The following is a 57,050-nucleotide window of genomic DNA, read 5'->3' on the forward strand; positions in this document are numbered from 1 at the left end:
ACCACGCCGCGGCGCGCGCGTCCGCCGCGCCCGGCTCGAAGGGCTGGCCCGGTACCGGCAGGGCGATCGCCGCCCCGGCCCGCGCCGCCGCGGCCACCGTGCCCTCGCCCGGCTCGTCCCACGGGTGCGGGGCCAGGTTGAAGGTGCCCCAGTGGATCGGCAGCATCGTGCCGTGCGGCAGCCCGCCCTGGAGGTCGAGGTGGGCGAGCATGCCCTCCTCGGGAGTCATGTGGATGTCCGGCCAGTACTCCGAGTAGGCCCCGATCTGGATCATCGTGGCGTCGAACGGCCCGTGCTCGGCCCCGATCTCCCCGAACCCCGGGAAGTAGCCCGTGTCACCGCTGTGGAAGACCCGGTGCTCGTCGCCCGCGACGACCCAGGACGCCCACAGGGTGAACTGCTGGTTGCGCAGGCCGCGCCCGCAGAAGTGGCGGGCCGGGGTGGCCGTGAGGGAGAGCCCGGCGACCTTGGTGGTCTCGTTCCAGTCGAGTTCGCGCAGGCGGTCCGCCGGGACGCCCCACCGCTCCAGGTGCGCGCCGACGCCGAGCGGGACGGCGAAGACCGTGTCCGTACCGGCCAGGGCCTTGATGGTCGGCAGGTCGAGGTGGTCGTAGTGGTCGTGCGAGATCACCACGACGTCCACCTCGCCCAGCGAGGCCAGGGGTACCGGCACGGGGTGCAGCCGCTTGGGCCCGGCGAAGGGGAAGGGGGAGCACCGCTCGCCCCAGACCGGGTCGAACAGCACCCGGCGCCCGTCGATCTCGGCGAGCACGGTGGAGTGCCCCATCCAGGTCAGCCGCAGGCCGTCGGCCGGCGGCTTCGCCAGCTCGGCGAGCGTCGTCGGGTACACCGGGACGGGGGCGCCGGGGTTGCGCCGGAGCCGCTGCTCCTTGTGGAAGTAGATCTTGGCGAACTCGGCCATCGAACCGGAGGGCCTGGTGCGGGCCCCGACCGGGTTCTGGAACACGCCGTCGGCGAAGTTCGGCGAGCGCCGGATCCGCTCCAGCCGGGCACCGGACGGGTCCGCGCCGAAGGCTTCGGGCCGCAGGGCGCGCAGCCGTGGACGCAGGGGACGGGAGCCGGTCAAAGCGCCTCCTGGGAGGGTTTCGGGCAGGACGTTCTCATGGTGTACACCTTGCGAACGCGTGGCACCCCCAAAGGATTCCATTCCGTGCTCCGGAACGCGCCCCGCCCCGCCCCTGGCCTGGCCCGCAACCCGCCGGCCCCCTGCCCGCCGCCTCTTGCCCCTGCCCCTACAGCGGCAGCAGGTCCGGCCGCTTCGCCTCGACGTGGTCCCCGGAGGACTCCCCGCGCAGCCGCCGTCCGATCCACGGCACCAGGTGGTCGCGGGCCCACTGGATGTTGTCCCGGGTCGTGTCCACCGAGCCGCGCGGGCGCATCGGCGGCCACGGCTGCTCGGGGTCGGCCGGCGTGTCCATGCCGAGCACCTGGGCGGCGCGCAGGGCGACCCGCGTGTGTCCTTCGGGCGACAGGTGCAGCCGGTCGTCGTCCCAGGCCCGCCGGTCCTGTACGGACTTGAGCGACCAGAGGTCGAGCACGGGGCAGTCGTAGCGGTCGGCGATGGAGTGGACGTGCGCGCTGAACGTGGCGATCTTGCCCCGGATGTGCTTGAGGACCGGTACGTCCCGCGTGTCGAAGCCGGTGGTGATCACGACGCGGCCGACCGATCCGGCGAGGTCGCGCACGGCCGCCTCGTACCGTGCGGCCACGTCGTCCGGGTCGCTGCCGGGCCGGATGATGTCGTTGCCGCCCGCGCAGAAGGTCACCAGGTCGGGCGCGAGCTCCTTGGCCCGGGGCACCTGCTCGGCCACGATCTGGTCCAGGAGGCGGCCGCGCACGGCCAGGTTCGCGTACCGGAAGTCGTGCTCGTCGCGCTGGTCGGCCAGGAGTACGGCCAGCCGGTCCGCCCAGCCGAGAAACGTTTCCCCGGGTCCCGGGTCCCCCACGCCTTCGGTGAAGCTGTCCCCGATCGCCGCGTACGAGCCGATGGTCTTGAGTGTCGTAGTCGTCGCTGCCACGGGAGCACATCCTTCACCCCGGGGTGCCACCTACGCGACCGTAGCCACCGGTTGACACACCGTGATCTTCACCACCGTGGCCCGGGGAATAGGAGCACGTGGGGCCGGGACCCCGCTCGGGCCCCGGCCTCACGCACGTACGCGGTCCCGCGGCGGCCGCACCGCCGCGGGACCCCGGCTCACCGGATTCAGATGCTGACGCCCTTCGAGCGAAGGTAGGCCAGCGGGTCGATGTCCGAGCCGTACGAGGGCCCCGTGCGGATCTCGAAGTGGAGGTGCGGGCCGGTCACGTTGCCGGTGGCGCCGGAGAGGCCGATGGTCTGCCCGCCGCTGACGCTCTGGCCGGTCGAGACCGACAGCTGGGAGAGGTGGCCGTACTGGCTGTACTTGCCGTCGGCGTGCCGGATGACCACCTCGTTGCCGTACGCGCCGCCCCATCCGGCCGAGACGACGGTGCCCGCGCCGACGGCCCTGACCGTGGTGCCGGTGCTCGCGATGAAGTCGACTCCCGTGTGGTAACCGCTGGACCACATGGCGCCGGAGGCCCGGTAGGCGGTGGACACGCCGCCGCCGACGGGGGCGACGAAGCCGCCGGAGGCGGGGGCTGCCTGCTGCTGGGCGGGGGCCTCGGGCGCGGGCGCGACCGGAGCCTCGGCTCCGCCCTCGGACGGGGAACCGCCGGACGCGCCGTCGTCGGAGAAGGACTCCTCGTCGGAAGCGCCGTCGGAGGAAGCGTCACGGACCGAGGCCTGAGAAGCGCCGGAGCCGGAGGAAGCGGACTCATCGGCCGGCTCCGGCGTCTCGGCCGACGCGGCCGGGGCGGCGCCCTTCGCGCCGAGCGTCAGCTTGAGGCCCGGGTGGATCAGCGACGGATTGGAGCCCACGGCCTCGCGGTTGTCCTCGTAGAGCCGCTCCCAGCCACCGCTGAGGTGCTGCCGCTGCGCGATCTTGGACAGGTAGTCCCCCGGCACGACCGTGTAGACCGTCGGTGCGGCCTGCACGGCCGACCGCGCGGCGGCGGGGGCGGCTTGGAGGGCGGCGGGCACCTGCGGGGCCTGCGGCGTACGGACCTGCGCGGTGACGGGAGCGGCGCTCGGCGCACCGGCCGCCTGGGCGCCGGTGGCCCCGAGCAGCGGGAGCGCGAGGGCCGCGCCACCGGTGCCGGCGACGGCGAAGCCGCGGGATATGGAGCGGGACTTGGGACGGCGGTGCTTACCCGTTGCAGGCATGGCGAATTTCCTCTCCGGCGCCGGCGAGGTGAGCTGTCGGGTTCGGACTGGAGATGTCCGGCCATGGCCGGTGCCGGTCAACGGCACCTGTACGGCTTCACCCCGAGCTGTCCCGTTTCGAAGATCCCGAAAGGGATCCGGAACAGCGGCTTACCTGGTTCCCCCGCTCCTGCCGCGCGTGATTAGTCGGGTGCGGTTTCCGGTCGGCGGCAGGATTAGGCGGTCCGTCCGGATCGATCGCGAACGTAATGGAGTCCGGCCGGACAGAACAAGTCATGAATTCCCCAATAAAATCTTGGGGATGACGGGCCGCCGGAATTCCGGTCACCCTCCGTCCATTCCCCACCTTCAACAACCGCTCCGGCAAGGCAATTCGGTATTCGTGATCAGGCACTCAGGGTCACCGTATGATCTGGCTCACGGGGAGGTGTCCGATCTCGCCTCTCGCTAGGGCAAGTTGTTCCAATCACCGTAATTCGGACACCCTCGACGACGACACGGAGGAGCCCCTGTGACCCAGCAGATACCCAAGCGCCCGAGAACGGAGCCGGCACTGTCCGGCGTGCGCAACTTCCGCGACGTGGGCGGGCTGCCGACCGCGGACGGCCGAAGGGTCAAGTCGGGACTACTGTTCCGAAGCGGACATCTCGCACATGCCACCGAAAGCGACGCGGAGTTCCTCGGCTCGCTCGGACTGCACACCGTGTTCGACTTCCGCAACGGCGCCGACCACGCGCTCGAGGGCCCCGACGTGGATCTTCCCGGCGTGCTGAACGTCAACATCCCGCTGTCGGACCCGGCCGACGGCCGGGAGTTCTGGAGGTTGGTCCGCGAGGGGGAACTCGCCCAGCTCCACGAGCTCCTGGGCGACGGCAAGGCCGCCGCGCGCATGTCCCATTCGTACCGCGGGATCATCAGGACCCGCACCGCCGAGCACAGCCGCGTCGTGCACGCCCTCGCCGAGGAGAGTGTCCCGGCCCTCATGCACTGCGCCGCCGGCAAGGACCGGGCCGGCCTGTCGATCGCCGTCACCCTGCTCGCGCTGGGCGTGGAACGCGACGCGATCGTCACCGACTACCTGGAGTCGAACGCCGCGCACAACCGCTACCGGGTCCGCCGCAGCAGCGACGCGGCCGAGGCCCGCACCCCCGAGGTGATGGCGCTGCTCGCCCCGCTCTTCGACGCCCGCGCCGAGTACCTGACCGCGGCCTTCGAGACGATCGACGAGGAGTGGGGCGGGGTGGAGCGCTACCTCGGCGAGGGTCTCGGGCTCGCGCCCGAGACCCTCGACCGGCTGCGCGACCGGCTGCTGGACTGATGCCCGCCGGTGCGGCGGGCCGTCGCACCGAACCGCCTCAGCGGTTCGCGACGGCCTGCCGCACCAGCGTCCTGCCGAAGTCCCACATCAGCGCGCCCCCGCCGTGCGCCTCGTCCATGACCTCGCGGAAGGCTCCGACGAAGCGGTCCACGTCCGCCTCGTCGACGATCAGCGGCGGGATCAGCTTGATCACTTCCAGGTGGTCCCCGGAGACCTGTGTGAGGATCCGGTGCTTCTGCAGCAGCGGCACCACGACCATCTGCGCGAACAGGCCCTTGCGGGCCGCCTGCAGCATGGTCCACCGGCTCCGCAGCCCCAGCGAGGACGGCCGGCCGAACTCGATGCCGATCATCAGCCCGCGCCCGCGTACCTCGTGGAGCAGTTCGTACGTGTCCACGAGCGCGGCGAGCCGGGCGCGCAGCAGATCGCCCATGGCGCGGGCGCGGGCCACCAGCTGCTCGTCCTCCATGACGGAGAGGACCGCGAGCCCGGCCGCCATCGCCTGCGCGTTGGAGCCGAAGCTGGCGGAGTGCACGAGCACCCGGTCCATGGACGAGTAGACCTTCTTGAAGATCCAGTCCTTGCCCAGGGTCGCGCCGACCGGCACGTAGCCGCCGCTGAGAGCCTTGGCCACGCACACCAGGTCCGGCTCCACGCCGGCCTCGTGCTGGTAGGCGTAGAAGTCCCCGGTGCGGCCGAGGCCGGTCTGTACCTCGTCGGCGATCAGCAGCGCCTTGTGGCGGTGCAGGAGCTCCTGGGCGGCGAGCAGGAAGCCGGGAGGCGGGGCGAGCACCCCCTTGCCCTGGATCGGTTCGACGACGAAGGCCGCCACGTCCCCCTTCCTCAGTTCCCGCTCCAGGGCGGCCAGATCGCCGAGCGCGATCTTGGTGTCGGGCAGCAGCGGCGCGAAGCCGTCCCGGAAGCCTTGCTCCCCGTTCACCGAGAGCGAGCCGGTGGTCAGCCCGTGGAAGGCGTGGTCGCAGTAGAGGACCCTGGGCCGCCCGGTGGCGTACCGGGCGAACTTCAGGGCGGTCTCCACCGCCTCGGTTCCGCTGTTGCCGAAGAAGACCCGCTCCAGGTGCGGGCTGTAGGAGAGCAGCTTCTCCGCGAGCAGTCCGGGCAGCGGCTGGCAGTCGAAGCGGGTGAGGTCGGCGAGCTGCGCGTCCAGGACGTCGTGCAGGGCCCGCTTGACCACCGGGTGGTGCCGGCCGAGCCCCATCACCCCGAACCCGGCCAGCATGTCGAGGTAGTCGTTGCCCTCGGCGTCCCAGAAGTGGGCGCCCTCGGCCCGCTCGTAGACCTTGTCGAAGCCGATGGTGTGCAGCATCCGGGGCAGCTGGTGGTTGAGGTGACGGGCGTGCAGCTCGTACCGTTCCGCTCCGCGCTCGGCCAGCAGGGCACCGAGATCGAAGCCCTTCACCGGTCGTCCCCGCCCGTCCTGCCCCGCCCGGCCCCCGCTCATGCCGACTTGTCCCGGTTCCCGCCCACGGTCTCGCGGGCCGCCCTCAGGGTCTCCTTGAGCGATCCCATGGTGGCGAGGACGGCGGTGGGCTCGTACCCGCAGTGCGCCATGCAGTTCTCACAGCGCGGGTCCTTCCCGCGGCCGTACTTGCTCCAGTCGGTGTCCTCGACCAGTTCCCGGTACGAAGGCACGTAGCCGTCGCTCATCAGATAGCAGGGGCGCTGCCAGCCGAAGAGGGAGTAATTCGGAATGGCCCATGCGGTGCAGGGGAAATCGACTTTGCCTTCGAGGAAGTCCAGGAAGAGCGGGGAGTGGTTGAGCCGCCAGCGGCGCCGGTTGCCGCCCGCGAAGGCCTTCTTGAAGAGTTCTCGCGTCTGTTCGACGCCGAGGAAGTGCTCCTGGTCGGGGGCCTTCTCATAGGCGTAGGCGGGCGAGATCATCATTTCGTCGACCTGAAGGTCGTCGTTGAGGTAGTTGAGGACCTCGATGACGTTCTGCGGGGTGTCGGTGTTGAAAAACGTGGAGTTGGTGGTGACGCGGAACCCGCGCTTCTTCGCCTCCTTGATGGCCTCGACCGCCTCGTCGAAGACGCCTTCCTTCGCCACCGACTCGTCGTGGCGCTCGCGCAGTCCGTCGATGTGGACGGCGAAGGCGAAGTAGGGGGAAGGGGTGAACTTCTCGATCTTCTTGCGCAGCAGCATCGCGTTGGTGCAGAGGAAGACGTATTTCCGCTTCGCCACCAGCTGGCGCACGATCTCGTCGATCTGCGGGTGCATCAGGGGTTCGCCGCCGGCGATGGACACCATCGGCGCACCGGATTCCAGCACGGCCCCGACGGCCTGGGCCACGGGCATGCGCTGCTTCAGCACCCCGGCCGGGTGCTGGATCTTCCCGCAGCCCTCACATGCGAGGTTGCAGGCGTAGAGCGGTTCCAGCTCGACGATCAGCGGGAACTTCTCACGCTTGCGGAGCTTCTGTTCGAGCAGATAAGTCCCGACCCTGATGGTCTGTCGCAGTGGCATTGCCATCTGGCTCACCTCCTGGGGAGCAGCAAAGAACGGTGCCAGTCATAAAACGCGGGCAGTACGGCACGCAGGACGCGAAAGGCCGATATTCCCCCCCGAACAGTGCCGATACGGACGAGCTCATGCTCCGGAGCGTCCACGATCACCCGGACGGCCGCAACCGGACGCTCCGTGCCGTCCGCCACGCTCCCCTCCCGGCTCGCCGTCCACAAGGTGGCCGCTGATTCCATGTCGACCCCGATGGCCCCGGTGGCGCGCAGCCGCGCGCGCTCCTGGCCCCGGACGACGTGGTCGGATCCGGTCAGCGCACCGAGGTGGACGGTCCGGCCGGGTACGGCCCGGGCCAGCGCCTCGGCGAGCAGGGCGGTACCTGCGCAGGCGACCGTGCCGCGCGGGTCCCGGGTCTCGTCGGCGACGATCAGGTCGCCGGGGTTCATGCCGGGCAGCAGCCCGGCGCAGAATCCGGTGGCGAGCACCGCCGCCCCGCGCATTCCGGGCCCGGCCAGGGCCCTGGCGACGGCGCGTTCGGCCGCGCGGGGGCCCATACCGGTGCGCAGGACCTCGTACCGCTCGGGCGCGCCCGAGCCGTGGCCGCCGCGCAGGGCCGCCCGCTCGATGCGCAGCGCGCAGGCGATCAGCAGCGGCACGTGGGGGCCGGCCGCCGCTGCGGCTGTGTGGCCCGCTCCGGGGCCGGGCCCGGGGTCCGGGCACATCAGGCGTCCCCGGCAACCGGGAACAGGCCGGGAGCCGCGTACCGGCCGTCGGGGCCGAACGGTTCTCCGTGCAGGTAGCGGCCGAGCGCGGTGAGCGGGAACACCTGCCGGTACAGGTGGTAGTTGATGGAGAAGTCCCAGGGGAAGCCGGTCCCCGTGAAGTACGGCTCGTCCCAGGTGCCGTCCTCGCGCTGGGTCCCGACGAGGTACCCGATCCCCCGCCGGACCGCGCCGCCCTCGCGCTCCCCCGCCGACAGCAGGGCCATCAGCGCCCACGCCGTCTGCGAGGCGGTGGAGGCGCCCTTCCCGGCCCAGGACGGGTCCTTGTAGGAGCGCTGGTCCTCGCCCCATCCGCCGTCCTCGTTCTGTACGGATTCCAGCCAGGCCACGGCCCGCCGGATCGCGGGGTGCGAGGGCGAGAAGCCGGCGGCGGTCAGGGCCGGGACCACCGAGCCGGTCCCGTAGACGTAGTTGGTGCCCCAGCGGCCGAACCAGCCGCCGTTCGGCTCCTGTTCGGCGAGCAGCCAGGCGATCGCGCGCCGGGTGCGCGCGTCGCCCGCCTTGCCCTCGACGGCGAGCATCTCGACGACGTGGGCGGTGACGTCAGCCGAGGGCGGGTCGATGACCTCGCCGAAGTCGCAGAAGGGCAGCCGGTTGGGGAGGGGGCTGGTGTTGTCGGCGTCGAAGGCGCCCCAGGCGCCGTTCTTCGACTGCATGCCGAGGTTCCAGGACACGCCGCGGGCGATGGCCCCCTCGACGCGCGCCGGGTCGGGGTGTTTGACGCGGCGCAGCGCGAGGACGACTTCGGCGGTGTCGTCGATGTCGGGGTAGTTGTCGTTGTGGAACTCGAACGCCCAGCCGCCCGGGGCCAGTCCGGGTCGGCGCACGGCCCAGTCGCCGGTGCGGACGATCTCCTCGCCGAGCATCCAGTCGGCGGCCTTGACCAGGGCCGGGTGGTCGGGACGCAGCCCCGCGTCGGCCAGTGCGATGGCGGCCAGGCAGGTGTCCCACACCGGGGACTGGCAGGCCTCGATCATGCGGGAGCCGTCCGCGCGCCAGACGGCGAAGCGGTCCAGGGATTCCAGTCCGGCGCGCATCACCGGGTGCTGGAGGTCGTAGCCGAGCAGGTGCAGGGCGATGATGGAGTACACGGCGGGCGGCTGGATCCCGCCCCAGCAGCCGTCGTTCTCCTGGCGTTCCACGATCCAGCGGCCGGCGCTCGTCATGGCCGCCTTGCGCAGCGCGCGCGGGGCGAACCGGCGGTAGACGTGCAGGGCCTTGTCCATCCGCTGGAAGGCGCCGCCCCAACTGGTCACGGGGGCCAGCCGCTTGGCCGGGTACGGGTTCCGCGCGTCGGCGTGCAGTTCGTCCAGCGCGAAGGGGGCCGGGCGGACCGGGCGCAGTGCGGAGACCACGGTGAGCGGGACGATGGTCTGACGGGCCCAGCAGCCGAAGTCGTAGATGTTCAGAGGCACCCAGGGCGGCAGGAAGACCAGCTCGGGCGGGAGTTCGGGCAGGTGGTCCCAGCTCCACCAGCCGAACAGGGCCAGCCAGATGCGGGTGAAGACGCGGGCGGCGGCGATCCCGCCGTGGGCCCGGATCCACGCGGAGGCGCGGGTCATGTGCGGGGCGTCGGGCGCGTCCCCGGCCAGGCGCAGGGCCAGGTAGGCCTCGATGGTGGCGGACAGGTCGCTGGGGCCGCCGTGGAAGGTGGCCCAGGTGCCGTCGCTCCGCTGCTCGCCGCGGATGAACAGGCCGGCGGCCCGGGTGGTGGCCTCGTCGCGGATCCCGAGGAACTGCCTCAGCAGCAGGTCCTCGGCGTCCATGGTGACGTTGGTCTCCAGGTCGCCCTTCCACCAGCCGGCCTCGTCCTGCCGGTCGAGCAGGTTGCGCACGGCGCGTGCGGTGGCATCGTGGACGCCGGGCGGCCCTTCGGCCGCACTGTCGTCCGGGTGGTCGGCGCCGCGTGCATCGGCTCCGCCGTCGGTCGTCGCTGTCATGGCTTCCCCTTTGCGTGCAGTGTCCTCTGCTGTCCTGGGGTGTGCCGTCGGCCGGTACTACTGGCAGGCAGTACCGGCCGGCGACTCGCGATTCATATCTGTGAGCGGGTGGCGGTCACCTCTTGCGCACGACGACGAAGTCGGCGAGGGCCACCAGCTGGTCACGCACCCGCTGGCCCATGTCCACGTCGTCGAGGGCCTTGATCGCCACGGCGTGCTGGCGGCGCGCCTCGTCGGCGGTCCACTGGCGGCCGCCGGCGGCCTCGATGAGCGCGGCGCGGGCCGCGAACTCCTCCTCGGAGAAGTTCTCGAAGTCGTTGCTCTTGGCGTCGGCCGCGAGCAGTTCGGCCAGTTCCTCGCAGGCAGGTCCGCCGGCCGCGAGGGCGGCGACGACGGGCAGCGACTTCTTGCGCTGGCGCAGGTCGCTCCAGGTCTGCTTGCCGGTGGACTCCGGGTCGCCCCAGATGCCGAGGAGGTCGTCGACGGCCTGGAAGGCGAGGCCGAGGTGGTAGCCGTACTCCTCCAGCTTGTCGGCCGTGCGGTCGTCCGCGCCGCCGAGCACGGCGCCGATGGAGACCGCGCAGGCGAGCAGGGCGCCGGTCTTGTTGCCCTCCATCTCCAGGCACTCCTCGACGCTGACGCGCTCGCGGTGCTCGTAGGAGATGTCCTGCGCCTGGCCGTCGATGAGCTTGCGCGAGGCGGTGGTCAGGCGCATCGCCGCACGGCCGGCCTCGACCGTGCCGAGCTCCAGGAGCACCTCGTTGGCGAGGGCGAACAGGGCGTCGCCGACGAGGATCGCGAGGGCCGGTCCGTGGACCTTCCACACCGTGTCGCGGTGGCGGCGCTGTTCGTCGCCGTCCATGAGGTCGTCGTGGAGCAGCGAGAAGTTGTGCACGAGCTCGACCGCCACGGCTCCCGGGATGCCCACTTCGGCCGCGGCGCCCGCGGCTTCGGCGGAGAGCAGCGCGAGGGCGGGGCGGACGGCCTTGCCGCCGTCGCCGTCCGCCGGGTTGCCCAGCGCGTCGATCCAGCCGAAGTGGTAGGCGGCGACGGTGTCCATGGGTGCGGCGAGCCGGTCCACGGCAGCGCGGAGCACGGGCGTCGAGAGCGTGCGGCCGCGCTCGAGGAGGGCGAGCGTGTCCGCCTTCTCCCCGCCGGCCGGGCCCGTACTGGCGTCCGTGTTCTCGACGGCCGGATTCCCCGGGTTCACTGGCTCTCCTCTGGTTCCTGTACGTACTGCGGTGCGTGCTGCGGTGCTGCGTGCTGTGGTGCTGCGTGCTGCCGTGTGGCCGGTGCTGTCGGCCGCGGTGGTGCCGGTGGTGCCGGTGGTGCCGGTCGTGGTCATGCCGCCTCCTGCAAGGGGTGTTCGCGGTGGCGGCCCAGCATCGCGAGTGCGGCATGAGCCGCGCTCAGTCCGCTGCGGACGGCGCTCTCCATGGTCGCGGGCCAACCGGTCGCGGTCCACGCACCGGCGAGGTAGAGCCCCGGCGTGTCGGTCCGCGCGCCGGGCCGCAGGCGTCCGACGCCGGGGGTGGGGGCGAAGGTCGCGGTGCGCTCGCGGGTGACGAAGAAGTCCCGTACCTTGGCGCCGCGCGCGGCGGGCAGCAGCCGTTCCAGTTCGGGCAGGTACTTCGAGCGCAGCACGGAGACGGGTTCGTCGATGTCCTCGTGGGCGACGGACTGGGACAGGGCCAAGTACTGGCCGCCGTCGGGGAGTCCGGAGGAGTCGGTGCGGTCGAAGACCCACTGGACCGGGGAGCCGAGGGCCGCGAAGAACGGCTGCTTGAGCACCTTGCGGTCGTAGACGACGTGCACGTTGAGGATGGGCGCGGTGCCGATGTCCAGGAGCTTGTCCGGGTCGGCGAGGGCGCCGGGGGGCAGCAGCCCGTGCGCCTCGCGCTGCGGGACGGCGAGGACCACGACGGCGGCGTCCAGGGACTCGCCTTCCGTGGTAACCCGCCAGCCGCCTTCCGCGGTGCGGGAGATGTCCGTGACCCGGGTGCGCAGTTCGGTCCGTACGCCGGCCGCGTCGAGGGCCTTGCGGGCGAGCGTGTCGTGCAGGTCGCCGAGGGGTACGCGGGCCCAGCCGATGTCGGCCGCGCCGTTCTCGGAGAGCAGGCCGGTCTTGAAGACCATGGCGGCCAGGCCGAGCGAGGACTGTTCGGCCGTCGCGTTGAGGGTGGCGATGCCGACGAGGTCCCACAGCGCTTCGATGGTGCGCGGGGACTGTCCGTAGCGGCCGAGCCAGGTGGCGAAGTCCAGCCCGTCGAGCGCCGGGTCGGCGGGGTCGAGGCGGCGCAGCGCGAGGGCGGCGCGTCCGACGCTCGCCCGCTCGGCGAGCGAGAGGTGCGGGTAGCGGGCAAGGGACCAGGCCAGGTGCAGGGGGACGGGCAGGGCGCTGCGGCGCAGCCGGCCCAGGCGCGGTCCGCCGGGGTGGGCCACGTCGAGCACGGGTACGTCGAGGCGGTCCTGGAGGGGCGCCAGGTCGGTGCCGTCGATCCGGTCGAGGAACCACCGGTAGGCGGTGCAGCAGCGCAGGTACACGTGCTGACCGTTGTCCACGGTGAGGTCGCCGCGCTTGAAGGAGAAGGCGAGGCCGCCGAGCCGGGGCCGGCCTTCCAGCAGGGTCACCCGCAGTCCCGCGTCGGCGAGTTCCAGCGCGGTGGTGACGCCTGCGAGTCCGCCGCCGACTACCACGGCGTGGTGGGCGGTCATCCGTCCTCCTCCTCGGTCACCGCGAGGACAGGTGTCACCGCGACGGACGCGGCCACCGTGCGCGGGGTTGCTCCGCTCCGCCGCGCGGACGTGCCCGGCCCGGCCGGCCGTCCGCCCGCCGCCATCAGAGCCGCCGCCTGGTGCTCTGGCGCGTGATGGTCCGCGCGTCGAGTCCGGACAGCCCGCGGACGGCCACGTACGCCTTCTCGTGCGGCGGCAGCGAGACGCGGCCGCGGAGCACGGCCTCGGGCTCGCGCTCGATGCGGTCCAGGAGGCGGCGGTAGATGCCGGCCATGGCCGCGACGCAGGCGCCGCTGCGCCGGTCGAGCAGGGGCAGCAGCCGGTAGCCGTCGACGAACAGGGCGCGGGCGCGCCGGACTTCGTGGTGGACCAGCCCGGCGAAGTCGGAGCCGGCGGGCATCCGCTCGCTGTGGAACCCCTCGGAGCAGCCGAACTTGGCGAGATCCTCGGTGGGCAGGTAGGTGCGCCCGTTGGCCGCGTCCTCGCGGACGTCCCGGAGGATGTTGGTGAGTTGCAGCGCGAGGCCGAGGGTGTCGGCGTACTCCCCGGCCCGGGCCGCGTCGTGCGCGCCCGGGGCGGTGCCGAACACGCCGAGCGAGAGCCGGCCGATGGCTCCGGCCACGCAGCGGCAGTAGACCTTCAGTTCGTCCCAGGTCTCGTACTCCTGGCCGCGCACGTCCATCAGGACGCCGTCGATGAGCTCGTCGAGCCCTTCGAGCGGGATCGGGAAGCGGCGGGCGGCGTGGGCGAGGGCGACGGCGACCGGGTCGGTGTCGTCCTCGTCGACCTTCTCGGCGCGGATCCGGCCGAGCAGGGCGCGGGTCTCCTCCAGCCGGGCCAGCTTGACCCCGGGGGGCAGCGTGCCGTCGCCGATGTCGTCGACCCGCCGGGAGAAGGCGTAGAGCGCGGACATCGCCTGCCGCTTGTCGACGGGCAGCAGCCGGATGCCGTAGGCGAAGTTGCGCGCCTGCGCGCCGGTGACGGCCTCGCAGTAGCTGTAGGCCGCCGAAATCGGCGCGGACATTGCGGACGGAGCGCCGGGTGCGGACGCGTGTGTGGGGCCCTCCACGGTCGGGCTCACCCCTTTCTCGGCGCTGTGCGCAGGACGGCGGCCACCTCGCGGAGCAGGCCGCTCTTGGTGGGCTTGGGGGGGCCGGGGAGTACGTCGAAGCCGGCGGCGGTGACGGCGCGCAGGGCGGCGCGCCCGCCTCCGACGAAGCCGGCGAGCAGCAGCCTGAGCCTTCCGTGGACACTGCCCACGAGCGGCGTGCCCTCGTCCAGGAGGTCCCGGGCGCGCTCGGTCTCGAAGGCGATGAGGGAGCGTACGGACGCTCCGGCGGACGGAGCCGCGAGGTCGGCCTCGCTCACGTGGAACCGGCGCATGTCCTGGGCCGGGAGGTAGATCCGGTCCCGGCCGAGGTCCTCCGCGACGTCCTGGAGGTGTTCGGCGATCTGCAGGGCGGTGCAGACGGCGTCGGAGCGGCGGATCCGCTCGGGGGTGCTGGTGCCGGTGAGCTGGAGGACGAGGCGCCCGACCGGGTTCGCGGAGAGCTCGCAGTAGCCGAGGAGGTCCCCGTACGTCTCGTAGCGCGCGGTCCGCTGGTCCTGGCGGTTGGCCTCGATGAGCCCGAGGAAGGGCTCGGGAGTGAGCGCGTGGGTGCGTACGACGGGCCGCAGGGCCAGCATCAGGGGGTGGCGCGGGGGGCCGTCGGTGCCGCCGAAGACGCGTCGCAGGTCGGCCTCGAAGGCGTCGAGCACGGCGAGCCGGTCGTCCGCGGCGGCCGGGTCGACGCCGAGGAGGGCGGCGTCGCGGCCGCCGGGGGCGAGGTCTCCGTCGCCGATGTCGTCGACCAGGCGGGCGTAGCCGTAGACCGCCATCAGGCCCTCGCGCCAGGCGCGGGGCAGGAAGGCGGGGGCGACGGGGAAGTTTTCGTGGCGGGCCTTGGCGAGGGTGGCATCCGCTTCGGCTCCGCGGGTGCCCGGCGGGAGGGGGGCTTCGCGGATCTCGTGCGGCCGGGGACTGGTGCCGTGCGCCCCGGTCACCGCCCGCCGCCCGTGGCGGGAACGGCCGTCGTGCCTGGGGGCCGGAGAATTCCCGTAGCCATTGCCGTCACATCTCCCGTTCTACACTGCCGACCCAATACATCCGATTTCGGACACGCCCCGGATTTCCCCCGTGTCGGCCCAGGCCATTCACCTGTGGGGAATCGTCCCCTCTTGCCCGCGATTGAGGACTGGCCCAGCTTACGCTGTACAACGCCGGGACGGCTCTAGGGGTATTCGATTCCCCGCTGATGTCGCCCCCGCGGTGATCGTGCGTGCCGGGGCATGCGGCGGCCCCCGCCGCTCTGCGCTGCGGGGGCCTTCGGTGAGGGTCGGTCAGCTGGTCGCCTTCTCGTACGCCCGGACGACTTCCTCGGTGGGGCCGTCCATCAGGAGTTCGCCGCGCTCCAGCCACAGCACCCGGTCGCAGGTGTCACGGATGGACTTGTTGTTGTGGCTCACCAGGAAAACGGTTCCGGCGCTCTTGCGCAGTTCCCGGATGCGCGCCTCGGAACGCACCTGGAACTTCCGGTCTCCGGTGGCGAGCGCCTCGTCGATCATCAGGACGTCGTGGTCCTTCGCCGCCGCGATGGAGAAGCGCAGGCGCGCGGCCATGCCGGAGGAGTAGGTGCGCATCGGCAGCGAGATGAAGTCGCCCTTCTCGTTGATGCCCGAGAAGTCGACGATGCTCTCGTAGCGCTCCTTGATCTGCTCGCGGGTCATGCCCATCGCGAGACCGCCGAGGACCACGTTGCGCTCGCCGGTGAGGTCGTTCATCAGCGCCGCGTTCACGCCCAGCAGCGAGGGCTGGCCGTCGGTGTAGACCTTGCCCGACTCGCAGGGCAGCAGCCCGGCGATGGCGCGCAGCAGGGTCGACTTGCCCGAGCCGTTGGAGCCGATGACGCCGATGGCCTCGCCGCGGTACGCGGTGAAGGAGACCCCGCGCACGGCGTGGACGCGGCGGACACCCGGCGCGTCCCCCTTGCCCCGGCGGACTATCTTGTTCAGCGCCGCCGTGGCGCTGCCCTTGCCGGAGCTGCCGGTGTTGACCCGGTAGACGATGTGCACGTCGTCGGCGATGACGGTGGGGACGTGCCCCCGGTTGGTCTCAGCCACGGCCGTAACGCTCCTCAGCCTTCCAGAAGTACACGAAACCGCCGAGGCCGATCAGGACCGCCCAGCCGACGGCGAAGGCCCAGACGTGCGGCGGGAGGTTCTCCCGGCCGTACGAGTCGATGAGCGCGTAGCGGACCAGGTCCATGTAGATGGCGGCCGGGTTCCACTGGAGCACGTCCGCGATCCACGCGGGCTTGCCCTTGAGCATCTCGCCGATCGAGAACATGACGCCGGAGGCGTACATCCACGTACGCGTCACGAACGGCATGAGCTGCGCGAGGTCGGGCGTCTTGGACCCCATCCGGCCGAAGACCAGGGCGAGGCCGGTGTTGAAGGCGAACTGGAGGACCAGCGCCGGGAGCACCAGCAGCCAGGAGAGCCTGGGGTGGTTCCCGAAGGCGATCGTGACCACGAACACGACGATCATCGAGAACATCAGCTGCTGGAGCTGCTGGAGCGAGAAGGAGATCGGCAGGGAGGCGCGCGGGAAGTGCAGCGCGCGGACCAGGCCGATGTTCCCCGGGATGGCCCGGACACCCGCCATGAGCGAGCTCTGGGTGAAGGTGAAGACGAAGATGCCGATCACCAGGAAGGGGATGTAGTCGTCCTTGGCGATGCCCTTGCTGGCGCCCAGGATCAGGCCGAAGATCAGGTAGTAGACCAGCGCGTTGAGCAGGGGGGTCGCCACCTGCCAGATCTGGCCGAGCTTCGCCTGGCTGTACTGCGCCACCAGCTTGGCCCGGGAGAACGCGATGATGAAGTGGCGTCGGTCCCACAGCTGGCGCACGTATTCGGCCAGACCCGGCCGGGCGCCGCTGACGGACAGGCCGTACTTCCTGGCGAGCTCCGCGGGGCTCAGCCCGGCGTCGTCGGACGGCGGCTTGCTCGTGGCGAGGGCGCCGTCCTGGGTTGTGTCACTCACAAGATGAAACTTTCCGTCTTCATGATGCGGCAGAAGGTGGCATCGGGCCTGAGGCATTCGGATCGTGATCGCGCCATGTTCTCAGACGCGAGCGGGTCAGATGACAGGCGGTCGGCCCAGCCGGGTCAGTCGCCAGACCGTACGCCACTTCATGGGGCGCCGGGGACCGCAGGAGGTGGTCCACCCCTCCTTGAACCCGCCGAACCAGGCCTTGAGGGCCGGCGCGGACGGCCTGCGCAGGAGCGTCAGCAGGAGCCAGACGCCCACGTAGACCGGGACCAGCGGGGCCGGGAGGTTGCGGCGGGCCAGCCACACCCGGTTGCGGGCCACCATACGGTGGTAGACCGCGTGCCGGGACGGGGCCGTGGTGGGGTGCAGCAGCACCATGTCCGCCCGGTAGTCGATCTGCCAGCCGGCGTCGAGCGCCCGCCAGGCCAGATCGGTTTCCTCGTGGGCGTAGAAGAACTCCCCCGGCAGGTCTCCGACCTGCTCGAACACCTTCGTGCGGACGGCGTTGGCGCCGCCCAGGAAGGTGGTCACGCGCGAGGAGCGCATGGGGTCGGAGGCACGCAGCCGCGGGACGTGCCGGCGCTGGGTCTCGCCGGTCTGCGGATCGGCGATCCGGAAACTGACGATCCCGAGCTCCGGGTCCTCGGCGAAGGCCTGCCGGCACAGTTCGGCGGTGTCGGTGCGCTCGAGGAGCCCGTCGTCGTCGAGGAAGAGCAGGGCGTCCACCTCGCGGCCGCCGGGCCCGAAGGCCTCGATGCCGACGTTGCGCCCGCCCGGGATGCCCACGTTCTCGGGCAGCTCGACGGTGCGCACGCCCTCGGGCAGCCCGGTGAGCCGCACTCCCTGGCCCACGACGGCCACCTCGACCGGGTCGCCGTCCTGCCGGGCGACCGAGTCGAGGAGGGCCTTGAGCTCGTCGGGCCGGTTGCCCATGGTGATGATGACGGCGCCCAGCCGCATCGGCGTCGTCACTTGAGCCTGCTGGAGGCCAGGATCGACACCAGGTGCAGCACGCTCTGGAGCAGCGCGATGCCGGCCAGCACGGCGACGCCGAGCCGGGAGAAGAACAGGTCGCCCCGGGCGGAGTCGAGGACGGCCAGCAGCACGATGAGCATCGAAGCCTCGATGCCGAGCACCAGCCGGTGGAACTTCAGCGCGGCGGCCGCCTTGCGGGCGAGCGCCATGCCGGAGGAGCGCGGCTCGGCCGCGGCTTCCTTGACGGGCGGCAGCCCCCCCTGGTGCCGGGCCACGCCGACCAGGTCGGTCTCGGCCTTGATCAGGATCGCGCCGAGCGCCGCGAGGGTGCCCAGGAACGCCCACAGCCAGTCGATCCGCCCGGTGCCCCACAGGTCCGAGGCGCGCAGGCCGAAGCCGACGAGGACCGCCGCGTCGCACAGGTAGGCGCCGACCCGGTCCAGGTAGACCCCGGAGAGCGAGAACTGCTTCTTCCAGCGGGCCACCTCCCCGTCGACGCAGTCGAGCAGCAGGTAGAGCTGCACCATCACGAAGCCGAGGACGGCCCCCCAGATGCCGGGCACCAGCAGGGCCGGGGCCGCGAGGACACCGGCGAGGGTCATCACGTAGGTCAGCTGGTTGGGCGTGACCTTGGTGTTGACCAGGACGCGGGTGATGCGCAGGGAGATCTCGCGCATGTAGAGGCGCCCGCCCCAGTGCTCGCCGCTGCGCCTGTCCTTGACGCCCGGGGGGTGAACCACGGGCCGGAGTTCAGCTACGGATGGTCTTGGCATAGTCGGCGTAAGCGTCCCTGATCTCGGCTGCGGACAAGTTGAGGTGCTCCAGGATCGTGAAACGTCCCGGACGGGTTTGGGGGGCGTAATCGACGGCCGCGACGAACTCGTCCACGCTGAACCCGATCTCCTCGGGCAGCACGGGCAGTCCGTGGCCGCGCAGCACCTGGACGAAGAGCCCGGAGTGCTCGGCGGCGCCGCGCAGGTGCATCGCGAAGGCGGCGCCGATGCCGACCTGCTCGCCGTGGAGCGCGGAGCGCCCGGGGTAGAGGAGGTCGAAGGCGTGGCTGATCTCGTGGCAGGCGCCGGACGACGGGCGGGTGTCCCCGCTGATCGACATGGCGATGCCGGAGAGGACGAGCGCTTCGGACAGCACGGTGAGGAACTCGTCGTCGCCGACGCGGCCGGGGTGGCGCAGTACGGACTCGCCGGCGGTACGGGCCATGGCGGCGGCCAGGCCGTCGACGGGCTCGTCGTTGAGGCGGTGCGAGAGCTCCCAGTCGGCGACGGCCGAGATGTTGGAGATCGCGTCGCCGATGCCGGCGCGGACGAACCGTGCCGGGGCCTCCTTGATGACGTCGAGGTCGATGACCATCGCGATCGGCATGGGGACCCCGTAGGACCCCCGGCCGTTGTCGTTGTCCAGGATCGACACCGGCGAGCAGATGCCGTCGTGGGAGAGGTTGGTGGCGACGGCCACCATGGGCAGCCCGACCCGCGCCGCGGCGTACTTCGCCACGTCGATGATCTTTCCGCCGCCGAGGCCGACGACGGCGTCGTAGCGACGGCCCTTTATGTCGTCGGCCAGTTTGACCGCTGAATCGATGGTGCCGTCCACGACCGGGTACCAGTCCGCGTGCGGCAGGACGGGTTCCAGCTTGGTGCGCAGCACCTGGCCGGAGCCCCCGCTGATCGCGATGGCGAGCTTTCCGGACGCGGAGATGCGCTGGTCGGCCAGGAGGCCGGCCAGGTCGTCCATCGCCCCTCGGCTGATGTCGACGACAACGGGCGAGGGGATCAGCCGCGTCAGTACAGGCATGCGATCGTCCGGCCCTTGGCGAGGTCGTCGTGGTTGTCGATCTCGACCCACTTGACGTCGCCGATGGGAGCCACGTCGATGGTGAAGCCGTCGTTGACGAGCTGCTGGTAGCCGTCCTCGTAGTAGAGGTCGGGGTCGCGCTCGAAGGTGGTCTTCAGGGCCTCGGCCAGCGCTTCGGCGGCCTCCGGCTCGATGAGGGTGACGCCGATGTACTCGCCGGTCGCGGTGGCCGGCTCCATCAGCTTGGTGATGCGCCGGACACCCTTGTCGCCGTCGGTGATGACCTTCATCTCCTCGTCGGCCAGCTGCTTGACTGTGTCGAGGGCGAGGATGATCTTCCGGCCGTCGCCGCGGGCGGCGAGCAGGGTCTTCTCGACGGAGACCGGGTGGACGGTGTCGCCGTTGGCGAGGATCACGCCCTGCCGCAGGACGTCACGGGCGCACCACAGGGAGTAGGCGTTGTTCCACTCCTCGGCCTTGTCGTTGTCGATCAGCGTGATCTTGACGCCGTACTTGGCCTCGAGGGCCTCCCGGCGCTCGTACACGGCTTCCTTGCGGTAGCCGACGACGATGGCGACCTCGGTGAGGCCGACCTCGGCGAAGTTGCCGAGCGTCAGGTCGAGGACCGTGATGCTCTCCTCGTCGCCTTCGGGGCCGACGGGCACGAGGGCCTTGGGCAGGGTGTCGGTGTAGGGACGCAGGCGGCGTCCGGCACCGGCAGCGAGGACGAGGCCGATCATGCTGGTTCTCCTTCGTCATGTACGGCGGGTGCCCCGGAGGAGACCCAGAAGCGGATGCTCTCCGCGAGCACCACGAGTGCCACGAACACGGCCATGGCCGTGAGCGCGACGGGGAAGCCGGTGGCGTGCGAGGCCAGGACGGAGGCCAGGACCGCGGTCAGCAGCACCCGGCCCTCGTGCCCGCCGGTCGTCCGCACCAGCCAGTGCGGGGGCGCGCCGGTGCCACCGCGGATGCGGTACACCGTGTCGTAGTGATGGTAGGCGACCGCCGCGACCAGTCCGAATGCCGCCGGAAGGGCTCCGGGCACGTCCGCCTTGGCGGCGAGCACCAGTACGGTGACGTACTCGGCCGCCCGGAACAGCGGCGGGATCAGCCAGTCCAGGGCGCCCTTGAGGGGTGCGGCGACGGCCAGGCCGGCCGCGACGGCGTAGATCACCGCGACGGCGATCAGCCGGGGGTCGCCGAACGGCAGGTACAGGGCCGCGCCGATCAGCAGCAGCGCGCCCAGGGCCGCGACGTACACGGATCCGAAGGACCCGGCGCGGCCGCGCAGCAGCCGGGCCTGGAGCTCGGCGAGCGGACCGGAGTCCGCGAGGTCCGCGAGCGCCCCGGCCGCGCGGTCGGTGCGCGTGGCCCTGCGGGTCAGCGAGCGCAGGACCCGGCCGGCCGTGGTGTAGAGGGCGCCGAAGGCGCAGCCGACGAGCAGGGCGTAGAAGACGATCCGGGGGGTGGTCGCGGCGGTCAGCACCGCGATCATGGCCCAGCGCTCGCCGATCGGCAGGATGATCATCCGCCGGACCCAGACCGTCCAGCCGACGCTGTCGAGCCGGCCGGAGAGGGCCGCGGTCGGGCTCGTGTTGGCGGTGGCGTCGTGGTTGGCCTCGTTGAAGGCGAAGTCCACGACGTGCCGGCAGGTCATGAGGATCATGGACCCGAGGGCCAGGGCCCAGACGTCGTCGCCGTTCCTCGCCGCGCCGAGCGCGAGGCCCGCGTAGAAGGAGTACTCCTTCGCGCGATCGAAGGTCGCGTCGAGCCAGGCGCCCATCGTCGAGTACTGGAGCGAGTAGCGGGCGACCTGCCCGTCCACGCAGTCGAGTACGAAGGAGACGAGGAGCAGCACACCGGCCGCGACGTAGCCGCCGCGCTCGCCGGTGGCGGCGCAGCCGGCCGCTGTCAGCGCGGTGATCAGGGAGGCGGTCGTGATCTGGTTCGGGGTCAGGCCGCGGCGCGCGCACCAGCGGGCGATGTAGCGCGAGTACGGGCTGATGAAGAAGGTGGTGAAGAACCCGTCGCGGGATTTCACGGCGGTGCGCAGCCGGACGGCCTCGCCGTCCACGGCGGCCACGGCGGCGGTCGCGGCCGCGCGCTCGGCGGCGGTCCGGGGGACGGCGGCCACGAGGGTGCCGAGCTCCGGGCGCTGGACGGCCGTGCCGGCGGCCTCGACGTCGGCGGCGAGCCGGTCGGCGTACGGGCCGGCGGGCTCACGGGGCTCGGCGGGGAGTTCGAGGGCCCGCTCCGCCGCCCGGTCGAGGGCCGCGCGGGCGCCAGGCTGGACCGCGAAGGCGCCGGTGACGGCGCAGGCCTCGAACCGCGGGTCGGTCAGCGCGAGCCGCAGTGCGTGCGCGTGCCCCACGAAGGCGCCGTCCACGACGGCCACCCGCTGGTCGGCGGGTACGAGGGCCAGCGCGGCGGCGGTCTCCCGCGGGGTGGCGGCGGGGCGGACGTCGAAGCCGAGGGAGCTCAGCTCGTCGGCGAGCGCTGATCCGGGCACCGGCGGGCCGGTAAGGATGACGGTCGGCAGACGAACTCACTCCTTGCGCTAACACGGAATGCGCGCCAAAGGGTGGCGGCACGTCGGCAGAGGCTATCGGATGAACGGAAGCCGGGATTCACCACCCGTTTACGCCCCGATGAGCCGAAGAACGCAGGCCCGTGGGTCCTGTCGCGATCATCATTGACGAGAACTCCGGGGGACTCAAACCGCCTCGGCGCCAAGATGTTCGCAGACGCGTACGAGTATGGTTCATGCGTCTGATATCGCTTCACATCGGGATAAATGAGGACGAGGTGGGCTCACGGCCGTCGCGCAAATCGCGGCCATGGGTGGCGACGAACCGAGGCCCGAGCCCGGTGGCTCGACGGCCGCGTACGCCCGGTCCCCGTCAAGGCGGACAGGGGCGACCTCGCCCGTCCGGATGGTTCCCGTGACGCCCGGGCGCACGCGTCGGCTTCCCGGCCGGTCCGCCCCCCTCCGTCGCTTATCACGCGACGGGGGGCAGACATGCGCGGATCGCCGAAGTGGGGACAAACCTCTTCTGTACGGCAGACTGAAGGCCGAAGTCCGAAGCGAAGGATGGGTATGCCGACCACACCAGCCACCGCCGCGAACGGCGCGACCACCGGTACCGGCACTCAAGAACCGATCATGCTCGAACTGGTCGACGAGTCCGGCAACACCATCGGCACGGCGGAGAAGCTCTCCGCCCACCAGGCGCCCGGTCAGCTGCACCGGGCGTTCTCCGTGTTCCTCTTCGACGAGAAGGGCCGGCTGCTGCTCCAGCAGCGCGCCCTCGGGAAGTACCACTCGCCCGGAGTCTGGTCGAACACGTGTTGCGGTCACCCCTACCCCGGAGAGTCGCCGTTCGCGGCCGCCGCCCGGCGGACCCACGAGGAGCTGGGGCTGTCGCCCTCGCTGCTCGCCGAGGCGGGGACGGTGCGCTACAACCATCCGGACCCGGCGTCGGGGCTGGTCGAGCAGGAGTACAACCACCTGTTCGTGGGACTCGCGCAGTCGACGCTGCGGCCGGATCCGGAGGAGATCGCGGACACCGGCTTCGTGACCGCCGAGGAGCTGGCGAAGCGGCACGCCGAGGAGCCGTTCTCGGCGTGGTTCATGACGGTGCTGGACGCGGCCCGGCCCGCGATCCGCGAGCTGACGGGCGACGCGGCGGGCTGGTAGCCCCCGTACTCCGATACCCCCTACCCCCGCCACCACCCCGGACCCCGTGCGTGCGGCAGTGGGCGCGGCTGTGCGTGCGGCAGTGGGCGCGGCCGTACGGGGTTCAGCCCGCCGGGACCGGCGGGGCGGGCGGTGGGGCGAGCGGCAGGGCCGCCCAGATCACCTTGCCGCCCGTCGAGGTGTGCTCGACGTCGCAGACCCCGCCGGCCTCCAGCGTGATCTCCCGGACGAGGAGCAGCCCCCGGCCGCCGGTCTGGCCGAAATCGGCCTCCAGCGCCTTGGGCCGGTACGGGTGGTTGTCCTCGACCGCCACCCGCACCCACTCCCGGCCGATGGCGACTTCGACCGCGACCTCGGGCGAGAGCAGGGCCGCGTGCCGGACCGAGTTCGTCACCAGTTCGGAGACGATCAGCAGCAGGGAGTAGACGAGGTCCTGGTCGGCCGGCACTCCCTGGCGGCCGAGCAGTTCACGTACCGCGCGGCGGGCCTGCGGAACGGATTCTTCTATTGCGGGAGCGGTGAACCGCCACACTCCCTCGTAGGCGAGGGGAGCAGCCGCGACCTCCGGCTCTCCCCCCATGACTGGCGGGACGCTCCCGCTGACATCCATCTTCCGGCCCCCGTCTTCGCGCTCGATCGTCTCCACACGTCAAGAGTGGGGAGCGGATCGGTCGGGACCGGACCGGTGACCAGAAGTCAGCGGGAATCGGACACTTTTTGACCGTTGGCGTATGACAGGGTCAGTTGTTGGACCGTTCTTGATCTTCCGGCAGGTGCTTCTCGGCCGTCCCGCGCGCCTTGTCCGGTTCACCCGTCGCGGCGTCCGCCGCCACCGGCTCCTCGTCGTCCCTGACCAGACCGAGGATGCGGCGCGCTCCCATGCCCAGCGCGATCAGGCTCAGACCGTCGAACAGCAGCGCGAGCGAGAAGAAGGTTCCGATCACGTACAGACTGTTACCGGGCCAGTTGGAGAGGATCAGCAGGCCCAGCAGGATGCCGAAGGCACCCTGGACCAGGGTCAGCCCGAAATGCGCTCCGCGCACCACGAGCCCGCCGGCCAGCCGGAACACCCCGCCGGTGAGGAAGAGCAGCGCGGCGAACATGGTCAGCGCTTCCGCGCTCGCCTCCGGGCGGCGCAGGATCACGAAGCCGGCCGCCATGTTGATCGCGGCGACGATGACGGCGAGCCAGAAGTAACTGCTCTTGCGGGACTGGAAAGCCTGCAGCAGGCCCACCGCACCGCCGGCCAGCAGCAGCCAGCCGAAGAGGAACATCGTGGTCAGGGTGGCGAAGCCGGTGTAGACGAGGCCCACCAGTCCGGCCAGCACCAGCAGCACCCCGAGCAGGGCCATCACCCCGAAACTGCGGCTGACCTTCTTCTTGTCGCCCTTGCCCTGGGGACCGGTACGGTCCACCCGCTCGGTACGGTCTGCGCCCATGAACGCGCCACCTTTCAGCCCCCGACGGACTCCCCTGCCACTGCGGACCTCTTGATCATAGGTTTGCCGCTCCGAGATAGCATCCGGCGCATGGACCCAGTCCCGGACGCAGCCCTGCTCTCCTCGGTCGCCGACGGCGTCGCCACCGTCGTGATCTCCCATCCCGCGAAGCGCAACGCCATGACGGCGGCGATGTGGCGGGGGCTGCCGGAGCTGCTGGCCGGACTCGCGGCCGACCCCGCCGTACGGGTGCTCGTACTGACCGGGGCCGGCGAGACCTTCTGTGCGGGGGCGGACATCTCCTCCCTGGCCGGGGACGACGATCCGCAGGCTCTGGCCGTCGCGGCGGAGGAGGCCCTGGCCGCCTTCCCCAAGCCCACGCTGGCCGCGGTCCGCGGCTTCTGCGTGGGCGGCGGCAGCCAGCTGGCGGCCGCCTGCGACCTGCGCTTCGCGGAGGAGGGCGCCTCCTTCGGCGTGACGCCGGCGAAACTGGGCATCGTGTACGCGGCCTCCTCCACCCGGCGGCTCGCCGTGCTGGTGGGCCCGTCGGCCGCCAAGTACCTCCTCTTCTCGGCCGAGTTGATCGACGCCGACCGGGCGCTGCGCACGGGCTTCCTGGACGAGCTACTACCGGCCGGCGAACTGGCCAAGCGGGTCGCTGAGTTCACCCGGATCCTGGCCACCCGCTCGCAGCTCACCCAGGCCTCGGCGAAGGAGTTCGCGGACGGCCGCACGGACCGGGACGCGTACTGGGCGGCCCAGGCCGCCGGGAGCGGCGACATCGCGGAGGGTGTCGCCGCCTTCCTGGAGCGGCGCCCGCCCTCTTTCACCTGGACTCCGCCCGAGGCGTGAACTCGCGCAGCCTCGCGACGATTTCGGCCGGTGCCTTCTCCGGAGAGCCCGCGTCGTAGGGCGGCTGCGGGTCGTACTCCGTCATCAGCTGCACGGTCTGCGCGTACTCGTCCCCGGCGATGCGGCCGAGCAGCGCGAGCCCCATGTCGATCCCCGAGGACACCCCCGCGGCGGTCACGTACTTCCCGTCGAAGACCACCCGCTCCCCGGTGGGCTCCGCCCCGAACAGGGGCAGCCGGTCGAGGTAGAGCCAGTGGCTGGTGGCCCGGCGGCCGTCGAGCAGGCCGGCGGCGGCGAGCAGCGTGGAGCCGGTGCAGACGGAGGTGGTCCACGTGGTGGTGGCGTCGACAAACCGAAGCCAGTCGAGGACGACGGGATTCTTCATCTGCGCGTCGGAGGCCGGCCCTCCGGGCACGATGACGATGTCCGGCCGCGTCACCTCGTCGAGGCTCTTGTCGGCGACGAGTGCGAGCGCCCCGTTGCCGGTCCGTACGGGCCCCGGCCGCTCGGAGACGAAGACGGTCTCGGCGCCCCGGAGCCGTCCGAGGGTGTCGAAGGGCCCGATGGCGTCGAGAGCGGTGAATCCGTCGTAGAGCAGTACGGCGATCTGCATGGCTCCTCCGGAGGGGTTGTCGGGACGGACGTGATCCGCCCCGATGCGATCATGTCGGGGTCCCGGATCCCGGGATCCCGCCGCTCGCGTTTCCCGCTCCGGAGCTCGCCCTGAACGCCCTCGCCGCCACGTGCCTGACCGCCGCCCCGCTGCTCGGGGTGCTGGCCTTCGCCGTCGTACGCCCGCGCGGCCTGCCGGAGGCGACCGCCGCCGTGCCCGCAGCGGGGCTGCTCGTCGCACTCGGCGTGGTACCGCCCGCCGACGCCTGGGCGCAGCTGCGCGAGCTGCTGCCGGTGGTCGGTTTCCTCGCGGTGATCCTGGCGCTGGCCCAGCTCTGCGCGGACGAAGGACTGTTCCGGGCCGCCGGGACCATGGTGGCCCGGCGCGCGGCGGGACGCGGGCCGGTGACCCTGCTCGGCGGGGTGTTCTGCGTGGCCTCGGTCGTCACCGCCGCGCTGAGCCTCGACGCGACGGTGGTGCTGCTGACCCCGGTGGTGCTGGCGACGGCCGCCCGGCTGGGAGCCCGGCCGCGGCCCCACGTCTACGCCACCGCGCACCTCGCGAACGCGGCCTCGCTCCTCCTGCCCGTCTCCAACCTCACCAATCTGCTGGCCTTCGCCGCGAGCGGGCTGTCCTTCACCCGGTTCGCGGCGCTGATGGCCCTGCCGTGGGCGGCGGCCATCGCGGTGGAGTACGCGGTGTTCCGCCGCTTCTTCCGGGCGGACCTGGCCGCCCCACCCGAGCACGTGCCGGAGGCCGCAGAGGCGGCGGCGCTGCCCCGGTTCGCCGCGGGCGTGCTCGCGCTGACCCTGGCCGGCTTCGCGCTCGCCTCCTTCGCCGGAGCGAGCCCCGCCTGGGCGGCCCTCGCGGGCACGCTCGCCTTGGCCGTACGCGCGCTGCGGCGCCGGGAAACCACGCCGGTCCGGATCCTGGCTTCGACGGCGCCGGCCTTCTGCCTGTTCGTGCTGGCGCTGGGCGTGGTGGTCCGGGCCGTGGTGGACCACGGTTTCGGGGCCGGGCTGGAGTGGGTGATGCCGGCCGGGGACTCGCTGCCGGCGCTGCTCGCGGTGGCCGCGGTGGCCGCCGTACTGGCCAACCTGATCAACAATCTGCCGGCGGTGCTCGCGCTGCTCCCGGCGGCGGCATCGGGCGGGGCGGGGCCCGTGCTGGCCGTACTGATCGGGGTGAACATCGGGCCGAACCTGACCTACGCGGGCTCCCTCGCGACGCTGCTGTGGCGGCGGATCCTGCACGCGGACGGCTACGACGGGGTCACGCTCGGAGACTTCACCCGGCTCGGCCTGCTGACCACCGTCCCCGCCCTCGGCGCCGCGGTGACGGCCCTGTGGGCGGCCCTGCGCCTCGTCGGCGCGTGACCCCTCGGCCGGCCGCCGCTCGGCTCCGGCCCCGGGATCCGCGGGGGCGGGCCGCGGATAGGATCGGGGCATCATGACTGCAACCCTCGTCGCCAAGAAGCTCACCGCCGCGCACGGTGAGCGCACGCTCTTCGCCGATCTCGACCTCGTCGTCGCACCCGGCGACGTCATCGGACTCGTCGGCGTCAACGGCGCCGGGAAGTCGACCCTGCTGCGGATGCTCGCCGGGCTGGACGCCCCCGAGACCGGTGAGGTGCGCCTCTCCCCGCCCACCGCCGCCGTCGGTCACCTCCCGCAGGAGCCCGACCGCCGTCCCGGCGAGTCGATCCGCGAGTTCCTGGCCCGGCGTACCGGCGTGGCCGCGGCGCAGGCCGAGCTGGACTCGGCGACGCAGGGCCTCGTGGACGGCACCCCCGGCGCGGACGACGCGTACGCGGACGCCCTCGACCGGTGGCTGAACCTCGGCGGCGCCGACCTCGACGAGCGGGCCCAGGAGGTCGCCGACGACCTCGGGCTGTCCGTCGGCCTCGACCTGCCGATGACCGCGCTGTCCGGCGGCCAGGCCGCCCGCGCGGGACTCGCCTCGCTGCTGCTGTCCCGCTACGACGTCTTCCTGCTCGACGAGCCGACCAACGACCTCGACCTCGACGGTCTGGAGCGCCTCGAGCAGTTCGTGAAGGGGCTGCGCGCCGGCACGGTCGTCATCAGCCACGACCGCGAGTTCCTCACGCGCACCGTCACCAAGGTCCTCGAGCTCGACCTGGCCCAGCAGCAGATCAACCTCTACGGCGGCGGCTACGACGCCTACCTGGAGGAGCGCGAGCGGGCCCGCGACCACGCCCGCGAGGAGTTCGACGAGTACGCCGACAAGCGGTCCGCACTGGAGGGCCGGGCCCAGATGCAGCGCGGCTGGATGGACAAGGGCGTCAAGAACGCCCGCCGCAAGGCCACGGACAACGACAAGATCGGCAAGAAGTTCCGCAGCGAGGCGAGCGAGAAGCAGGCCTCCAAGGCCCGCCAGACGCAGCGCGCGATCGAGCGCCTCGAGGTGGTCGACGAGCCGCGCAAGGAGTGGGAGCTGCGCATGGAGATCGCGGCGGCGCCGCGCTCCGGCTCGGTGGTCGCCACCCTGCGCGAGGCTGCCGTCCAGCGCGGCGACTTCGCCTTCGGACCGGCCAGCCTGCAGATCGACTGGGCGGACCGGGTCGCGATCACGGGCGCCAACGGGGCTGGCAAGTCGACCCTGTTGGCCGTGCTCCTCGGCCGCCTCGCCCCCGATTCCGGTGCCGCCACCCTCGGCTCGGGCGTCCTGGTCGGCGAAGTCGACCAGGTCCGAGGCCTGTTCCTCGGTGACGAGCCGCTGCTGGAGGCCTTCTGCGCGGCGGTTCCCGACACGGAACCGGCCGAAGTCCGCACCCTGCTCGCGAAGTTCGGCCTGAAGGCGGCGCACGTGACCCGCCCGGCGGCCACCCTCTCCCCGGGCGAGCGCACCCGCGCGGCGCTGGCGCTGCTGCAGGGCCGCGGGGTGAACCTGCTGGTGCTGGACGAGCCGACGAACCACCTGGACCTTCCGGCGATCGAGCAGCTGGAGTCCGCGCTGGAGGCCTACGAGGGCACCCTGCTGCTGGTCACCCACGACCGCCGGATGCTCGAAGCGGTCCAGGTGACCCGCCGTCTCGAAGTCGCGGACGGCAAGGTCACCGAGCTCTGAGGCCCCGCGGACGGGCGGCCCGGGCGGGGCTCGTCCGCCGCCCGGCACGCGCCCGGTGCCTCCCGAGGCGATACGTCTAGGTCACCGCACTAGCCGACGTCCGCCGGGGGGCGGCGCTTGCGGGCCATCTTGCGGGCGACGAAGGTGCGCGGGAGGTGGCGGGCGGCCAGCGCGTACGCCTGGTAGCGCCGGCCGGTGATGCTCACCGGGCGGCGCCGGGCCAGGTCCTTCAGGGCCCGGGCCACCACGTCGCCCGGCTCCAGCCACACCGCGTCGCGCAGCGCGCTGACGTCCATCCCGGCGCGCTCCTGGAACTCGGTGCGGGTGAAACCGGGTACCACCGCCAGCACGCGCACCCCGTAGGGCTCCATGTCCACGCGCAGTGACTCGCTGAAGGCCGTGATCCAGGCCTTCGCCGCTCCGTACGTCCCGGTCGGGAGGAGTCCGGCGACCGAGGAGACGTTGAGCACGGCGCCCCGCCTGCGTTCGCGCAGGCCCGGGAGCACGGCGTGGGTGAGCCGGAGCGGGACCTTGACCAGCAGGTCGAGCATCCGTTCCTCGTCCTCGACCGGGCTGTACGGGAACGGCGCGGGGAGGCCGAAGCCGGCGTTGTTGACCAGGATGTCCACGGGCCTGGCCCGGTCGGCGAGCCGCTCGGCGACGATCCCGAGGCTGTCGGGGTCCAGCAGGTCGGCGGGCAACACCTCGCAGACGGCGCCGAATTCCCGGCCGAGCTCTCCGGCGACGGCTTCCAGGCGGGCCTTGTCGCGGGCGACGAGGACGAGGTCGCAGCCCTTGGCGGCGAAGCCGCGGGCGAAGGCGGCGCCGAGTCCGGCGCTGGCCCCTGTGATCAGTACGGTGGTCAAGAGACGTTCACTTCCTGGCGGTTGAGCATGCGGTGCGGTGGTGGATCCCTCTTACGGGGCGAAGGAGCTGACGGCCGGCGACGCGTAGGCCTCGGCGACGTCCACGAGGAAGCGGGCCTCGCTCTCCAGGCGGTCGTCCTCGCCCGAGGGAGCGATGGCGTCGGGCAGTTCCAACGCGTCGGCCTCGCCGCGCTGTTGCGCAACGCCGGCCAGCTTCGCCGCTCGTGCTTCCTTCAGTACGCAGGCCAGCGCGGCCGCGGAGCGCCGCGGTTCGGGAATCCCGCTGCCGGCGACGTGGCTGCGCGCGAGCTCCGGCACGCCCGGAGCCACGTACTCCCCGAGGATCAAGATGGCGTCCCGGGTCTCGATGACCTTGCGGTAGACGAGCAGGTTGCGCGGGACCGGCGGCCACAGAAGCTCCAGCATCCGGCCCGCGCGCGGCTTGTTGAGCGCCACGTGCGGGACGGCGTGGACCAGGTCGCGCCAGAGCGGCCAGAGCCGCCAGGCGGTGGCGATGTCGGCGGCCGTGCCGCGGAAGGTGAAGAGGGTCGGGACCAGGATCGCGGCGGCGCGCAGGAACCCGTGGGCGTTCATGAGCAGCGGGTTGGCGGGCATCGCCCAGGTGGCGCCGAACAGCGCCTTGAGCAGGTACACGAACCAGAACACCCCGGCGAGCCCGGTGCCGAGGCCGAACAGCCGCAGTCCGGCGGCCAGGCCCCGGCTCTCGGAGCGGCGGCCGTAGCGCCAGCAGACGGACACGCAGATGGTGTTGGCGAGGAGGTGCGCGGAGATCAGCACCAGCCAGTACGCGAGGGAGGGCACCGGGTCACCCACCGGCGGGATGGTGTGCGTGCCGTGCTCCGGCGCGGCCGCGTCGAGCAGCACGAGGACGGTCAGCCAGAGCGCCGTGCCGATGCCGGAGGCCATCTGGAGGCGGCGGCCTCGGGTGGCGGCGGCCACGAAGTAGAGCACGGCGCCCGCGGAAAGGACGCCGATGAGGTTGCGGACCAGCCCGATGGTGTGCGCGTAGCCGGGGTCGCGGCCCATGGCGTAGGCGACGACGTCGGGCAGGTTCAGGGTCATCGCGGCGGCGGCCGTCGCGACGGCCAGCCACAGGCCGCGCTGGTGCGGGGAGCGCAGGGCTCCGGGCGCGCGCAGCAGGACGGCGATCCACAGGCAGACGACGCTGGGGACGGCGAGCGCGTCGCCGAAGGCGGTGAGGTCAGATGCCATGGCGGCCGTGCCCCCGTCCCCGCCACTCGTAGCCCATCGCGGATTCCAGCCGGGCGAGGGTGTCCGGAGCTTCGGCGCCGTGGGCGGGGCGCGGGCCGGTGGTCGCCGTGCTGATGCGGATCATGCTGGCGAGCATCTCCGCCTCCTGCTCCTGGCGGGTGGTGTAGTTGGTGCGCCCGAGCACCGTGGGGACCTGTCCGTCGCTCCCGGACTCCTCCGCCTCCAGCGAGTGGTGTCCGAAGAGGATGTGGCCGATCTCGTGGAGCACGATGTGCTCCTGGTGCAGCGGGGTGGTCTGCGCCTCGTAGAAGACGTAGTCGATGCTGGCGGTGCCGACCCACAGTCCGCACACGCCGGACTCGGCGGCCTCCTTGGGCAGGGGGTGGAGCCGGATGGGGCGGCCGCGCTGCTCGGCTATCCGGTCGCACAGTCCGTCAAGAGAGAACGGGTGCGCCAGCTCAAGACGGCCGAGAATCGCCTCGCACCGTTTACGCAGACTGGGTTGCGGGTGGCGCATGTGTTCCCTCTTCGGACCCTTTCTCGGGCAGCGTCGGTAGGTGTGCGTGGGCAGGGGCATGACGTCCTTTGCCTTCAAAGCGACCTCGGGAGTGCGGTCCTGAGGGGAAACACGGACGCCCGCTCGCCGAAGGACGAACGGGCGTTCCACCATGCCTACAGATCTTGCGAGGAAGTTGGCAAGGCATGTCCCCAGGTGAGGTGCCTATTCGGCCAACCCTGCACACGCGGCCACGCGGTCGGACTTCTAGCGCTTGCGGCCGCCCTGGCCGTCGGGACCGCTGAGACCGGCGCGGCGCAGGGCGTCGGCCATCGCGCTGTTGGCGGGGGCCGGCGCGCCTCCGCGCTGGCCCCCCTGGCGCTGGCCTGCCTGGCCCCCCTGACCGCCTTGGGCTCCCTGCCGCTGGCCCTTGCCGCCGTCGCGGGAGCCCTCGCGCGAACCGTCACGGGAGCCACCCTGGCCTCCCTGACCGCTCTGACCGCCCTTGCCGCCCTGACCGCCCGCCGCGCCGCGCTGCTGCGGCGGCCGGCCGCCGCCGCGCCGCTCACCGCGGTCGCCGCCCGCCTCGCGCTGCCTGGGCGCCCCGGCGCCCCCGCGCTCCGCCTCGTCCTCCAGCCGCAGCGTCAACGAGATCCGCTTGCGCGGGATGTCCACGTCCATGACCTTCACGCGGACGATGTCGCCCGGCTTGACCACGTCCCGCGGGTCCTTGACGAAGTTCTTCGACAGCGCCGAGACGTGCGCCAGCCCGTCCTGGTGGACGCCGATGTCGATGAAGGCGCCGAAGGCGGCCACGTTGGTGACCACGCCCTCCAGGATCATCCCGGGGGTCAGGTCGCCGATCTTCTCGACGCCCTCCTTGAAGGTGGCCGTCTTGAACGCGGGACGCGGATCGCGGCCCGGCTTCTCCAGTTCGCGCAGGATGTCGCCGACCGTCGGCAGGCCGAAGGCCTCGGTGACGAACTGCTCCGGCCGCAGCGAGCGCAGCACACCGGTGTTGCCGATCAGGGCCGCCACCTCGCTGCCGGCCGTCTTGCCCATGGCGCGGACCACCGGGTACGCCTCGGGGTGCACGCTGGAGGAATCCAGCGGGTCGTCCCCGCCGCGGATGCGCAGGAAGCCCGCGCACTGCTCGTACGCCTTCGGACCGAGGCGGGCCACGTCCTTGAGGCCCTTGCGGTTGCGGAAGGGGCCGTTGGCGTCGCGGTGCGCGACGATGTTCTCGGCGAGGCCGCCGCTGATGCCCGACACCCGCGAGAGTAGCCGCGCGGAGGCGGTGTTGACGTCCACTCCGACGCCGTTCACACAGTCCTCCACGACCGCGTCGAGCGAACGCGAGAGCTTCATCTCGGACAGGTCGTGCTGGTACTGACCGACGCCGATGGACTTCGGGTCGATCTTGACCAGCTCGGCGAGCGGGTCCTGCAGGCGCCGGGCGATGGACACCGCGCCGCGCAACGACACGTCCATGTCCGGGAGTTCCTGCGAGGCGAAGGCGGACGCCGAGTACACGGAGGCCCCGGCCTCCGAGACCATCACCTTGGTCAGCTTCAGTTCGGGGTGGCGGGTGATGAGGTCCCCGGCGAGCTTGTCGGTCTCGCGGGAGGCGGTGCCGTTGCCGATGGCGACGAGGTCGACCGCGTGCTCCTCGGCCAGGCGGGCCAGCTTGGCGAGCGCGTCGTCCCACTTGTTGGCCGGTACGTGGGGGTAGATCACGTCGGTGGCGACGACCTTGCCGGTGGCGTCCACGACGGCGACCTTCACACCGGTACGGAAGCCCGGGTCCAGGCCGAGCGTCGCGCGGGTCCCGGCGGGGGCGGCGAGCAGCAGGTCGCGCAGGTTGGACGCGAAGACCCGTACGGCCTCGTCCTCGGCAGCGGCGCGCAGCCGCATCCGCAGGTCGATGCCGAGGTGCACCTGGATCTTCGTGCGCCAGGCCCAGCGGACGGTGTCGGCGAGCCACTGGTCACCGGGGCGGCCACGCCCGTTGATGCCGAAGCGGCGCGCCACCATGCCCTCGTACGTGGAGGGCCCGGGCGTGTCGCTCGGCTCCTCCGGCTCCAGGGTCAGGTCGAGGACGTCCTCCTTCTCGCCGCGGAGCATGGCGAGGACGCGGTGCGAGGGCAGCGCGGTGAAGGGCTCGGTGAAGTCGAAGTAGTCGGCGAACTTGGCGCCCTCCTCCTCCTTGCCGTCGCGGACCTTCGCGGCGAGCCGGCCACGGCTCCACATGCGCTCGCGCAGTTCGCCGATGAGGTCGGCGTCCTCGCCGAACTTCTCGGTGAGGATGGCGCGGGCGCCCTCCAGGGCGGCGGCCGGGTCGGCCACGCCCTTGTCGGCGTCCACGAACCCGGCCGCGCGGGACGCCGGTTCCACCGACGGGTCGGCGAGCAGGGCGTCGGCGAGCGGCTCCAGGCCCGCCTCGCGGGCGATCTGCGCCTTGGTGCGGCGCTTGGGCTTGAACGGGAGGTAGATGTCCTCCAGTCGGGCCTTGGTGTCGGCCGCGTTGATCCGGGCCTCCAGCTCGGCGTCGAGCTTTCCCTGCTCCCGGACGGAGTCGAGGATCGCCGAGCGCCGGTCCTCCAGCTCGCGCAGATAGCGCAGCCGCTCCTCCAGGGTGCGCAGCTGGGCGTCGTCGAGCATCTCGGTCGCTTCCTTGCGGTAGCGCGCGATGAACGGCACGGTGGAGCCGCCGTCGAGCAGCTCGACGGCGGACTTGACCTGCCGCTCCCGTACGCCGAGCTCCTCGGCGATCCTGCCTTCGATGGACATCGTCACTGCGGTCCCGCCTGCCTTCGTACGTATACGTGACGCCGCGTGGTGCGTACCGCGTGCTGCGTCGGAAGGCTGCCAATTGTGGCAGGTGGCGGCCGCGGGCGTCGGGAGCCTTGTCCGTCCCGGGTCTCAGGCCTTGCCCAGGAGGTCCCGGGGGAAGGCTCCGGCCTTGAACGCCTTCATGGTGAGGCCGCCGCCGATCTCGGCGAGCCGGGCGAGTCCGGCCTCGCCGAGGTGCTCGTACGGGGCCGCGTCCAGGCGGTCGGTCTCCTCCTCCAGCGCCTCGCGCTGCGCCGTGCCCTCGGCGGTGAGCCGGCCCCCGGCGTCCAGGACTCGGCGCTCGCGCAGCCGCTCGGTGGCGGCGTCGAGGTCGGACTGGTCCCAGCCGCGGATGGCCTTGAGGTACTTCGGGGTCATGCCCTGGCCGGTGGCCGTGTGACTGATCAGGGCCTCGACCGGGTCCAGGCCCATAACGAGCAGGGCGACGAGGTGGCCGTCGCCGCGGTGCTCGCGCAGCAGGGTGGTGGCGTGCCACAGCTTGAGGTGCGGCTCTTCGGGTACGGGGAGGTCCGCGTGGGCGGAGTAGAGGGTGCGGGCGTGCCGGGTGCAGGCCTCGGACGCGCGCATCGCCAGCTCGGCGGCCTCGGCGACCTCGGGGGACCCTATGGTCTCGGCGCCGAGGAGCCTGCGCAGGGTGGCGTCGGCGGCCCGCAGCCGGGCGTCGAGGACCTGCTGGGGGCCGGCGGTGTCCCAGACGGCGGGCAGGTGCCTGGCGACCAGGTCGTGGCGGTAGTTGTAGAAGGTGGAGGTGACCGCGCCGGCTCCGACGGCGCCCATGGCGGCGGACCGGGAGGCGAGGTTGACGGCGTGGGGGTCGGTGATCCCCAGGGCGGCGAACTCCTTGCCGAGGTCGGGCGAGAAGTAGACGGTGGCGTGCAGCGGGTTGATCGCTCCGTGCCAGCAGTGGCGGGCGGCGTGCGCCGGAAGAGTCATGCACGGCAGGCTACCGACTGCTTGGTATGTCGTGAAGGGCGGGTCCGGTGGTGAGGAGTCGCCTCCGGCCGCGCGGCCGGAAGTGGGGAGTCGCCTTCTGGCCGCGCGCGCGTCCCGGCACGGGCGTTTTTCAGACGCATGGCGATCATGTGACAACAGGGCCATGGACATGACGTGGGGTCCCAGGCGTGAATACGGTCGAACCGAAGCCACTCCCCTACCACTTGGAGTCCAAGGTGCACCGCAAAGTCATCGCCCCGAGCGTGCTCGCCGCTTCCCTCCTGCTGGTGATCCCGGCGTCTGCGGCGAGTTCCGTTCCCGGCGCCCCGGGTATCGGCGACCCCTACTACCCGGCCAGCGGCAACGGGGGCTACGACGTCTCCCACTACGACCTGCGCCTGCGGTATCAGCCGAACACCGACCTCCTGGAGGGCACCGCCACCCTCCTCACCACCGCGAAGCAGGACCTGTCCCGCTTCAACCTCGACTTCGGCCTGACCGTCAGCGAGATCCGGGTCAACGGCGTCAAGGCGAAGTTCGCCAGGTCCGGCGCCCAGGAGCTGGAGGTCACCCCGGCCACCCCGCTCCAGCGCGGGCGCGAGTCGAGCGTGGTCGTCAAGTACGCGGGCAAGCCCTCGGAATTCAAGGTCGACGGCTGGTCGGCCTGGCAGCGCACCCCGGACGGCGGCATCGCCGCGCAGGAGCCCGACTCGGCGGCCTGGTGGTTCCCGAGCAACGACCACCCGCTCGACAAGGCCACCTTCGACGTCTCGGTCAACGTGCCCGACGGGACACAGGCCATCAGCAACGGCGTGCTCCAGTCGCAGAGTTCCCGGCTCGGCTGGACCCGGTACAACTGGCGCTCGAACAAGCCGCAGGCCACGTACCTGGCCACCCTCGCGGTCGGCAAGTTCGACATCACCACCGACAAGACGGCGAGCGGCCTGCCGATCCTCAACGCGTACAGCAAGGACCTCGGCGACAACGCGGGAGCGGCGCGCGCGAGCGTGGAGCGGACCGGGGAGGTCGCGGAGTGGCTGGAGGGGGTCTTCGGCCCGTACCCCTTCAACGCGCTGGGCGGCTACGTCCCGAACGTGCCCAGCGGATTCGCGCTGGAGACCCAGACCCGGCCGTTCTACAGCCCGCGGCAGTTCGCGAACGGCGCGAACGTCTCGGTGGTCGTGCACGAGCTGGCCCACCAGTGGTACGGCGACAGCGTGTCCGTCGACGGCTGGAAGGACATCTGGATCAACGAGGGCTTCGCCCGGTACAGCCAGTGGCTGTGGTCGGAGAAGGAGGGCGAGGGCACGGCCCAGGAGCTCGCGGACTGGACGTACCTCTCGCGTCCGGCGGAGGACCCGTTCTGGCAGGTCAAGCCGGGTGACCCGGGCGCGGAGAACCAGTTCCACGGTGCGGTCTACGACCGCGGGGCGATCGCGCTCCAGGCGCTGCGCAACGAGATCGGCGACGAGAAGTTCTTCCGGATCCTCAAGGGCTGGCCGACCGAGCGCGCCTACGGGAACGCCAAGGTCGGGGACTTCGTCCGCTACGCCGAGAAGATCTCGGGCGAGCCCCTCGCGCAGCTCTTCGAGACCTGGCTCTACACCCCGGGCAAGCCGGCCTTCGCCCCGCCGGCGGCCGCCGAGGCGCCGGGCGCCCGCTCCCTCCAGGCCCCCGCCAAGCCGGCCGCCGAACCGAAGTCCTGGAAGAAGATCGCGGCGACGAACTCCGTCCACGACGACCACTGACCGTCCGCAGGGGCCGTCCGGACGGCCGTACGAACGGCCCCTCCGGACGGCCCCTGCGGGGCTCCGCGCGCCGACGTCCCCTCAGCGGGCGCCGGCGCGTCGGCGCGCCCGTGCCGCGCGGGCGATCGGCAGGTAGCGCAGCCGCTCCGGCAGGAGCGGTACGAGGACGCGTACGGCCGCGCTCAGCAGGCGCAGCCGGCGCTCCTGGGCCGGGGTCCAGTTCAGGCCGATGGCGGCGCGGGCCTCGGGCGGCATGTAGCCGACGGTGACGAAGGCCCGGAAGTGCAGGAACGCCGGCCGGAGCACCGGCCAGGCGGCGCGCAGCAGGAGCCGCACCGGCAGCGTGCCGCCCTCGGGCCGGGGCAGCGGGGTGTCCGTGGCGACGAGTTCGCGGGCGACCTTGGTGGGTTCGATCTCCTCGGCCAGCATCCGGCGGTAGTAGGGCCAGTACTCCTCGATGGTCTGCGGCATGTCCCGGTCCTGGAGGCCGAGGATGCGGCCGACCTGGAGCCACTCGCGGTACAGCTGGCGCTCCTGGGCGGGCGTGAAGCGGCGCAGCAGGTAGCGCCCGGCGTAGAGGTAGACGGGGAAGCCGGTCGCGTGCACCCAGGCGTAGCAGGCCGGGTCGAGGGAGTGGTATCGCCGTCCCCTGGTGTCGGTGCCCTGGATGTCCTTGTGCAGCCGGCGCACCCGGCGCCCCTCGGCGACGGCGTCCGCTCCGCCGTACACCCACAGCTGGACGGAGCGCAGGGAGCGTTCGCCGCGGCCCCAGGGGTCGGTGCGGAAGACCGAGTACTGGTCGACCCCGGCCCCGATCGCGGGGTGCGCGACCTGCAGGGTGAAGGCCGCCGGCAGCATGAGCAGGCCCCGGACGTCCCCGGCGATGGTCCAGAGCACTCCGCCCGCAGGCGGGGGCTCGGGATCGCTCCGGCCTTCGGCCGTCGCCCGCGCGGTCGTGGTCATGCGTACGCCCCCAGGTGTCGGTCTCCGTTCATCCAGTATGCGCGGGAACCGGCCACTCTTCGCGGTCCGGCGGATCGGTGACCAGCGCCTCTTCGGCGGCGTCCGGACCGCCGGAGACTGATCGCCTCACCCCGGACAGAAAGTCGTGTCATGGGTGTTACCCCGAAGTAACCCCGGCTGCTTGGATGGCGGAGCCGATCTTCCCCCACGGAACGAGGGAACCCCCATGCCGTACAGCCAGCCCCGCGCGGCCCGCTCCGCCGCCGCCGTCGTCGCCGCGATCGCCGTCGCGGCGCTCGCCGCCACCACGACCCCGGCCGCGAGCGCCGCCGAGGGCGCCGCCGCGCCGCGGCTCCGTGTTCTGACGTACAACACGTTCCTGATGAGCAAGAACCTGTACCCGAACTGGGGCCAGGACCACCGGGCGACGGAGATCCCCAAGGCCTCCTTCTTCCAGGGCCACGACGTGGTCGTGCTCCAGGAGGCCTTCGACAACGGCGCCTCGGACGCCCTGAAGTCCAACGCGGCCGCGCAGTACCCGTACCAGACCCCGGTCGTGGGACGCGGCAAGAGCGGCTGGGACGCGACGGGCGGCGCGTACTCCTCCACCACCCCGGAGGACGGCGGCGTCGCGATCCTCAGCAAGTGGCCGGTCCTGCGCAAGGAGCAGGTCGTCTACAAGGACGCCTGCGGCGCCGACTGGTGGTCCAACAAGGGCTTCGCGTACGTCGTGCTGAACGTCAACGGCACCAAGGTGCACGTGGTGGGCACCCATGCCCAGTCCACCGACCCGGGCTGCGACGCGGGCGAGGCGGCGGACATGCGCGCCCGCCAGTTCCGGAACATCGACGCGTTCCTGGACGGCAAGAACATCCCGGCGGGCGAGCAGGTCATCGTGGCGGGCGACATGAACGTCGACTCCCGCAGCGCGGAGTACGCCTCCATGCTGGCCAACGCCGACCTGGCGGACTCCGACACCCGCACGGGACACCCGTACTCCTTCGACACCGCGCTGAACTCGATAGCGAACTACCGCTATCCGACGGACCCGCGCGAGGACCTCGACTACGTCCTCTACCGCAAGGGCAACGCCCGCCCGGCGAACTGGGAGAACAACGTGGTCAAGGAGCAGTCGGCCCCCTGGACCGTCTCCAGCTGGGGCACCTCCTACACCTACACGAACCTCTCGGACCACTATCCGTTGATCGGGCGCTGATCCACCTGCCGGGGCCCGTAGTCGAACGCAACCTTCTGCCCCACACGGGGCGGTCCGGCCAGTGGTACGGCGTCTCCTGACCGCACAGCACAACGCCCCCTCCCGCCTGCGGGCGGGAGGGGGCGATTTTGTCGTGTACCGGTACCGTTCAGGTGTCGAGTCTGAACGGGAGCCAGTATGCACTCTCTACCGCACGACCACACCGGCGCGCGCATCCGACGCTTGCGCCTGGAACGCCACCTCACCCAGGCGGCACTCGCGGAACTGTCCCAAGTCCCCTACGGCACCCTGACCAAGGTCGAGCAGGGCGTCACCCCGGCCAGCCCGTACGTCATCGCCGCCGTGGCCCGGGCACTCCGCGTCCAGGTCGAGACCGTCACCGGCCAGCCCTACACCACCGAGCTCCGCGCCGACGAGCTGGACGTCCTGATCAGGCCCATCCGTGAGGCCCTGGACGTCTACGACCTCGGAGCCGACCCCGACATCGCCCCGCGTGCGCACGAGCTCCTCGCCGCGGACGCCGAGGGTCTCCTCGTCGCCGTCCGCGCGGGGGAGATCAAGCGCGTCGCCGGGGAGGTCGCCGGGCTGATCCTGGAGGCCACCACGGCCGCCCACGCGGCCCCCGGACGGGAGGCGTGGCTCCTCCTCGCCTCCACCTACCGCACGGCCTACGACGTGGCGTCGAAGCTCGGCTACTACGACCTCGCCGCGATCGCCCTGGCCCGCATGGACTGGGCGGCACAGCGTGGCTCCGACGCGGTCATCGGCGGCATGTACCGCTACATGCGGGCCCTCACCTACCTGCGTGATGGGCAGTACAAGACGGGACAGCGGCTCATCGACCTCGGCCTGCGCACACTCGAGCAGGCCGACGCCGGCCGGGAGCGGGCGGTCGTCACCGGGCAACTGCATCTGGGCGCCGCGGTGATGGCCGGCAGATCGAAGGACCAGAGCCGGGCTGACGGACACCTCGACGAGGCGGGCCGGATCGCTGCGGGCACGGGCGAGGCGGTCGAGACGCACTGGCTGGCGTTCGGCCCGACGAACGTGGCCGTGCACCGGGTGTCGGTACTGGCGGAGCTGGACGAGTACGGGCAGGCCGCGCAGATGGGCCGCGGGGTGACCATCCCGTCGGAGTGGCCGAAGTCGCGGAAGAGCCACCACTACGCCGAGCTGGCGCGGGCTCAGATGTGGACGGGAGACCTCGATGCCAGTTTCCAGAACCTGCTGAAGGCCCGGAAGTCCGCGCCGCAGCAGGCCCGGTACCACCAGACGGTCCGAGAGACGTACACCGGGCTGGAGGCGGCCCGCCGTCAGCTCCCGGAAAACTTCCTGTCGTACGGCAACTGGCTGGGCGTATAACGCACCGTCAATCCTCGGGCCCCAACTATCCGGAACTCCGGATAGTTGGGGCCTTGTTGTGCCCCCACCCTGGTCTCACCACCCGCTGACGACGGTAGGAGCACCGGCATGAACCCCGGCGAGACACAGATGGCCGAGGAGCTCGCGGCGCGGGCCCTGGGGTCCTACGACCAGCGGCCCGACGCCGAGGGCGTGGCGCACCTGATCGACGACCTGATCACCGTCGGGCAGGACCTCCACGCCGCGGTGTCGCGGATCCCGGGGGCCCAGCGCACCGAGCGCGCGGGCGCCGCGCTGATCGAGTGGTCGTACTTCGTCGACGCGGGCCCCCTGGGCCACGGCGACCACGCGAACTGGAACCACGCCCGCGGCCTCGCCCGCATCATCCGGATCATGGTGTCGACGGTCGTCGAGCACCGCCCGGCCGGCGCCCGGTGAACGAGCCCGTCCGGCAGCTGCTCTACGTGGCGAGCGTGCTCGGCCTCCTCGCGGCCATCGTCATCGGCACAGCCCGCTGAACCGCACCTTCCCGGAGCCGGCCGGTCGCTACCGGATCCGCTCGGCCGGCCGCCTTCGAGCGCTCCCGCTCGTTCGCGCAGTCGGGAAGATGCTCGAAGGTGGCCGGCTCGGCGGGGTACACCGCTCCTACGAAGCCTCGTACGGCTCCTCGTACAGGCCCTCGATCAGGGCCCCGTACTTCTCCCGGATCACCCGGCGGCGGAGCTTCAGCGAGGGGGTCAGCTCCCCCGACTCCGGGCTCCACTCCTCGGCCAGGAGGCGGTGGCGCTTGATCTGCTCGGTCCGGTTGAGCCGCGTGTTGGCCGCTTCCACGGCGCGGGCGACCTCCTCCCGCACGGCCGGGTGCGCGGCGAGCTCGGCGGGCGTGGCGGTCTCGATCCCGTGGGCCGCGGCCCAGGCCGGGGCCAGTTCCGGGTCCAGGACGAGGAGGGCGACGAGGTAGGACCGGCCGTCGCCGTGCACCAGCGCCTGCCCGATCAGCGGGTGTTCCTTGACCGTGTTCTCCACCAGGGCCGGCGAGACGTTCTTGCCGTTCGAGGTGATGATGAGTTCCTTCTTGCGGTCGGTCAGCCAGAGGAACCCGTCCTCGTCGAACCGGCCGATGTCCCCCGTCGCGAACCAGCCCTCGCCGTCGCAGGCGCTCTCCACCGACCCGTCCGGAAGCAGGTAGCCGCCGAAGACCGTCTCCCCGCGCATGAAGATCTCCCCGTCGGCGCCGAGCCTCAGCTCCAGCCCCTCGATCGGGCGGCCCACCGAGCCCAGCCGGAAACCGTCCGGGCTGTTGACCGTGCACACGCCCGAGGTCTCGGTGAGCCCCCAGGCGTCCATGATGGTGACCCCCCAGCCCGCCCAGAAGCGGACCACGTCGATCGGCATCGGCGCGGTGGCGCTCGCCGTCCAGACCAGCCGGTCCAGCCCGGCCAGCGAGAGCAGCGGGTCCAGCACCCGGTCCTTCGCGACGGCGTACGAGGCCTCGAGCGCGGCCGGCACCTCCTCCCCGCGCTCCCGGTGGGCCGCGCGGGACCGCGCCAGGTCGTTGGCCGCCTCGATGGCGCGCCGCTGCTCCTCGGGGAGCCGCCCGAGCACCGCCCGTACGGAGGCGGCCAGCTTCTCCCACACCCGGGGGACGCCGAAGAACTGCACCGGGTGCAGTTCGCGCACGGCTGCCGCCACGGCGGCCGGATCGGCACACAGCCGGACGTGGGCGGCCCGCAGCAGCGGCAGGTAGATCCCGAGGACCCGCTCGGCGATGTGTGCGAAGGGCAGGTAGCAGACGTGCTCGGCGTGCTCGGGAAGGTCCACGCGCCGGTCGAGCCGGACCGCCTGGAGCATGATGTTGCGGTGCGTGAGGCGGACGCCCTTGGGGTCGCCGGTGGTGCCCGAGGTGTAGACGACGGTCAGCGGGTCCTCGGGGCGGATCTCCCGCGAGGCCTTCTCGAAGGCCTCGGAGCGGTGCGGACGGGCTCCGCTCGCGTGCAGGGAGCCGTAGGTGCGGTGCGACCCCGCTTCCGCGGCCTCGGCCACGACGAGCCGCTCCAGCGGGACCTCCGGGTCGTCGAGCAGCGGCTCCCACCGGGCCAGCTCGCGGGCCCCCTCGATCACGGCGAACCTGGCCCGGCTGTGGCGGGCGATGTGGGCTATCTGCTCGGGCGCGGAGGTCCCGTACACGGTGACGGGTACGGCGCCGAGGTGGACGAGCGCCAGATCCGTGAGCCAGTGCTCGGGGCGGTTGCCCATCATCAGCAGGACGTGCTCGCCGCGCTCCACGCCCAGGGCCGCGTAGCCGGAGGCCAGGACGGCCACCTCGCGGCGGACGTCGGACCAGCTGAGGGTGGACCATCCCGCGCCCTCGCGCCACGAGAGGGCGGGAAGGTCTGCGTGCTCGGCGGCGTTGCGCGCCAGCAGGGCGGGGAGGGTGAGCTCGTCGAGGGGCGCGGGCAGACGCAGTTTCGTGGTCATGGGCAGCTCCTGGGCGTTTCACATCGTTGGTGCGACAGCAATACTGTTGAACCGCGGTACACGAACTGTGCCGAGCGAAACCGTGCCGATTAAACACGTGCCGATCAGAGAGCGAGGCGGAGCGCACATGGCCACCCAGGCGCCCGAGCCGGCGCTCACCGTCGACGAACTGGCGGCCAGGGCGGGCGTGACCGTCCGCACCGTACGGTTCTACAGCACCCGCGGGCTTTTGCCCCCTCCCGTGATCGGACCCCGTCGGGTGGGCCACTACGGGCCCGAACACCTCTCCCGGCTGGCGCTCATCGAAGAGTTGCAGCACCAGGGCATGACCCTGTCGGCCATCGAACGCTACCTCGACGCGCTGCCCGACGACCTGAGCGCGCACGATCTGGCGATCCACCGGGCGCTGGTGGCCACTTGGGCCCCGGACGCGGCGCTGGAATCCTCGCTCGCGGAGCTGAAGAAACGGGCCGGCCGGACGCTGACGGAGAGCGACCTGCGGCGGCTGACGGCGATGAACGTGCTGACGCCCACCGCGGAGGGCTTCCGCGTGGACGTGGGGCTGCTGCGGCTCGGCGTCGCGCTGCTCGACGTACCGATCGCCCACGAGACGATCCTGGCCGCGCGCAAGGTGCTGCTGGAGCACGCGCGGACGACCGCGCACCAGTTGACGGCGCTCTTCCGCGACGAGGTGTGGGGGCCGTTCACGCAGGGCGAGAGCGATCCGGAGCGGGTGGAGGCGATGAAGGCGCTGTCCGCGCACATGCAGCCGATGGTGGTGCAGGCGCTGGTGACGGCCTTCCAGCGCTCGTTGAAAGACGAACTGCGCGCCGCCTTCGTGCCGCAGGAGTAGTACTTTCGCCCCATGGCGATGATCTACAAGACGACGATGACCCCCGGCAAGCTGGAACTGGTCACTGCCTGGCTGCCGACCCGCCCGTGGTACGTGGCCACGGGGCACGCGCCCGACCTGGCCCGGTCTGGCGGGTTCCGGCTCGACGATCCTGAGGGCGAGGTGGGCATCGAGTTCATGGTGCTCACGGACACCTCGGGCGGGCGGGAGACCTCCTACCACGTGCCCCTCACCTACCGCGGCGCCCCGCTCGACGGTGCCGGGGATGCCGCGGGTGCCGGAGGCGCCGGCAGCGCCGGGGCGGGCCTGGTGGGCACCTCCGAGCACGGTGTGCTCGGCACCCGGTGGATCTACGACGGCGCCCACGACCCGGTTCTCGTAAGCCAGTTGCTCGAGCTGCTGCGGGGCCGCGCCACCGCGCAGCACCAGACGGAGAGCGATACCCCCGACCCGGGCGTCACCGCGTGGTTCGGCGGCGCCGAGCTTCTGGAGGCGCTCTCGCCGGAGCCGCTGGAGGTCTCCCACACGGCGCGGGGCACCGATGTCCTCGTAGCGGGCTCTCGCGCGGTACTCACCGTGACGCGCGTGCTGCGGGCCCGGGACGAGGTCACGGACGCGGATGCGGATGTGGATGCGGACGCGCAGGACGGCCCGTCCGATCCCCCCGCCTCCAGGGCCCTCGGCCGGGTCACCGCCGCCTGGACCACGCCGGAAGGCGCCGCGCACCGGGGCACGTTCGCGACGCTGCACGCCGCCGCCGGGCGACCCGCGTCGCCGCGGACCACCGCCTGAGCCATCCCGCGCGCGGTCCCGGGACCCGCTGGTCCCGGGACCCGCTGGTCCCGGGACCGCGCGGCGGCCGGTCAGTCGGCGTACGTCTCGCCGCGCTCGGCCTTCTCCACCAGCGAGGCCGGCGGGGTGAACCGCTCGCCGTACTGGGCGGCCAGCTCGCGGGCACGGGCCACGAAGCCGGGCAGGCCGCCCTCGTAGCCGTTGATGTACTGGATCACGCCGCCGGTCCAGGCCGGGAAGCCGATGCCCATGATCGAACCGATGTTGGCGTCGGCGTACGAGGTCAGGACGCCCTCGTCGAAGCAGCGGACGGTGTCCAGTGCCTCGGAGAAGAGCATCCGCTCCTTCATGTCCTCGAACGGGATCTCGTACCCCGCCTTGGTGAAGTGCTCGCGCAGCCCCGGCCAGATGCCCGCGCGCTTGCCGCTCTCGTCGTACGCGTAGAAACCGCCGCCGCCGCTTCGCCCGGGGCGCCCGAACTCGTCGACCATGCGGTCGATGACGGTGTCGGCCGGGTGCTCCGGCCAGGGCCGGCCCTCGGCCTCGAAGGCCTTGCGGGTCTCGTTGCGGATCTTGCGGGGCAGGGTGAGCGTCAGCTCGTCCATGAGGGAGAGCACCTTGGCCGGGTACCCGGCCTGCGCGGCGGCCTGCTCGACGGAGGCGGGCTCGATGCCCTCGCCGACCATCGCGACGCCCTCGTTGATGAACTGGCCGATGACGCGCGAGGTGAAGAAGCCGCGCGAGTCGTTGACCACGATCGGCGTCTTGTTGATCTGCCGTACGAGGTCGAAGGCGCGGGCGACGGCCTCGTCGCCGGTCCGCTCGCCCTTGATGATCTCCACCAGCGGCATCTTGTCGACGGGCGAGAAGAAGTGCAGTCCGATGAAGTCGGCGGGACGCGAAACCCCTTCCGCCAGGCCCGTGATGGGCAGCGTGGAGGTGTTCGAGCAGAGCAGCGCGTCGGGGGTGAGGAACTCCTGGATCTCCTGGAACACCTTGTGCTTGAGGGCGGTGTCCTCGAAGACGGCCTCGATGACGGCGTCACAGCCCGCGAGGTCGGCCGCCTCGGCGGTGGGGGTGATGCGGGCCAGCAGTTCGGTGCGCTTGGCCTCGGTCGTGCGGCCGCGGGCCAGGGCCTTGTCGAGCAGCTTCTCGGAGTAGGCCTTGCCCTTCGCGGCGGCTTCGGGGGTGACGTCCTTCAGGACGACCTCGATGCCCGCGCGGGCACAGGAGTAGGCGATGCCGGCGCCCATCATGCCGGCGCCGAGGACCGCGACCTTGGTGACCTTGCGGGGCGCCACGCCCTGCGGGCGGCTGCGGCCGGCGTTGACGGCCTGGAGGTCGAAGAAGAACGCCTGGATCATGTTCTTGGCGGTCTGCCCGGTGACCAGCTCGGTGAAGTAGCGGGCCTCGATGGTCAGCGCGGTCTCGAAGTCCACCTGGGCGCCTTCGACCGCGCAGGCCAGGATGTTGCGCGGCGCCGGGTAGGGGGCACCGGCGAGCTGCTTCTTCAAGTTGGCGGGGAACGCCGGGAGGTTGGCGGCGAAGCGCGGGTTGGAGGGCGTACCGCCCGGGATCCGGTAGCCCGGTACGTCCCACGGCTGCTGAGAGACCGGGTTCGCGTCGATGAAGGCGCGGGCCTTGGCGAGCATCTCCTCGGGAGTGGCGGCCAGTTCGTGGACCAGGCCGTTGTCCAGAGCGCGCTGCGGGCTGTACTGGGTCCCCTGCAGCAGCACCTTGAGCAGCGCGTCGGCGATGCCCATCAGGCGGACGGTGCGGGTGACGCCGCCGCCGGCCGGGAGCAGGCCGAGGGTGACCTCGGGCAGGCCGATCTTAGAACCGGGGGCGTCGAGGGCGACCCGGTGGTGGGAAGCCAGGCAGATCTCGTAACCGCCGCCCAGGGCGGCGCCGTTGATGGCGGCGACCACGGGCTTGCCGAGGGTCTCGATGCGGCGCAGCGAACGCTTGATCGCGGTGCCGGTGTCGAAGGCGAGCTGCGCGTGCTCGGGGCGCAGCCGGATCATGTCCTTGAGGTCTCCCCCGGCGAAGAAGGTCTTCTTGGCGGAGGTGAAGATGATGCCGCGGATGGTGTCCTTCTCGGCTTCGGCGCGCTCCGCGATCGCCGCGATGGAGTCCTTGAAGGCCTGGTTCATCGTGTTGGCGGACTGGTCGGGGTCGTCGAGGACGAGGGTGACGACTCCGGTGTCGTCCTGTTCCCAGCGGATCGTGGTGGACTCGCTCATGTTCGCTACTTCCGTGTCGGCCGTGTCGGGGAGTTGTCTGGGATACCGGGACGTGTCAGAGGCGTTCGACGACGGTCGCGACACCCATGCCGCCGCCGACGCAGAGGGTGACGAGCCCGTAGCGCTTGTCCTGGCGCTCCAGTTCGTCGACGACCGTGCCGAGGATCATCGCGCCGGTGGCGCCGAGCGGGTGGCCCAGCGCGATGGCGCCGCCGTTGACGTTGACCTTGTCGAGGGAGACGCCCATGTCCTTGACGAAGCGCAGCACGACGCCGGCGAACGCCTCGTTGATCTCGATGAGGTCGATGTCGTCGATGGTCAGCCCGGCCTTGGCGAGGGCCTTGCGGGTGGCCGGGGCGGGGCCGGTGAGCATGATGGTGGGCTCGGAGCCGGAGACGGCGGCCGAGACGATCCGGGCCCGGGGCGTGAGCCCGTTGCGGGCGCCCGCCTCGCGGGAGCCGATCGCGACGAGCGAGGCACCGTCGACGATGCCGGAGGAGTTGCCCGCGTGGTGGACGTGGTCGATCTTCTCGACCCAGTGGTACTTCTGCAGCGCGACGGCGTCGAAGCCGCCCAGGTCGCCGATGTCCGCGAAGGACGGCTTCAGCTTGGCGAGGGTGTCGGCGGTGGTGCCGGGGCGGACGAACTCGTCGTGGTCCAGGACGACCAGGCCGTTGCGGTCGGTGACCGGGACCACGGACTTGGCGAAGCGGCCGTCCTTGATGGCCGCGGCGGCGCGCTCCTGGGACAGGGCGGCGTACTCGTCGACGTCGCGCCGCGAGAATCCCTCGATCGTGGCGATCAGGTCGGCGCCGATGCCCTGCGGGACGAAACCGGTGTCCCAGTTGGTCATCGGGTCGTTGAACCAGGCTCCGCCGTCCGAGGCCATCGGGACGCGGGACATGGACTCGACGCCGCCGGCGAGGACCAGGTCCTCCCAGCCGGCGCGGACCTTGGCCGCGGCCAGGTTGACGGCCTCCAGGCCGGAGGCGCAGAAGCGGTTCTCCTGGAGGCCGGCCACGGTGTCCGGCAGCCCGGCCGCGATGGCCGCGATCCGGGCGATGTCGGAGCCCTGGTCGCCGACCGGGCCGACGACGCCGAGCACGATGTCGTCGATGGTGGCGGGGTCCAGGCCGGGGTTGCGCTCGCGCAGGGCGTGGATGAGGCCGACGACGAGGTCGATCGGCTTGGTGCCGTGCAGGGAGCCATTGGCCTTGCCGCGGCCGCGGGGGGTGCGGATCGCGTCGTATACGTAAGCTTCGGTGCTCACTGGTCAAGCCTTTCGGGGGTGCGGAGGCGGGATCGGGCGGGTGCGGGCCGTTCGGACGGAGTACGGGCGAGTTCGGACGGGGGGTGGCGCGGCGGGGCCGGAGCGCTCGGCGCCCGGCTCCCGGCGTTAGCCGAGCAGGGAGCGGCCGATGATCTCCTTCATGATCTCGGTCGTACCGCCGTAAATGGTCTGGATCCGGCCGTCGGTGAAGGCCCGCGCGACCCGGTATTCGGTCATGTAGCCGTATCCGCCGTGCAGTTGCAGACAGCGGTCGGCGACCCGCTTCTGGAGCTCGGTGGCCCACCACTTGGCCATCGAGGCGTGGACGTGGTCCAGTTCCCCGTGGCAGTGGTCGGTGATGCAGCGGTCGAGGAACGTACGGGTGACCGCGCACTCGGTGGCCATCTCCGCGATCTCGAACCGGATGTGCTGGAGCTTGGAGAGCGGGCGCCCGAAGGCCTCGCGCTCCTTCACGTACTGCGTGGTGATCTCCAGCAGGTACTCGGCGGCGGCGATGCCCGCCATCGCGATGCCCATCCGCTCCTGCGCGAGATTGGTCATCAGGTGGACGAAGGCGCCGTTCAACTCGCCGAGCAGGTTCTCCTTCGGGACGCGGACGTCGTTGAAGAACAGCTCGGCGGTGTCCTGCGCCTTCTGGCCGATCTTGTCCAGGTTGCGGCCGCGCTCGAAGCCCTCCGTGCCGCGCTCGACGACCAGCAGCGACATCCCGTGCGCCCCGCCCTCGGGGGTGGTCTTCGCGACCACGATCACCAGGTCGGCCAGGATCCCGTTGGAGATGAAGGTCTTGGAGCCGTTGAGCACCCAGTGGTCGCCCGCGTCCTCGGCGGTGGTCCTGATGCCCTGGAGGTCGGAGCCCGCGCCCGGCTCGGTCATCGCTATCGCGGTGATGATCTCGCCGGAGCAGAACCCGGGCAGCCAGCGGCGCTTCTGCTCCTCGGTCGCCAGCGAGGTCAGGTACGGGCCGATGATGTCGTTGTGCAGACCGATCGCGAGACCGGCGGCGCCCGCCCGGGTGAACTCCTCGGCGATCACCGCCGCGTACCGGAAGTCGGTGTTGCCGCCGCCCCCGTACTCCTCGGGGACGGCCAGGCCCAGCAGCCCCTGGCGGCCGGCGGCACGCCAGGCCTCGCGGCTGACGATGCCGTCCTTCTCCCACTGCTCGTAGTGCGGCAGCACCTCCTTGGCGAGGAAGGTGCGGACGGTTTCGCGGAACGCCTCGTGATCGGCGTCGAAGAGCCGGCGTTTCATGGATGGGCCTCCTAGAGCCAGTTCTTGACGGTTTCGACGAGCCGGGCCGGCTCGGGGCCGACGGGCGTGACGTTGAGCATGGTCACCCCGGCCGCCCGGAAGGCCTCGACGCGCTCGCGCACGTATCCCTCCGGCCCGCACAGGGTGGTGAGTTCGCACAGTTCGTCCGGGACGGCGGCCGCGGCATCGCGCTTGCGTCCGGAGAGGTAGAGCTCCTGGATCTTCCGGGCCGCGTCCCCGTACCCGTAGGCCACGGCCAGGTCGTTGTAGAAGTTCTTGCCGACCGCGCCCATGCCGCCGACGTACAGGGCGATCTGCGGCCGCGCGAGTTCCCGTACGGCCGCCGCGTCCGCGCCGATGGCCAGCAGCCCGCCCGCCACGGTCTGGAGGGGGCCCAGTCCGGGTGCGCGCAGGGCCGCGCCCTCGGCGAGCGCGCTCCCCCACACCGCGTCGGCCTTCTCCGGCACGAAGAGGGTGGGGAGCCAGCCGTCGGCGATCTCCGCCGTCATCCGCACGTTCGCCGGGCCCAGCGAGGCCACGTAGACGGGGATGTCCGCGCGGACCGGCCGGGTCAGGATCTTCAGCGGCTTGCCGTGCCGGCCGCCCTTCTCGGGCGGCAGCGGCATGTCGGTGATGCCGTGGTGGTCGATGGTCTCGCGCCGCCAGATGCGCCGGCACAGCTCGACCGTCTCGCGGGTCCGGCCGATCGGCTTGTCGTACGGCTTCCCGTGCCAGCCCTCGACCACCTGGGGGCCCGACGCGCCGAGGCCCAGCAGCGCCCGGCCGCCGGACATCGCGTCCAGGCCGGCGGTCGTCTGGGCGATGAGCGCGGGGGTGCGCGAGTAGACGTTGAGGATGGCCGAGCCGATCTTCATTCGCTCGGTCCGGGCGGCCAGATATCCCATGATCGTCGGGGAGTCGAAGCCCCAGGCTTCGGCGACCCACACCGCGTCGAGTCCGGCCGCCTCCAGCGCGGCCGCCTGGTCGGCGGCCCGGCGCGGATCCCCGGCGTAGTCCAGCAGCATGGACAGTTCCATCAGCCCTCCTTGCCGAGCAGCGCCGGTACGCCCCAGTCGGCCGCGACCGACTCCGTGTGCGCGCCGGGCAGGGCCGGGCCGCTCACGACGGCGGCGGGGGTCGCGGAGAAGCGTGGCGCGGGGGCCGGCTGGGTGATCCCGCCGAAGTCGGTGAAGGTGGCGCGGGCGGCCAGGTGCGGGTGGTGCGGGGCCTCGCGCAGCGAGAGCACGGGCGCCACGCAGGCGTCGGTGCCCTCGAAGACGGCCGTCCACTCCTCGCGGGTACGGGACTTGAAGCGCGCGGCGACGGCCTCGCGCAGCTCGCCCCAGCGGGCCAGGTCCTTGCGGGCGGGCGCCTGGTCGGCGATGCCCAGCAGCTCCACGAAGGTGTCGTAGAACTGCTGCTCCAGCGCGCCGACCGCCATGTACTGGCCGTCGGAGGTCTCGTAGGTGCCGTAGAAGGGGCAGCCGCCGTCGAGGAGGTTGGCTCCGCGCCGGTCCTGCCAGCCGCCGGCCGCCACCATGCCGTGGATCATCGCGGTGAGGTGGGCGGTCCCGTCGACGATGGCCGCGTCGACCACCTGGCCCGCGCCGCCCGGGGTGCGGGCGTGGTGGAGCGCGGCGAGCACCCCGATGACGAGGTAGAGCGAACCGCCCGCGTAGTCCCCCACCAGGTTGGCCGGGACGGCCGGGGGTTCGCCCGCGTTGCCGATCATGCCGAGGGCGCCGGTGACGGCGATGTACGCGATGTCGTGCCCGGCGGTGTGGGCGAGCGGGCCCTCCTGGCCCCAGCCGGTCATCCGGCCGTACACGAGCTTCGGGTTGCGCGCGTGGCAGTCGGCCGGGCCGACGCCGAGCCGCTCGGCGACCCCCGGGCGGAAGCCCTCGATGAGCACGTCGGCGCGCTCGACCAAGTCGAGCACGCGGGCCGGGCCGTCGGCGGACTTGAGGTCGACGAGGACGGAGCGCTTGTTGCGGTTGGTGATGTCGTAGGCGGGATCGACCGCCAGGCCGCCGCCACCGGGGCGGTCGACGCGTACGACATCGGCGCCGAGGTCGGCGAGGACCATGGCCGCGAACGGGCCCGGCCCGATGCCCGCCAGCTCGACGACGCGCACACCGGCGAGCGGGCCGCGGGCCGCTCCGTCGCCGTTCCCGCTGTCTGTCCCTGCCATCGAGCCCCCAGCATCCCGTGGCACCACTGCGGCCACTGTGTGACACAACTGATGTAACACCAGTGATGCTAGGAACCTGTTCCACTCAGCACAAGAGCAACCGCTTAGCCGGTTGGCCCGTTTCTCTCGGCGATGCGCGCGTCGAGTTCCTTGAGGTGCCGCTTGAGCGCGACGGTCCGGTAGCTCTCCTCCACCCACTCGCACAGCACCTGCGCCGAGGGCGCCCCCTTCTCCCCCAGCGGCACGGACACCCAGCCGGCCCTGCCCAGTCCGTACCCGGTCGGCTCGGCTCCGGGCGCGGTCATGGCATGGCCGTGCAACGCCTCGTCCTTGAGCTTCACGGAGATCCCGGGCGGCCGCGGGCCGTCCGCGTTGCCGAGGAAGACGAAGATCTTCTTGTTGACCTTCACCACGCAGTCCTCGGGACCCCAAGGGAACTCCTGCCCGGCCTCCGGCAGCCCCAGGGCGAACGCCCGGACCGCCTCCCACTTGCGCACCGCGGTCTTCATCGACAACACGCTCCCGAGTACCTGCTCGCACGGACGGTCCCTCCTCACGCTAACGCCGCCCACCGACGCCCGGCCCCCGACTCGACGCGGCGCGGCGCGACTCGACGCGGCGCGGCTCGACGCGGCGCGACGCGGCTTCCCGACGGCTCCGCGGGGCCGCCCGCGAGCAGCACGGCGGCAGTGCGCCGCCGGCCACCGTCTTACCGCGGGTCACACCCGCCCGCGCGGGCCACCGCCGGGGGCGCTAGCCTCGGCCACCACCGACACCTACACCTACACGGCTTGGGAGGCTGCCGATGAACGCAGATGCTCGACACGAACCGCGCACCGCGGAACGGGAGTACGACATCGTGCTGTTCGGCGCGACCGGGTTCGTCGGGGCGCTGACCGCCGCGTACCTCGCCGCCCACGCCCCCGCCGACTGCCGCTGGGCCCTCGCGGGCCGCGACCTCGCGAAGCTGGAGCGACTGCGCGAACGGCTGGCGGCCACCGCCCCGGCCTGCGCGGACCTGCCGCTGCTGCGCGCCGACGCCCAGGACACCGGGGCGCTGCACGAACTGGCCGCATCCACCCGGGTGCTGGCCACGACCGTGGGCCCGTACATCTGGTACGGGGCCGGGCTGGTCGCGGCCTGCGCCGCGGCGGGCACCGACTACCTGGACCTCACCGGCGAGCCCGAGTTCGTGGACCGGATGTACGTGGACCACGACGCGCGGGCCCGCGAGAGCGGCGCCCGGATCGTCCACGCCTGCGGCTTCGACTCCGTCCCGGCCGACCTCGGCGCGTACTTCACCGTCGGACAGCTCCCGGCCGGCGTGCCGCTGACCGTGGACGGCTTCATGCGTTCCAACGCCGTCTTCTCGGGCGGCACCCTGACCACGGCGCTGACCGCCATGGGCCGCGGCCCCCAGCTCCTGGCCGCCGCCCGCGCCCGCCGCCTTCACGAGCCCCGGCTGCTGGGCCGGCGGGTACGGGGGCCCGTGGGCGTACCGCGCTTCAGCCGGGAAACCGGCTCCTGGGCGCTGCCGCTCCCCACCTTGGACCCCCGGATCGTGGCGCGCTCGGCAGCCGCCCTGGATCGGTACGGCCCGGACTTCCGCTACCGGCACTACGCCTCCGTACGCCACCTGCCCGTGGCCCTGGGCGGTACGGCGGTGGTCGGCGCGACCGCCGTGCTCGCGCAGATTCCGCCGGTGCGGCAGTGGCTCGCGGACCGCTGGGAGCCGGGCCGCGGCCCGGACGCGGAGCGGCGGGCGCGCAGCTGGTTCAGCGTGCGGTTCGTGGGCGAGGGCGGCGGCCGCCGCGTGTTCACCGAGGTTTCGGGCGGCGACCCGGGCTACGGGGAGACCGCCAAGATGCTGGCGGAGTCGGCGCTCTGCCTCGCCCACGACGCCCTGCCCGAGGTCTCCGGCCAGCTGACCACCGCCGTGGCCATGGGCGACGCCCTCCTGGACCGGCTCCAGAAGGCGGGCATCCGCTTCCGTGTGGCGGCCACGGCCTGACCTCCCGCCCGGGACTCAGGCGGTGGCTTCGCGCAGCGCGCGCCGGCACAGCGAGTCGGCGCGCCGGGTGGTCTCGGGGATGCGGAAGCGGGGGCTGAGCGCGAGCGCGTGGGCGCAGGCGTTGTCCAGCGACACCCGGTGCCCGACGGACACGTAGACGGGCTTGATCCCGTCCTGCGTGCGCAGCGCCCGGCCGACGACGTCCCCGTCGGCCGCGCGCAGCGGGGCGGCGTCACCACGCCGGGCGCCCGGTTCCTGGTAGGTGAAGGTGAACGGGTTCTTCGCGACGCCGATGACGGGCAGCCCGGTGACCACGCCGAGGTGACAGGCGAGGCCGAAGCGGCGGGGGTGGGCGAGCCCGTAGCCGTCGCAGACGACGAGACCGGGCGTGACGCTGAGCGCCTCCAGCGCGGCGAGCACGGTCGGCAGTTCGCGGAAGGCGAGCAGCCCGGGCACGTAGGGAAAGCTGACGCGCCCGACGGAGGTGGCCTCCTCCACCACCTCAAGCGTGGCGGCGTCCAGCACCACGGCCGCGGCGGCGACCAGGTCGCGCTCGTCGTCGTAGGCGACGTCCACCCCTGCGATCAGCCCCGTACCGGGCGCCGGCCCGGTCTCGGTCAGCACCACGTGTCGGCACAGTTCGTCTTGTATCGCCTTGGCCTCGGCCTCGTCGGCGGGGGTCTTCGCACTCGTCATAGTGGAGCGAGAGTAGCCTGACGATCATGTTCGTCATGGAGCTCACCTACACCGCGCCCGTCGAAGCCGTCGAAGAAGAGATGGACGCGCACATCGCCTGGCTGGACGGCTACTACGCCGCCGGCATCTTCCTCGCCTCGGGCCGCAAGGTCCCGCGCGACGGCGGCGTGATCCTGGCCGGCGGGGTATCGCGCGCGGAGATCGAAAAGATCGCCTCGGAAGACCCCTTCACCCTGGCCGGGGTCTGCGCCTACCGCATCACGGAGTTCATCGCGACGAAGACGTCCTCGGACCTCTCAACGGTCCGCGAAAACCCGGCGGCATAGCCGGCCCGGCGGCCGCAGGGGTGTGTGACGCACCCGAGCACGACCCGCGCCTCCCGGAGCAGTGCTCCCGGGAGGCGCGGGTCGTGCTTGGGCCTGCGGAGTGATCGGGAACCAGCCTTACTGAGACCACGCCGGAGCCTGCGGCAGGACCGAGAGCCCCCGCCCCACTGTCACCCTGTGCGATCACACGGACAGGTTCAGGCCATCCGGTGACACAGCTCACGCAACCGCGCGTGCACGGATTCGCCGAATCCAGCGTCTATCCCGTTGCCGGACACCATCCCCCTCTCCGGCAAGAGATCCGCCGCAAGGGAGCGAGCCTTGATCACTGTCATCGAGCAGGCCGTGCAGGCCCGACTGGTTGCCACCGCGCCGAAGGTCGACACCATCCCCGTCACGTTCTGCTACGACCGGTCGGATCCCTTCGCCGTCCGCATGGCCTTCCCCGCGCCCGCCACCCTGGAAGGCGTCGAGGTCTCGTGGACCTTCTCGCGCGAACTCCTGGAGGTCGGGCTCGACCGCCCGGCCGGCTACGGGGACGTGCGCGTGCGCCCGTACGACGCCGACCGGACCACCATCGAATTCCACGCCCCGGAGGGGGTCGCGATCGTCCTGATGGTGACCGCCGAGCTGCACCGCTTCCTGGAGCGGGTCTCCACGATCGTGCCCCCCGGCCTGGAGCACCTCTACCTCGACATGGACCAGAGCCTGGCCGAGCTGATGCGCGACTCCTGCTGACCCTCCTTAATTCGATTGCGGGCGGCTTCGGCCGCCCGTAGCTTCGTAGACGCCCCATCGCCGTCGAAACGGAGCAGGACATTGCTCGTCTGAGGTCCGAGACACCGACCACCGTCACGCTTCACACCTTCGTGCCGTAGCGCTCCAGCGCCCCGCGCTCACGCGCCTCGACGGCACGCACCCACCGACGGCCGGCCGTCTCCCCGCGTTGCACTCACCACTCACGCAACCTGGAGGCCTCCATGAGTCCTGCTCGCCCTGCTCCCTCATTCGTCACCTGCTCCGCCCTGTCCTTCGACTGGCCCGACGGAACACCCGTCTTCGACGGCTTCCAACTCGCCGTCGGCCCCGGCCGTACCGGCCTGATCGGGCTCAACGGCTGCGGAAAATCCACCCTGCTCAAGCTCATCGCCGGTGAACTGACGCCGTCGGACGGTGAGTTGACGACAGCCGGCACGGTCGGCTACCTCCCGCAGACCGTCACCCTCGACACCGCGATGCGCGTGGACGAGGCCCTCGATATCCACACCACCCGGGCCGCCCTGCACGCCATCGAGGCGGGCGAGGCCACGGAGGCCAACTTCGCCGCCGTCGGCGACGACTGGGACGTGGAGGAGCGGGCCCTCGCCACGCTCGACCAGCTCGGGCTCGCCCGCATCGACCTGGACCGCACCGTCGGACAACTATCGGGAGGTGAAGGCGTGTTGCTACGCCTGGCCACCCTCCTGCTGGCCCGCCCGGACATCCTGCTCCTCGACGAACCGACCAACAACCTCGACCTCCGGGCCCGGCGCCGTCTCTACGCGGCCGTCGAATCCTGGTCCGGGGTGATGATCCTGGTCAGCCACGACCGCGAGCTACTGGAACGCGTCGACCAGATCGCCGACCTGCGGGACGGCGAAGTGCGCTGGTACGGCGGCAACTTCACTGACTACGAGGAGATGCTCGCGGCCGAGCAGGAGTCTGCCGAGCGGCTGGTCCGGGTCGCGGAGGCCGACGTACAGCGCCAGAAGCGCGAACTCGCCGAGGCCCAGGTCAAATTGGCCCGGCGCAAGCGGTACGGACAGAAGATGTTCGAGAGCAAGCGCGAGCCGAAGATCGTCATGGGCGCCCGCAAGCGCGCGGCGCAGGAGTCGGCCGGCAAGCACCGCATCATGCACGCCGAGAGGCTCGCGCAGGCCAAGGAACGCCTCGACCAGGCCGTCGAGGCCGTACGCGACGATGCCGAGATCCGGATCGAACTCCCCGCCACCCAGGTCCCGCCGGGCCGCCGCGTACTCACCCTGCGCGACCTGCGCCTGGCCCACGGGGCGGCGGCCCCGGGCGAGTGGGAGCTGCGCGGCCCGGAGCGGATCGCACTGGTGGGCCGCAACGGATCCGGCAAGACGACCTTGCTGCGGACCATCGCCGGGGAACTGCCCCC

50 protein-coding genes and 1 riboswitch (1 of these 51 running past the window's edge) are annotated in these 57,050 nt (G+C 71.9%); of the genes, 15 read left to right on the top strand and 35 right to left on the bottom strand.

Annotated features, from left to right (window positions below):
- The 3 genes from J7E97_RS20080 to J7E97_RS20090 all read right to left on the bottom strand — a co-directional run.
- On the bottom strand, positions 1–1,087 hold a 1,087-nt coding region (locus J7E97_RS20080), incomplete at its 3' end, for an MBL fold metallo-hydrolase (protein ID WP_215029077.1).
- Positions 1,088–1,253: 166 nt separating this feature from the next.
- The gene (locus tag J7E97_RS20085; RefSeq protein WP_215029078.1) at positions 1,254–2,039 is read right to left on the bottom strand and encodes an SGNH/GDSL hydrolase family protein; all 786 of its coding nucleotides are present in this window, start codon (positions 2,037–2,039) and stop codon (positions 1,254–1,256) included.
- 188 nt (positions 2,040–2,227) lie between these two features.
- Positions 2,228–3,268, bottom strand: coding sequence for a M23 family metallopeptidase (locus J7E97_RS20090; RefSeq protein ID WP_215029079.1), 1,041 nt, complete (start codon positions 3,266–3,268; stop codon positions 2,228–2,230).
- Between the two features lie 3 nt (positions 3,269–3,271).
- Positions 3,272–3,467: riboswitch (cyclic di-AMP (ydaO/yuaA leader) on the bottom strand.
- Between the two features lie 312 nt (positions 3,468–3,779).
- Here J7E97_RS20090 and J7E97_RS20095 point away from each other — a divergent pair.
- Positions 3,780–4,586 carry a tyrosine-protein phosphatase gene (locus tag J7E97_RS20095; protein WP_215029080.1) on the top strand — a complete coding sequence of 269 codons (807 nt, stop codon included), beginning with the start codon at positions 3,780–3,782 and terminating at the stop codon, positions 4,584–4,586.
- A 37-nt stretch (positions 4,587–4,623) separates the two neighbouring features.
- On the opposite strand, the gene J7E97_RS20100 is transcribed toward J7E97_RS20095, so the two are convergent.
- From J7E97_RS20100 to J7E97_RS20170, 15 genes are all read right to left on the bottom strand, one after another.
- Positions 4,624–6,048 (bottom strand): aspartate aminotransferase family protein, encoded by a 1,425-nt coding sequence (locus J7E97_RS20100; protein ID WP_215029081.1) that lies wholly within the window; start codon positions 6,046–6,048, stop codon positions 4,624–4,626.
- A complete protein-coding gene (gene hpnH, locus J7E97_RS20105) occupies positions 6,045–7,076 on the bottom strand; it encodes an adenosyl-hopene transferase HpnH (protein WP_215029082.1) in 1,032 nt (343 codons plus the stop codon). Before hpnH ends, J7E97_RS20100 begins: the two co-directional genes overlap by 4 nt.
- Before the next feature lie 5 nt (positions 7,077–7,081).
- Positions 7,082–7,786: a 1-hydroxy-2-methyl-2-butenyl 4-diphosphate reductase gene (locus J7E97_RS20110; RefSeq protein WP_215029084.1), complete on the bottom strand. Its 705-nt coding sequence runs from the start codon at positions 7,784–7,786 to the stop codon at positions 7,082–7,084.
- Entirely contained in the window at positions 7,786–9,786 is a 2,001-nt protein-coding gene (gene shc / locus J7E97_RS20115) for a squalene--hopene cyclase (protein ID WP_215029086.1), read from the bottom strand. The genes J7E97_RS20110 and shc overlap by 1 nt, the downstream gene beginning before the upstream one ends.
- A 115-nt stretch (positions 9,787–9,901) precedes the next feature.
- Positions 9,902–10,996: a polyprenyl synthetase family protein gene (locus tag J7E97_RS20120; RefSeq protein ID WP_215029226.1), complete on the bottom strand. Its 1,095-nt coding sequence runs from the start codon at positions 10,994–10,996 to the stop codon at positions 9,902–9,904.
- 131 nt (positions 10,997–11,127) lie between these two features.
- Positions 11,128–12,501, bottom strand: coding sequence for a hydroxysqualene dehydroxylase HpnE (gene hpnE, locus J7E97_RS20125; RefSeq protein WP_215029088.1), 1,374 nt, complete (start codon positions 12,499–12,501; stop codon positions 11,128–11,130).
- 124 nt (positions 12,502–12,625) lie between these two features.
- On the bottom strand, positions 12,626–13,546 hold the full coding sequence (gene hpnD, locus J7E97_RS20130; RefSeq protein WP_215029091.1) for a presqualene diphosphate synthase HpnD: 921 nt from the start codon (positions 13,544–13,546) through the stop codon (positions 12,626–12,628).
- A 53-nt stretch (positions 13,547–13,599) separates the two neighbouring features.
- Positions 13,600–14,526, bottom strand: coding sequence for a squalene synthase HpnC (hpnC, locus tag J7E97_RS20135; protein ID WP_215029229.1), 927 nt, complete (start codon positions 14,524–14,526; stop codon positions 13,600–13,602).
- A gap of 375 nt (positions 14,527–14,901) precedes the next feature.
- Positions 14,902–15,681: an ABC transporter ATP-binding protein gene (locus J7E97_RS20140; protein ID WP_215029093.1), complete on the bottom strand. Its 780-nt coding sequence runs from the start codon at positions 15,679–15,681 to the stop codon at positions 14,902–14,904.
- On the bottom strand, positions 15,674–16,603 hold the full coding sequence (locus J7E97_RS20145; RefSeq protein WP_215029096.1) for an ABC transporter permease: 930 nt from the start codon (positions 16,601–16,603) through the stop codon (positions 15,674–15,676). Before J7E97_RS20145 ends, J7E97_RS20140 begins: the two co-directional genes overlap by 8 nt.
- Positions 16,604–16,699: 96 nt before the next feature.
- Positions 16,700–17,572: a glycosyltransferase gene (locus J7E97_RS20150; RefSeq protein ID WP_251054860.1), complete on the bottom strand. Its 873-nt coding sequence runs from the start codon at positions 17,570–17,572 to the stop codon at positions 16,700–16,702.
- Positions 17,573–17,580: 8 nt separating this feature from the next.
- Complete coding sequence (locus J7E97_RS20155; protein WP_215029099.1) at positions 17,581–18,360, bottom strand: CDP-alcohol phosphatidyltransferase family protein; 780 nt, start codon at positions 18,358–18,360, stop codon at positions 17,581–17,583.
- Positions 18,338–19,399 (bottom strand): iron-containing alcohol dehydrogenase family protein, encoded by a 1,062-nt coding sequence (locus tag J7E97_RS20160; protein WP_215029101.1) that lies wholly within the window; start codon positions 19,397–19,399, stop codon positions 18,338–18,340. Before J7E97_RS20160 ends, J7E97_RS20155 begins: the two co-directional genes overlap by 23 nt.
- A complete protein-coding gene (locus J7E97_RS20165) occupies positions 19,387–20,139 on the bottom strand; it encodes a sugar phosphate nucleotidyltransferase (RefSeq protein ID WP_215029105.1) in 753 nt (250 codons plus the stop codon). The genes J7E97_RS20160 and J7E97_RS20165 overlap by 13 nt, the downstream gene beginning before the upstream one ends.
- Complete coding sequence (locus J7E97_RS20170) at positions 20,136–21,941, bottom strand: DUF5941 domain-containing protein (protein WP_215029231.1); 1,806 nt, start codon at positions 21,939–21,941, stop codon at positions 20,136–20,138. Before J7E97_RS20170 ends, J7E97_RS20165 begins: the two co-directional genes overlap by 4 nt.
- Before the next feature lie 558 nt (positions 21,942–22,499).
- On the opposite strand from J7E97_RS20170, the gene idi reads away from it, so the two are divergent.
- Positions 22,500–23,099, top strand: a complete 600-nt coding sequence (idi, locus tag J7E97_RS20175) for an isopentenyl-diphosphate Delta-isomerase (RefSeq protein WP_215029108.1) — start codon at positions 22,500–22,502, stop codon at positions 23,097–23,099.
- Positions 23,100–23,202: 103 nt separating this feature from the next.
- Here idi and J7E97_RS20180 read toward each other — a convergent pair whose 3' ends face one another.
- Together J7E97_RS20180 and J7E97_RS20185 are read right to left on the bottom strand one after the other, a co-directional pair.
- Positions 23,203–23,709, bottom strand: coding sequence for an ATP-binding protein (locus J7E97_RS20180; protein ID WP_215029234.1), 507 nt, complete (start codon positions 23,707–23,709; stop codon positions 23,203–23,205).
- A 130-nt stretch (positions 23,710–23,839) separates the two neighbouring features.
- The gene (locus J7E97_RS20185) at positions 23,840–24,538 is read right to left on the bottom strand and encodes an HdeD family acid-resistance protein (RefSeq protein WP_215029111.1); all 699 of its coding nucleotides are present in this window, start codon (positions 24,536–24,538) and stop codon (positions 23,840–23,842) included.
- Positions 24,539–24,628: 90 nt separating this feature from the next.
- On the opposite strand from J7E97_RS20185, the gene J7E97_RS20190 reads away from it, so the two are divergent.
- Positions 24,629–25,390 (top strand): enoyl-CoA hydratase/isomerase family protein, encoded by a 762-nt coding sequence (locus tag J7E97_RS20190; protein WP_215029114.1) that lies wholly within the window; start codon positions 24,629–24,631, stop codon positions 25,388–25,390.
- Here the strand turns inward: J7E97_RS20190 and J7E97_RS20195 are convergent.
- Positions 25,365–26,003, bottom strand: a complete 639-nt coding sequence (locus J7E97_RS20195; protein ID WP_215029119.1) for a DJ-1/PfpI family protein — start codon at positions 26,001–26,003, stop codon at positions 25,365–25,367. The genes J7E97_RS20190 and J7E97_RS20195 overlap by 26 nt on opposite strands.
- A gap of 110 nt (positions 26,004–26,113) precedes the next feature.
- On the opposite strand from J7E97_RS20195, the gene J7E97_RS20200 reads away from it, so the two are divergent.
- The gene (locus tag J7E97_RS20200; RefSeq protein WP_215029237.1) at positions 26,114–27,379 is read left to right on the top strand and encodes an SLC13 family permease; all 1,266 of its coding nucleotides are present in this window, start codon (positions 26,114–26,116) and stop codon (positions 27,377–27,379) included.
- Between the two features lie 73 nt (positions 27,380–27,452).
- Positions 27,453–29,090: an ABC-F family ATP-binding cassette domain-containing protein gene (locus tag J7E97_RS20205; RefSeq protein WP_215029122.1), complete on the top strand. Its 1,638-nt coding sequence runs from the start codon at positions 27,453–27,455 to the stop codon at positions 29,088–29,090.
- A gap of 89 nt (positions 29,091–29,179) precedes the next feature.
- Here J7E97_RS20205 and J7E97_RS20210 read toward each other — a convergent pair whose 3' ends face one another.
- The 5 genes from J7E97_RS20210 to J7E97_RS20230 form a co-directional block, all read right to left on the bottom strand.
- A complete protein-coding gene (locus J7E97_RS20210; RefSeq protein WP_215029125.1) occupies positions 29,180–29,956 on the bottom strand; it encodes an SDR family oxidoreductase in 777 nt (258 codons plus the stop codon).
- Positions 29,957–30,007: 51 nt separating this feature from the next.
- Positions 30,008–31,189: an MAB_1171c family putative transporter gene (locus J7E97_RS20215; protein ID WP_215029128.1), complete on the bottom strand. Its 1,182-nt coding sequence runs from the start codon at positions 31,187–31,189 to the stop codon at positions 30,008–30,010.
- Complete coding sequence (locus J7E97_RS20220) at positions 31,179–31,706, bottom strand: ImmA/IrrE family metallo-endopeptidase (RefSeq protein WP_215029132.1); 528 nt, start codon at positions 31,704–31,706, stop codon at positions 31,179–31,181. Before J7E97_RS20220 ends, J7E97_RS20215 begins: the two co-directional genes overlap by 11 nt.
- A 246-nt stretch (positions 31,707–31,952) precedes the next feature.
- Positions 31,953–34,481 (bottom strand): Tex family protein, encoded by a 2,529-nt coding sequence (locus J7E97_RS20225; RefSeq protein WP_308346596.1) that lies wholly within the window; start codon positions 34,479–34,481, stop codon positions 31,953–31,955.
- 126 nt (positions 34,482–34,607) lie between these two features.
- The gene (locus J7E97_RS20230; RefSeq protein ID WP_215029136.1) at positions 34,608–35,471 is read right to left on the bottom strand and encodes a hypothetical protein; all 864 of its coding nucleotides are present in this window, start codon (positions 35,469–35,471) and stop codon (positions 34,608–34,610) included.
- A 236-nt stretch (positions 35,472–35,707) separates the two neighbouring features.
- Between J7E97_RS20230 and J7E97_RS20235 the strand changes: the two genes are divergently transcribed.
- A complete protein-coding gene (locus J7E97_RS20235) occupies positions 35,708–37,219 on the top strand; it encodes a M1 family metallopeptidase (RefSeq protein ID WP_215029241.1) in 1,512 nt (503 codons plus the stop codon).
- Between the two features lie 81 nt (positions 37,220–37,300).
- Here J7E97_RS20235 and J7E97_RS20240 read toward each other — a convergent pair whose 3' ends face one another.
- Positions 37,301–38,182, bottom strand: a complete 882-nt coding sequence (locus J7E97_RS20240) for an oxygenase MpaB family protein (protein ID WP_215029139.1) — start codon at positions 38,180–38,182, stop codon at positions 37,301–37,303.
- Positions 38,183–38,408: 226 nt separating this feature from the next.
- On the opposite strand from J7E97_RS20240, the gene sph reads away from it, so the two are divergent.
- The 3 genes from sph (at position 38,409) to J7E97_RS20255 (ending at position 41,198) form a co-directional block, all read left to right on the top strand.
- Positions 38,409–39,398 (top strand): sphingomyelin phosphodiesterase, encoded by a 990-nt coding sequence (gene sph, locus J7E97_RS20245; RefSeq protein WP_215029141.1) that lies wholly within the window; start codon positions 38,409–38,411, stop codon positions 39,396–39,398.
- Between the two features lie 177 nt (positions 39,399–39,575).
- On the top strand, positions 39,576–40,760 hold the full coding sequence (locus J7E97_RS20250; protein WP_215029144.1) for a helix-turn-helix domain-containing protein: 1,185 nt from the start codon (positions 39,576–39,578) through the stop codon (positions 40,758–40,760).
- 108 nt (positions 40,761–40,868) lie between these two features.
- Positions 40,869–41,198, top strand: coding sequence for a DUF6415 family natural product biosynthesis protein (locus J7E97_RS20255; protein WP_215029147.1), 330 nt, complete (start codon positions 40,869–40,871; stop codon positions 41,196–41,198).
- Between the two features lie 207 nt (positions 41,199–41,405).
- Here J7E97_RS20255 and J7E97_RS20260 read toward each other — a convergent pair whose 3' ends face one another.
- Positions 41,406–43,238 carry a long-chain fatty acid--CoA ligase gene (locus J7E97_RS20260; protein ID WP_215029150.1) on the bottom strand — a complete coding sequence of 611 codons (1,833 nt, stop codon included), beginning with the start codon at positions 43,236–43,238 and terminating at the stop codon, positions 41,406–41,408.
- 127 nt (positions 43,239–43,365) lie between these two features.
- Between J7E97_RS20260 and J7E97_RS20265 the strand changes: the two genes are divergently transcribed.
- Positions 43,366–44,091, top strand: a complete 726-nt coding sequence (locus J7E97_RS20265; RefSeq protein WP_215029153.1) for a MerR family transcriptional regulator — start codon at positions 43,366–43,368, stop codon at positions 44,089–44,091.
- Positions 44,092–44,103: 12 nt separating this feature from the next.
- Positions 44,104–44,883 carry a 1,4-alpha-glucan branching protein gene (locus J7E97_RS20270; RefSeq protein WP_215029156.1) on the top strand — a complete coding sequence of 260 codons (780 nt, stop codon included), beginning with the start codon at positions 44,104–44,106 and terminating at the stop codon, positions 44,881–44,883.
- Between the two features lie 71 nt (positions 44,884–44,954).
- On the opposite strand, the gene J7E97_RS20275 is transcribed toward J7E97_RS20270, so the two are convergent.
- From J7E97_RS20275 to J7E97_RS20300, 6 genes are all read right to left on the bottom strand, one after another.
- Positions 44,955–47,126 carry a 3-hydroxyacyl-CoA dehydrogenase NAD-binding domain-containing protein gene (locus tag J7E97_RS20275; RefSeq protein ID WP_215029157.1) on the bottom strand — a complete coding sequence of 724 codons (2,172 nt, stop codon included), beginning with the start codon at positions 47,124–47,126 and terminating at the stop codon, positions 44,955–44,957.
- 55 nt (positions 47,127–47,181) lie between these two features.
- The gene (locus J7E97_RS20280) at positions 47,182–48,396 is read right to left on the bottom strand and encodes an acetyl-CoA C-acetyltransferase (RefSeq protein ID WP_215029159.1); all 1,215 of its coding nucleotides are present in this window, start codon (positions 48,394–48,396) and stop codon (positions 47,182–47,184) included.
- A gap of 126 nt (positions 48,397–48,522) precedes the next feature.
- Complete coding sequence (locus tag J7E97_RS20285) at positions 48,523–49,665, bottom strand: acyl-CoA dehydrogenase family protein (RefSeq protein WP_215029161.1); 1,143 nt, start codon at positions 49,663–49,665, stop codon at positions 48,523–48,525.
- Positions 49,666–49,676: 11 nt separating this feature from the next.
- On the bottom strand, positions 49,677–50,702 hold the full coding sequence (locus J7E97_RS20290; protein ID WP_215029163.1) for an LLM class F420-dependent oxidoreductase: 1,026 nt from the start codon (positions 50,700–50,702) through the stop codon (positions 49,677–49,679).
- Complete coding sequence (locus J7E97_RS20295; RefSeq protein WP_215029165.1) at positions 50,702–51,856, bottom strand: CaiB/BaiF CoA-transferase family protein; 1,155 nt, start codon at positions 51,854–51,856, stop codon at positions 50,702–50,704. The genes J7E97_RS20290 and J7E97_RS20295 overlap by 1 nt, the downstream gene beginning before the upstream one ends.
- A gap of 104 nt (positions 51,857–51,960) precedes the next feature.
- The gene (locus J7E97_RS20300; RefSeq protein ID WP_215029166.1) at positions 51,961–52,365 is read right to left on the bottom strand and encodes an MmcQ/YjbR family DNA-binding protein; all 405 of its coding nucleotides are present in this window, start codon (positions 52,363–52,365) and stop codon (positions 51,961–51,963) included.
- Positions 52,366–52,661: 296 nt separating this feature from the next.
- Here J7E97_RS20300 and J7E97_RS20305 point away from each other — a divergent pair, with 296 nt between their 5' ends.
- The gene (locus J7E97_RS20305; protein WP_215029168.1) at positions 52,662–53,867 is read left to right on the top strand and encodes a trans-acting enoyl reductase family protein; all 1,206 of its coding nucleotides are present in this window, start codon (positions 52,662–52,664) and stop codon (positions 53,865–53,867) included.
- A 15-nt stretch (positions 53,868–53,882) separates the two neighbouring features.
- Here J7E97_RS20305 and J7E97_RS20310 read toward each other — a convergent pair whose 3' ends face one another.
- Positions 53,883–54,563: an endonuclease V gene (locus tag J7E97_RS20310; protein ID WP_215029169.1), complete on the bottom strand. Its 681-nt coding sequence runs from the start codon at positions 54,561–54,563 to the stop codon at positions 53,883–53,885.
- A 26-nt stretch (positions 54,564–54,589) separates the two neighbouring features.
- On the opposite strand from J7E97_RS20310, the gene J7E97_RS20315 reads away from it, so the two are divergent.
- The 3 genes from J7E97_RS20315 to J7E97_RS20325 all read left to right on the top strand — a co-directional run.
- Positions 54,590–54,889 (top strand): YciI family protein, encoded by a 300-nt coding sequence (locus tag J7E97_RS20315; RefSeq protein ID WP_215029170.1) that lies wholly within the window; start codon positions 54,590–54,592, stop codon positions 54,887–54,889.
- Between the two features lie 321 nt (positions 54,890–55,210).
- Positions 55,211–55,627, top strand: a complete 417-nt coding sequence (locus tag J7E97_RS20320; RefSeq protein ID WP_215029171.1) for an SsgA family sporulation/cell division regulator — start codon at positions 55,211–55,213, stop codon at positions 55,625–55,627.
- Positions 55,628–55,869: 242 nt separating this feature from the next.
- On the top strand, positions 55,870–57,050 hold the 5' portion of the coding sequence (locus J7E97_RS20325) for an ABC-F family ATP-binding cassette domain-containing protein (RefSeq protein ID WP_215029172.1). It continues 457 nt past the right edge of the window; only the first 1,181 of its 1,638 coding nucleotides appear in the window; its start codon is at positions 55,870–55,872; the stop codon falls past the right edge of the window.

It is taken from the genome of Streptomyces sp. ISL-66 (assembly GCF_018614135.1).
In the GTDB taxonomy this organism is placed as follows: domain Bacteria; phylum Actinomycetota; class Actinomycetes; order Streptomycetales; family Streptomycetaceae; genus Streptomyces.

Coding starts and splice junctions, on each gene's coding strand:
- J7E97_RS20090 (WP_215029079.1), bottom strand. CDS start 3,268: ATGCCTGCAACGGGTAAGCACCGCCGTCCCAAGTCCCGCTCCATATCC.
- J7E97_RS20100 (WP_215029081.1), bottom strand. CDS start 6,048: ATGAGCGGGGGCCGGGCGGGGCAGGACGGGCGGGGACGACCGGTGAAG.
- hpnH (WP_215029082.1), bottom strand. CDS start 7,076: ATGGCAATGCCACTGCGACAGACCATCAGGGTCGGGACTTATCTGCTC.
- J7E97_RS20110 (WP_215029084.1), bottom strand. CDS start 7,786: ATGTGCCCGGACCCCGGGCCCGGCCCCGGAGCGGGCCACACAGCCGCA.
- shc (WP_215029086.1), bottom strand. CDS start 9,786: ATGACAGCGACGACCGACGGCGGAGCCGATGCACGCGGCGCCGACCAC.
- hpnE (WP_215029088.1), bottom strand. CDS start 12,501: ATGACCGCCCACCACGCCGTGGTAGTCGGCGGCGGACTCGCAGGCGTC.
- hpnD (WP_215029091.1), bottom strand. CDS start 13,546: ATGTCCGCGCCGATTTCGGCGGCCTACAGCTACTGCGAGGCCGTCACC.
- J7E97_RS20150 (WP_251054860.1), bottom strand. CDS start 17,572: ATGCGGCTGGGCGCCGTCATCATCACCATGGGCAACCGGCCCGACGAG.
- J7E97_RS20155 (WP_215029099.1), bottom strand. CDS start 18,360: ATGCCAAGACCATCCGTAGCTGAACTCCGGCCCGTGGTTCACCCCCCG.
- J7E97_RS20160 (WP_215029101.1), bottom strand. CDS start 19,399: ATGCCTGTACTGACGCGGCTGATCCCCTCGCCCGTTGTCGTCGACATC.
- J7E97_RS20165 (WP_215029105.1), bottom strand. CDS start 20,139: ATGATCGGCCTCGTCCTCGCTGCCGGTGCCGGACGCCGCCTGCGTCCC.
- idi (WP_215029108.1), top strand. CDS start 22,500: ATGCCGACCACACCAGCCACCGCCGCGAACGGCGCGACCACCGGTACC.
- J7E97_RS20180 (WP_215029234.1), bottom strand. CDS start 23,709: ATGGATGTCAGCGGGAGCGTCCCGCCAGTCATGGGGGGAGAGCCGGAG.
- J7E97_RS20185 (WP_215029111.1), bottom strand. CDS start 24,538: ATGGGCGCAGACCGTACCGAGCGGGTGGACCGTACCGGTCCCCAGGGC.
- J7E97_RS20190 (WP_215029114.1), top strand. CDS start 24,629: ATGGACCCAGTCCCGGACGCAGCCCTGCTCTCCTCGGTCGCCGACGGC.
- J7E97_RS20195 (WP_215029119.1), bottom strand. CDS start 26,003: ATGCAGATCGCCGTACTGCTCTACGACGGATTCACCGCTCTCGACGCC.
- J7E97_RS20205 (WP_215029122.1), top strand. CDS start 27,453: ATGACTGCAACCCTCGTCGCCAAGAAGCTCACCGCCGCGCACGGTGAG.
- J7E97_RS20215 (WP_215029128.1), bottom strand. CDS start 31,189: ATGGCATCTGACCTCACCGCCTTCGGCGACGCGCTCGCCGTCCCCAGC.
- J7E97_RS20220 (WP_215029132.1), bottom strand. CDS start 31,706: ATGCGCCACCCGCAACCCAGTCTGCGTAAACGGTGCGAGGCGATTCTC.
- J7E97_RS20230 (WP_215029136.1), bottom strand. CDS start 35,471: ATGACTCTTCCGGCGCACGCCGCCCGCCACTGCTGGCACGGAGCGATC.
- J7E97_RS20240 (WP_215029139.1), bottom strand. CDS start 38,182: ATGACCACGACCGCGCGGGCGACGGCCGAAGGCCGGAGCGATCCCGAG.
- sph (WP_215029141.1), top strand. CDS start 38,409: ATGCCGTACAGCCAGCCCCGCGCGGCCCGCTCCGCCGCCGCCGTCGTC.
- J7E97_RS20250 (WP_215029144.1), top strand. CDS start 39,576: ATGCACTCTCTACCGCACGACCACACCGGCGCGCGCATCCGACGCTTG.
- J7E97_RS20255 (WP_215029147.1), top strand. CDS start 40,869: ATGAACCCCGGCGAGACACAGATGGCCGAGGAGCTCGCGGCGCGGGCC.
- J7E97_RS20260 (WP_215029150.1), bottom strand. CDS start 43,238: ATGACCACGAAACTGCGTCTGCCCGCGCCCCTCGACGAGCTCACCCTC.
- J7E97_RS20265 (WP_215029153.1), top strand. CDS start 43,366: ATGGCCACCCAGGCGCCCGAGCCGGCGCTCACCGTCGACGAACTGGCG.
- J7E97_RS20270 (WP_215029156.1), top strand. CDS start 44,104: ATGGCGATGATCTACAAGACGACGATGACCCCCGGCAAGCTGGAACTG.
- J7E97_RS20275 (WP_215029157.1), bottom strand. CDS start 47,126: ATGAGCGAGTCCACCACGATCCGCTGGGAACAGGACGACACCGGAGTC.
- J7E97_RS20285 (WP_215029161.1), bottom strand. CDS start 49,665: ATGAAACGCCGGCTCTTCGACGCCGATCACGAGGCGTTCCGCGAAACC.
- J7E97_RS20290 (WP_215029163.1), bottom strand. CDS start 50,702: ATGGAACTGTCCATGCTGCTGGACTACGCCGGGGATCCGCGCCGGGCC.
- J7E97_RS20295 (WP_215029165.1), bottom strand. CDS start 51,856: ATGGCAGGGACAGACAGCGGGAACGGCGACGGAGCGGCCCGCGGCCCG.
- J7E97_RS20300 (WP_215029166.1), bottom strand. CDS start 52,365: ATGAAGACCGCGGTGCGCAAGTGGGAGGCGGTCCGGGCGTTCGCCCTG.
- J7E97_RS20305 (WP_215029168.1), top strand. CDS start 52,662: ATGAACGCAGATGCTCGACACGAACCGCGCACCGCGGAACGGGAGTAC.
- J7E97_RS20310 (WP_215029169.1), bottom strand. CDS start 54,563: ATGACGAGTGCGAAGACCCCCGCCGACGAGGCCGAGGCCAAGGCGATA.
- J7E97_RS20315 (WP_215029170.1), top strand. CDS start 54,590: ATGTTCGTCATGGAGCTCACCTACACCGCGCCCGTCGAAGCCGTCGAA.